The sequence below is a fragment of the Butyricimonas sp. Marseille-P3923 genome (genome assembly GCF_900184685.1).
Lineage (GTDB): Bacteria > Bacteroidota > Bacteroidia > Bacteroidales > Marinifilaceae > Butyricimonas > Butyricimonas muris.
Genome location: NZ_FXXL01000005.1, coordinates 461,371 through 519,041 on the forward strand (window position 1 = coordinate 461,371; position 57,671 = coordinate 519,041).

At 43.3% G+C, this 57,671-nt stretch carries 34 protein-coding genes (2 of these 34 only partly in view); 7 read left to right on the forward strand and 27 right to left on the reverse strand.

Annotated features, from left to right (window positions below; genetic code table 11):
• The 19 genes from CS948_RS05470 to CS948_RS05560 form a co-directional block, all read right to left on the reverse strand.
• On the reverse strand, positions 1-1,607 hold the 5' portion of the coding sequence (locus CS948_RS05470) for a prolyl oligopeptidase family serine peptidase (RefSeq protein ID WP_255301866.1). The gene continues 1,093 nt to the left of window position 1, outside the view; the window shows 1,607 of its 2,700 coding nt (coding positions 1-1,607); its start codon is at positions 1,605-1,607; its stop codon lies off the left edge, out of view.
• A gap of 34 nt (positions 1,608-1,641) precedes the next feature.
• Positions 1,642-3,966 carry a DPP IV N-terminal domain-containing protein gene (locus CS948_RS05475; RefSeq protein ID WP_099290817.1) on the reverse strand — a complete coding sequence of 775 codons (2,325 nt, stop codon included), beginning with the start codon at positions 3,964-3,966 and terminating at the stop codon, positions 1,642-1,644.
• A gap of 14 nt (positions 3,967-3,980) precedes the next feature.
• Complete coding sequence (locus tag CS948_RS05480; RefSeq protein ID WP_255301867.1) at positions 3,981-6,287, reverse strand: DPP IV N-terminal domain-containing protein; 2,307 nt, start codon at positions 6,285-6,287, stop codon at positions 3,981-3,983.
• Between the two features lie 113 nt (positions 6,288-6,400).
• A complete protein-coding gene (locus tag CS948_RS05485) occupies positions 6,401-8,041 on the reverse strand; it encodes a PKD-like family lipoprotein (protein WP_099290706.1) in 1,641 nt (546 codons plus the stop codon).
• A 13-nt stretch (positions 8,042-8,054) separates the two neighbouring features.
• A complete protein-coding gene (locus tag CS948_RS05490; protein WP_099290707.1) occupies positions 8,055-8,813 on the reverse strand; it encodes a DUF4843 domain-containing protein in 759 nt (252 codons plus the stop codon).
• 6 nt (positions 8,814-8,819) lie between these two features.
• Positions 8,820-10,346, reverse strand: coding sequence for a RagB/SusD family nutrient uptake outer membrane protein (locus CS948_RS05495; RefSeq protein WP_099290708.1), 1,527 nt, complete (start codon positions 10,344-10,346; stop codon positions 8,820-8,822).
• 11 nt (positions 10,347-10,357) lie between these two features.
• A complete protein-coding gene (locus CS948_RS05500; RefSeq protein WP_099290709.1) occupies positions 10,358-13,801 on the reverse strand; it encodes a SusC/RagA family TonB-linked outer membrane protein in 3,444 nt (1,147 codons plus the stop codon).
• A gap of 106 nt (positions 13,802-13,907) precedes the next feature.
• Positions 13,908-15,101 carry a FecR family protein gene (locus tag CS948_RS05505; protein WP_099290710.1) on the reverse strand — a complete coding sequence of 398 codons (1,194 nt, stop codon included), beginning with the start codon at positions 15,099-15,101 and terminating at the stop codon, positions 13,908-13,910.
• A gap of 86 nt (positions 15,102-15,187) precedes the next feature.
• Positions 15,188-15,799 carry an RNA polymerase sigma-70 factor gene (locus tag CS948_RS05510; RefSeq protein ID WP_255301868.1) on the reverse strand — a complete coding sequence of 204 codons (612 nt, stop codon included), beginning with the start codon at positions 15,797-15,799 and terminating at the stop codon, positions 15,188-15,190.
• A 129-nt stretch (positions 15,800-15,928) separates the two neighbouring features.
• Positions 15,929-18,637, reverse strand: coding sequence for a prolyl oligopeptidase family serine peptidase (locus tag CS948_RS05515; RefSeq protein ID WP_099290712.1), 2,709 nt, complete (start codon positions 18,635-18,637; stop codon positions 15,929-15,931).
• Between the two features lie 11 nt (positions 18,638-18,648).
• Positions 18,649-20,973 (reverse strand): DPP IV N-terminal domain-containing protein, encoded by a 2,325-nt coding sequence (locus CS948_RS05520; RefSeq protein ID WP_099290713.1) that lies wholly within the window; start codon positions 20,971-20,973, stop codon positions 18,649-18,651.
• A 1-nt stretch (position 20,974) separates the two neighbouring features.
• Entirely contained in the window at positions 20,975-23,314 is a 2,340-nt protein-coding gene (locus CS948_RS05525; RefSeq protein WP_099290714.1) for a DPP IV N-terminal domain-containing protein, read from the reverse strand.
• Positions 23,315-23,330: 16 nt separating this feature from the next.
• A complete protein-coding gene (locus CS948_RS05530; protein ID WP_099290715.1) occupies positions 23,331-25,667 on the reverse strand; it encodes a DPP IV N-terminal domain-containing protein in 2,337 nt (778 codons plus the stop codon).
• A gap of 87 nt (positions 25,668-25,754) precedes the next feature.
• Positions 25,755-27,422 carry a PKD-like family lipoprotein gene (locus tag CS948_RS05535; protein WP_099290716.1) on the reverse strand — a complete coding sequence of 556 codons (1,668 nt, stop codon included), beginning with the start codon at positions 27,420-27,422 and terminating at the stop codon, positions 25,755-25,757.
• Between the two features lie 12 nt (positions 27,423-27,434).
• The gene (locus tag CS948_RS05540) at positions 27,435-28,184 is read right to left on the reverse strand and encodes a DUF4843 domain-containing protein (protein ID WP_099290717.1); all 750 of its coding nucleotides are present in this window, start codon (positions 28,182-28,184) and stop codon (positions 27,435-27,437) included.
• 10 nt (positions 28,185-28,194) lie between these two features.
• Entirely contained in the window at positions 28,195-29,712 is a 1,518-nt protein-coding gene (locus CS948_RS05545; protein WP_099290718.1) for a RagB/SusD family nutrient uptake outer membrane protein, read from the reverse strand.
• Between the two features lie 12 nt (positions 29,713-29,724).
• Positions 29,725-33,153, reverse strand: a complete 3,429-nt coding sequence (locus CS948_RS05550) for a SusC/RagA family TonB-linked outer membrane protein (RefSeq protein ID WP_099290719.1) — start codon at positions 33,151-33,153, stop codon at positions 29,725-29,727.
• 258 nt (positions 33,154-33,411) lie between these two features.
• Positions 33,412-34,590, reverse strand: a complete 1,179-nt coding sequence (locus CS948_RS05555) for a FecR family protein (protein ID WP_099290720.1) — start codon at positions 34,588-34,590, stop codon at positions 33,412-33,414.
• A 149-nt stretch (positions 34,591-34,739) separates the two neighbouring features.
• Entirely contained in the window at positions 34,740-35,252 is a 513-nt protein-coding gene (locus tag CS948_RS05560; RefSeq protein WP_099290818.1) for a GNAT family N-acetyltransferase, read from the reverse strand.
• Positions 35,253-35,600: 348 nt separating this feature from the next.
• On the opposite strand from CS948_RS05560, the gene CS948_RS05565 reads away from it, so the two are divergent.
• Complete coding sequence (locus CS948_RS05565) at positions 35,601-36,779, forward strand: OmpA family protein (RefSeq protein WP_227217525.1); 1,179 nt, start codon at positions 35,601-35,603, stop codon at positions 36,777-36,779.
• A 53-nt stretch (positions 36,780-36,832) separates the two neighbouring features.
• Here CS948_RS05565 and CS948_RS05570 read toward each other — a convergent pair whose 3' ends face one another.
• The gene (locus CS948_RS05570) at positions 36,833-37,384 is read right to left on the reverse strand and encodes an RNA polymerase sigma-70 factor (RefSeq protein WP_099290721.1); all 552 of its coding nucleotides are present in this window, start codon (positions 37,382-37,384) and stop codon (positions 36,833-36,835) included.
• A 441-nt stretch (positions 37,385-37,825) separates the two neighbouring features.
• Between CS948_RS05570 and CS948_RS05575 the strand changes: the two genes are divergently transcribed.
• From CS948_RS05575 to CS948_RS05590, 4 genes are all read left to right on the forward strand, one after another.
• Positions 37,826-38,518: an iron-sulfur cluster assembly scaffold protein gene (locus tag CS948_RS05575; protein WP_099290722.1), complete on the forward strand. Its 693-nt coding sequence runs from the start codon at positions 37,826-37,828 to the stop codon at positions 38,516-38,518.
• Positions 38,519-38,629: 111 nt separating this feature from the next.
• Positions 38,630-39,628, forward strand: a complete 999-nt coding sequence (locus tag CS948_RS05580; RefSeq protein WP_099290723.1) for a GGGtGRT protein — start codon at positions 38,630-38,632, stop codon at positions 39,626-39,628.
• A 347-nt stretch (positions 39,629-39,975) separates the two neighbouring features.
• Positions 39,976-40,629, forward strand: a complete 654-nt coding sequence (locus tag CS948_RS05585) for a hypothetical protein (protein WP_099290724.1) — start codon at positions 39,976-39,978, stop codon at positions 40,627-40,629.
• 179 nt (positions 40,630-40,808) lie between these two features.
• The gene (locus CS948_RS05590) at positions 40,809-41,447 is read left to right on the forward strand and encodes a hypothetical protein (protein ID WP_099290725.1); all 639 of its coding nucleotides are present in this window, start codon (positions 40,809-40,811) and stop codon (positions 41,445-41,447) included.
• A gap of 20 nt (positions 41,448-41,467) precedes the next feature.
• On the opposite strand, the gene CS948_RS05595 is transcribed toward CS948_RS05590, so the two are convergent.
• Positions 41,468-43,927, reverse strand: a complete 2,460-nt coding sequence (locus tag CS948_RS05595) for an outer membrane beta-barrel family protein (protein ID WP_099290726.1) — start codon at positions 43,925-43,927, stop codon at positions 41,468-41,470.
• Positions 43,928-44,071: 144 nt separating this feature from the next.
• Between CS948_RS05595 and CS948_RS05600 the strand changes: the two genes are divergently transcribed.
• Complete coding sequence (locus CS948_RS05600) at positions 44,072-44,773, forward strand: response regulator transcription factor (RefSeq protein ID WP_099290727.1); 702 nt, start codon at positions 44,072-44,074, stop codon at positions 44,771-44,773.
• A 6-nt stretch (positions 44,774-44,779) separates the two neighbouring features.
• Entirely contained in the window at positions 44,780-46,147 is a 1,368-nt protein-coding gene (locus CS948_RS05605; RefSeq protein WP_099290728.1) for a sensor histidine kinase KdpD, read from the forward strand.
• Here CS948_RS05605 and CS948_RS05610 read toward each other — a convergent pair.
• The 6 genes from CS948_RS05610 to CS948_RS05635 all read right to left on the reverse strand — a co-directional run.
• Positions 46,144-47,040 (reverse strand): lysophospholipid acyltransferase family protein, encoded by an 897-nt coding sequence (locus tag CS948_RS05610; protein WP_099290729.1) that lies wholly within the window; start codon positions 47,038-47,040, stop codon positions 46,144-46,146. The two genes, CS948_RS05605 and CS948_RS05610, sit on opposite strands and share 4 nt — an antisense overlap.
• Before the next feature lie 237 nt (positions 47,041-47,277).
• On the reverse strand, positions 47,278-49,665 hold the full coding sequence (locus tag CS948_RS05615) for a zinc-dependent metalloprotease (protein WP_176554937.1): 2,388 nt from the start codon (positions 49,663-49,665) through the stop codon (positions 47,278-47,280).
• A gap of 13 nt (positions 49,666-49,678) precedes the next feature.
• Positions 49,679-52,162 carry a zinc-dependent metalloprotease gene (locus CS948_RS05620; RefSeq protein ID WP_099290731.1) on the reverse strand — a complete coding sequence of 828 codons (2,484 nt, stop codon included), beginning with the start codon at positions 52,160-52,162 and terminating at the stop codon, positions 49,679-49,681.
• Between the two features lie 33 nt (positions 52,163-52,195).
• The gene (locus CS948_RS05625; RefSeq protein WP_141560888.1) at positions 52,196-53,131 is read right to left on the reverse strand and encodes a hypothetical protein; all 936 of its coding nucleotides are present in this window, start codon (positions 53,129-53,131) and stop codon (positions 52,196-52,198) included.
• A gap of 4 nt (positions 53,132-53,135) precedes the next feature.
• Positions 53,136-54,701, reverse strand: a complete 1,566-nt coding sequence (locus CS948_RS05630) for a RagB/SusD family nutrient uptake outer membrane protein (protein ID WP_099290733.1) — start codon at positions 54,699-54,701, stop codon at positions 53,136-53,138.
• Positions 54,702-54,711: 10 nt separating this feature from the next.
• On the reverse strand, positions 54,712-57,671 hold the 3' portion of the coding sequence (locus CS948_RS05635) for a SusC/RagA family TonB-linked outer membrane protein (protein WP_099290734.1). It continues 700 nt past the right edge of the window; 2,960 of the gene's 3,660 nt are visible here — the last part of the coding sequence; its start codon lies beyond the right edge, outside the window; it ends in the stop codon at positions 54,712-54,714.

Here is a 57,671-nt window from a genome sequence, read left to right on the forward strand (position 1 = left end):
AAGTTCACGGAAGTCATTAAAAAGTCATTTTTCAGGTCGAGCATCTTATCGTCGTAGTCATTTTTCAAGCGACGGAACTGGCGACTTGTGGCTCGCCCATAGCCATTCGTCAACGAATAAACTTTTCTTTGACCCGTCAGGTCAACTACCCACATATCATAACGATCGTACAGGACAACCTGATTCCCGTCTTCCGTCCACCCGGCAATGCCGTAAGGCTCGGCGGGCTTAGGAAGGTCGTGCCATTCATTATAAACGGGATAACCTATCTCCCTAGAGATATTGACACGTTCACGGGTTGCCGGATTGATTTTATACCAGGCTTTCTCCAGCGCATCATACCACAAAGCGTACTTACCGTTCGGGCTCCATACCGGTTCCTCGTAAGCATTCCGTTCGAAGAGCACCGCTTCTCCCGTGTTCAAATTAACCAAGTAAATATCTGCGTTAATATCGTTCTTCCAGTCGGCAAAACGCTTATAGGGAGTTCTATCCAAGGTAAAAGCATAATCGCCCCGGTTGTTCTCCGGTAAAATCAACTTTTCCATTTTTTGATTCATTACCCGACAGCACGTCTTCGTGTCGAGATTATAAGCAAATTTCACGTTACTTGCCCTATAATTACCGCTTCGCTGTTGAAGAGAAGAAACCTCATCATCCCAAGTCCATAATTCCAACTCGAAGCGGGTATCTTTCTTTCCTTGCTTTTTCTCCAGTTCCTGGTAGACGGTATCCACGTCCAAAATAATCCGGTTTCCATTAGCAGACAAGCGATAAGCCCGCCCTCGCCATGTATAGTTTTCGGGGAATTGCACCTGATCCCAGTCCACTAAAAACCGGCACTCTCCTTCCGGCAGGTAAAAGGAATAAAGCAGGTTAGGATTTTTACTTCTCGAAGAATCCGACGCAACGGCAAAGGTTCCCTGCATTTGGTGAGGCAATAACGAATAATCTTTTAATATCTTCTCCCTATCCGAAAAAATAATGACGGGAACCCCTCGCAACGGACGGTAGCGCAAAGATTTATAATCACCGTGATTCTTGATATAAACCATCGCTTTATGCCCTTTCAACAAAGTGTAATTCTCGACACTATCCATCACGATGGAATCATTCGTCCCGATGTCCCGAATAACCAGTCTTTTCATATCCGGTCGTTCTTTATCTATCGGGTAAGAATAAGTGATTAATTCGGAAGTATTGTATTCCCTGAAATCATATTCCCTGTCCCAATAAATCTTTTTCATGTCATGCAAACGCAACAAGAATGTGGAATCGCAAGCACTGGAATCCACTTCAGAAGCCGCCACCGTGTAACGCAACCATTTCCCGTTAGCGAAAAAAGTGGGGCGAACGACGTGTTCAAGTGCCACTTTTGTTTTTTTCTCTGGATGATATAAATAAGTCACGGGGGGCAATGTATCATAACGGGAATCGATATGAACCAACCGATAGGTCACCCATTTCCCATCATCCGAGATATCAGGAGCATCCACTCTTCGCCATAATTTGTATGCAGCCGTGTCCAAAACTCTCTTTTGGGCAAGCCCGATTTCTCCGCTGAAGAGAATCAACAAAAAAATTATTCCGTATTTAATTAATTTCATCATGATAAATTTAATATCCCCTACTTCAAGGATTTTATCTCTTCATAAAATAATCCAGATCTGTCTGATAGTCCGCAGAGGAATCCCCTAAAAGCAAACGGGCAAAATGATGCCACAACTTCCGTTCAAAAAATACCTCAGCATCCCCACCAAACCCATGATCCTGTCCCGGGAGCACCAACATATCAAAATGTTTACCAGCTTCAATCAAAGCATTCACCATACGATAAGTATGAGCCGGATGGACATTGTCATCCATATCCCCCGTCACCAGCAACAAACCACCCTTGTAACGTTTCGCCAAATCCATGTTCGTGCCGACTTTAAATTCATACGTGTATTCGCCCTGGTTACCGAGTACACTGTCTTTCACTTCCCGTTTCTCTTCTTTCACCCCGTTGTGTGTTTCCGTGAACCATTTATTATAAATATAATTGTCATGGTTACCCGCAGTCGCTACCGCCGCCGAATAAAACTCGGGGTATGTACAGATAGCCGCAGCAGCCATAAATCCGCCACCCGAATGACCGAAAATGCCCACTTTACTCCTATCAATATAGGGATATCGATCAGCCAACTGCTCGATAACATATTTGTCATCCGCCAGAGGATAATCCCTCATATTTCCATAACCATAAGTGTGGTAATACTTCCCCCGCATGGGACTTCCCCCTCGGTGTCCCACGGCTATCACGATAAAGCCAAGCTGTGCCAATCGGGTATTATGCTTATGAACAATTTCAAATTGCGTCGGAACATGCTCGTAGAACGGCCCGGGGTAAACCGCTGAAATAACCGGGTAACGTTTGGTTGAATCAAAATCAAACGGTTTCCACATCACCCCGTACAAATCTACCTGCCCATCTGTCGCTTTCACGCTAAAACGTTCCGGAGCTTTCCACCCCATCTCTTTCACACGTGAAATATCCGCTTTCTCCAAATCCATTACCTTTTTCCCACGCTTATCCCTCACCACCATGTGCGGTTCCAAATCCACCCGTTGATAGGTGTCCACGAAATAATTAAAAGACTTCGACCAATCAACCATATGATTTACATCATCAAAAGTCAATTGTTGCACGCTATTCGGTTTATCCAGTTCAGCCCTACACAAGGTATAATAATACGGATCTATATTTTTATCTTTCCCCAAAGCATAAAAATAAAGCACACGGTCCGCAGTATCGATATCACAAATCGGTCCCGCAACCCAAGCTCCCGATGTAATTTCATTTTTCAAATTTCCTTCCCCATCATACAAATAATAATGTCCCCATCCCGTACGCTCGGAGCGATACACAATATCCTCACCGTCATTCAAAAACGAAATATTTACCATCTTGAAATCCAAAAAAGGTTTATCTTCCTCGTGAATCAGTACCTTCGTTGTTCCCGTGTTCAAGTCCGCCACACACAACTCTTTCTCGTTAAAAGCTCTGTTAATACGTTCAAAATAAACCTTATCCGATTTTTTATTCGTGTACAGCACTTCTACATATTGATCCTGCCATTTAGCCGTTTCCACTCTCGTGATTTTGTTCGTTTCCACGTCTATAATCAATAATTCACTTTGGGAAATCTCCTTATCTCCCGGCATGTCATATTTATACGTCTTCAATGTCGGACGAGGATTGGACAAACTATTCACCAGATACAAGTCTTCCACTTTACGGGCATCTTCCCGCACGGCATACACCTTTTTAGAATCCTTAAACCATGCCGCAATCGATTCGACCTCCACGTCCGATCCCTCAAACTCTTTGGCAAAAGTAAAATCCTTCTCCGCATCAAATGTCAATTGAACGGCGGTCGTATCCTTTCCTTTTTCTTGATTCCCCCTGACGTATAAGTTATGATTCAAGGCATATAATATATAAGCACTGTCCGGCGAATATTTCATCCATGACTCTTTCCCCACCCAAGGTTTCAAGGTATCAATCTTTTCCACCAGTTTTGTTTTAAACGTGTATCTATATTTTGCCCCGTCAAATTCAAAAGTGAAAGAACGTTCTTTCTTATCAAATTCCAAAGCCTGCAAAGACAGTGTTTTCGAGTTATACGCCTTTCTTGTCTCCTTGCTTATTTGCGCCAATAATTCGTCATTATCAAACAGCAGACGTTTAATTTTTCTCGCCGGGTCCACGTAATAATATCTTTTCCCCTTACTATCTGAAAAATAATACCAGAAACGCTCGGAATCATTGATAAACTCCGGTCGAATAGCCATACTATTTCCCGAAATACCTTCTATATCGTACTTGTTGAAACGTTGTGCCAACTTATAATTTGCTTTCTGCTGCCCAGTTGCAAAAAGAACACAAAACAGCAAACCCATTAAAACAATATTTCTCTTATTCATACCTTGTTTCCTTTTCAATATTCATCTTCAATAACAGTTTCATCTCCCAACAAATATTTTGCAAAATGATACCATAAACGACGCTCGAAATATTTTTCCGCTTTTCCCCTGAAGCCATGGCCGTTCCCCGGCAAAATAAGCATTTCAAAATTCTTTCCCGCCTTAATCAAAGCATCCGCCATCCGCAACGTGCTTGCCGGATGTACCGTCTTATCTATGTCTCCACTAACTAATAGTAAATGCCCTTTCAAATGTTCTGCCAATTCCATATTCGTGGGAACTTTACAAGCATACATGTAGATGGTACTGTCTTGCCCGTCACGACCTTTGACCATTTTAAGAGACTCACGCACACCATGATAGATTTCCGACCACCCACGATTGAATATATTGTTGTCATGATTCCCTGCAGAAGATACGGCAGCCGTGTAAAAATCCGGATAAGTACAAATGGCCGCAGTAGACATAAAACCTCCCCCGGAATGCCCGAAAATCCCAACCTTCGTGATATCAATATAAGAACAGCGATCTGCCAACTGTTCAATGACATACTTATCATCAGCCAAAGGATAATCACGCAAATGTCCATACCCGTACCGATGATAAAATTTCCCCCTCAAAGGACTACCTCCCCGATGCCCCACAGCAATCACGATAAAACCAAGTTGAGCCAATCTCGTGTTATAACCGTCATTCAAATGAAACGAAGTATTCACGTACTCGAAAAACGGACCGGGATACACGGAAGAAATAATCGGGTATTTCTTATTCGGGTCAAAATCTGCCGGTTTCCACATAATACCGTACAAATCCGTCAATCCGTCAGCCGCTTTCACAGTAAAGCGTTCAGGGGCACACCATCCCAACTCCTTCAAACGCCGAGTATCCGGTTTTGCCAATTCCATAATCATTTTTCCTTGGTTATTCTTCAACACAAATTTAGGTTCCGTATCTACCCGAGAATAGGTATCTATGAAATAACGCCGTGAAGTCAAAAATGAAATACTATGCTGGGCATTCTCCGTCGTTAACAACGTAACTCCCTCTTTGTCTATATTAGCTTTATACAACATATAATAATACGGGTCAATATCTTTTTCCCGTCCATAACCGTAAAAGTAAATCGCACGTCCTACCGTATCAATAGCAGCCATGTGTCCAGCAACCCATGCGCCGGAAGTAATCACGTTTTTCAAACGTCCTTCACCGTCGTAATGATAATAGTGTCCCCATCCTGTGCGTTCCGAACGAAACAAAATATCCTTTCCGTCATTCAATATTACCGTATTTTGCATATGATAATCACGAAAAGGTTTATCTACCTCGTGTATCAATTCTTTCACATCCAAAGTTTCCGTGTTCACCACACAAATATCCACCTCGTCCCACGTGCGTTTAAAACGCTGAAAGAAAAGTTTATCCCCTTTCTCCCCGGGGTGAAGTACCTGAATATATTGATCCGTCCATTTGTCAGCAGGAACCCGATTGGCTGTTTTCTTTTCCACATCAATAATCCACAACTCGTATTGACACAAATCCTTTTCCCCAGGCATCTCGTAGCGGTATTTTTCAAGCGTAGGACGCTTCGTCAAAGAATTTACCACAAACATATCTTTCAATTTCCGAGTATCTTCACGCACGAGATAAATATGCCTAGAATCTTTAAACCAACGGGCATCGGTTTCCGCCTCTCCTCCCTTATCATCCTCGGCATCCCGGGCAAAAGAGTAATACTTCTCCCCGTCCGTGGTCAATTGAATCTCGGTCGTATCCATACCTTTGTATTTATTTCCCCGCATGTACAAGTTATGATTCTTAGCGTACAATATATATTTTCGATCTGGCGAAAAATTCATCCAAGAATATATGTCTCCCTCCTCCTCCGCATCCTTTTTCTCCTCTATCGCCCGTACTTTTTTAGTCTCAAAATCAAATTCATATTTTCCGTCCATGGAAAAAGTCATCTTTGTCAAATCCTTGGAAAACTTCATGCCGGATATCCTTAAATCTTTCTCATTATAAGCTTTACGGGTTATTTGGCTAACTCCTTGAGCTATATCCGAGTTGTTGAAAAGCAAACGTTTCTCTCCTTTTACCGGATCGACAAAATAAAAATTCCGCCCCTCTTCCGTGACAAATTCAAACCAAAATTTATCCGTATTGTTAATTTGTCGCGGAAATATACTCATACTGTATTTTCCCAACAAACCGCCAAATGAAACCGCCTGAAACTTTTCAGCTAATTTATAATTTGCTTTTTGCTGCGCATTTCCCCCGGCAAATAACAATAGTAATGGCAATAACATGCACACTCTTTTCATAATACAATCTGATTTACATGCAATTATACAATTCCTTTTTTTTCATACAACACGAAAGGTCTTCGGAGGGAATAATATTCCTCCCCCCGAAATCCATATCTAAAAATAACATTCTAATACAAACCCGGATAACTCGGATTAGTCCCGTGTCCAAATTTATACTCTATATCAACAATCTCACCAAAGCCGCCTTTATGGTATAACTCCAACAATTCGGCAGAATCCTTATCTTGATTACATTTCACCTCAAACACATATACTTCTCCCGATTTCAATGCTACAGCCAAATGAGCGTTAAGCAACTGGTTATAATCTTTATAATCCTTCACGGCAAGTCCGACTATTTCTGACCCGAAGTGCGGGACTGAGGTTAAATTCAGAATCAAGCCATCCCAATAATTATAAATATTCAACTTATTACCGGAAGCCACTACCAATAACTCCTTCCAAGGCAACAAAGCCGCACATCGATAATCATTCATAATTGCAGCCGGTAATTGGGCATACTCACTTGATTCGACAATCATTTTTTGTCCGGGTTTATAACGATCAGTTTCTGCATTCAATTCATAATAATGCCAATAATAGTCATCACCATTTTTCAATATCGAAATATAAGCAGGAGAAGTATAGTAATTCGCTCTATTCGCCCAAGCATGAAATACGAATTCCCACTCAACATCCCTAAATAAAAACGGATGATTTCTTTCTGGAACATTACCCAACTCTAAATAAGAACCGACATAATTTGCAGGTGTTATCGTGTAACTTTTATCATTATAAGCACATTGACCATCATCCATAATACCAAAATACGTATTGTCCTCACCAATACCCACCACCAAGAAATTGTCAGTATAATCTCCTTTAAAATAAGGCAATAAGGCTTTTACTTTCTTCCCGTTCAAACTCGGATCATTCAAATAAAATCCGGAATGCAAGTCTACCGCAACAGAAAGATTGGTCATATAAATATAATTATCTGCATTTAACAACCATTTCCCATCATAACATAACACCGCATCTACCGGATCAAAATTGTCCGGAACTCCATCAAAAAACTCATTTTTCGCAGAGCCAACCGGAGACAATTCAATACCATCCAATTCTACAACTCCACTTTCCTGCAATACCATCACCTCATCTTCCACAAGAAATCCCGCTGCAGAGGGATAAATAAAATTCTCGACCAATTTACGAGGTCCCTGCCCCAAACCGGGCGTAACATTCATGAGTTCTCCTACATATACGATAGTATCTCTAGGTTTTTCCTCACCATCAACATACACTACTTTGGACTGTTTTTTACTCAATATCATCGACAATTGCGACTCATTACCAGCACCTCTAGACAAGATCAACCAGCCGTTTTTCTTCGGAGCCACCACATATACAGATATTTCCATAGTAAACGTAACACCAGTTTTATTATCCGTAGAACAAAACAACAATGTAAAATCACCCAACTCTTCTGCCACGTACGTGTAATTCAATTTATCGCTCAACAAAATCATTTCCTCTTCTTCTCCCGAATACCACGCATAAGAAGCATCAGGACTTAAGGTATCGATCGAGAAATGCACCTCCGGTTCAAATTTAATTTCCTCCCCCGGATACAACGTGTAGCTATATCGCACACCATCAACACTCCAATTCGTAAAATCATTCAAATCCTTATAATCGTAGTTACTTTTATCATCCAAGCACCCCACGGTAAACAATAGAATGAATATATATATTAAATTTTTTTTCATAATAACTCATTTTTTATCCTACAGCAGGAATAATTATTTCATTACCAAATTCATCTTTTAATGGAGCCTTACCCGATGCTATATTTTCCGGATCGCTATTGAATGCTTCAATCCGATACTTCAAGCGTAAAGAATACTTCTTCAAAATCATCTTGTCTTGTCCGTCAAATTCCACCCCATCTTTCGCCAATTCTTCCAAAAACATCGTGTATTTAGTTTCAGAATAATCCCCTAAATAAAGATATTCTGCAATATTATACTGGGGCTTACCTCCATAACCACCGTCCCACTCAGTCCACCACTGAGGACGTTCAATTTTATCCGATACCCAAATAATTGATCGGGTATACTTATCATCACCCTCTTTAACCCATTCCGTTTCATCAACTTTCAACATTAAACGACAAGCTTTTTCTTTCAACAACTCCCCGTTCAATAACGTGATTTCTATCGTATCTTGTGATGCCCCTGCCGGGAATACACATTTCTCGGGTAACACGTACAAGTCGGAAGGTAATGTGGTGTATTTCTCGTCTGCCGACACCGTGTACTCCCGCTCTTCTGTCAACCAAACCCCATTGGATTTCATTGGAATTCGTACACGAATCTCGCCACTTGGGTAAGCTTTAAATGAATAAGTAACACTATCGACAGTAGCATCAGCCACGAAATACACGTAAAGCGTATTATCGTTATATTCCATGATATCCTTTTCACTACAAGCTGAAATAACACCCATCCACGCAAATAACAATAATATATATCTTCTCATAATCTATTAATTTATATTGGTTTCAATATCAGGAAGAGGAACTACAAACACACTTTCCGAAGCCTTCACAAAACGACCTTGTGCCTCTGGAATGTCTTTATTTAAACGCTTGTAAATAAAATAAATCTGTCCTTCTCCCAACCACTCGCGACGCATATCATTAATCAAAATATCCATAAATTCGTTCGCATCGGCACGAGCAATATTTATCATTGAAGCATCGCGATCCTTCAATCCGCGACATTTTTTCACGTATGTCAAATAAGTCTTCGCCTTACTCAATCCTTCCGCCCCTCTCTTACACAAAATCTCTGAAGCAATGTAATACATCTCACTCATTCTGAGCAGTGGCACAAGATGATCAGAAATCTCTATTACACTTTTCGTGGAACCAGAAGTCATCGCATCATATTTCCTAAATCGAAAATAATTGTGTTGGTTTTTTATATCTTCAACCCAATATGTAAAACGATAATCGTTACTCTTCATAATCTCTTCGCCCGCAATATCCTCTTTTTCCAAGTCTTCGCCAAAATAATTTCTTTCGAGCTCAGAAACACATAAATAACGCGCCCTATTTTCATTTTCCATCTCATTTACTGCTGAATTATACTTTAACAAATCAATCACATGCAATCCGAATATAACATCAGCATAACATTTTCGATCCCCCCGACTATAGTTATTTGCCATACCAAAAGCTCTTGTCTGTGAAGCAAAACGAATCACTTCATTAGCTTGCTCTAAAGCCTCATCCTCTTTCTGCGCATACAAATATACCCGTGCTAATAACGCCGTTGCCGCCCAATAATTCATGTGAAAACCTCTATTAACAAGAAATCCCGCATCTGTTTTAAAATTATCATTTACACTGAACGTCCGAGCCGAATCGAACTTCCACAACAATTGCTTTGCATCTCTCAAATCTCTGGCAATCAAATCCAAGCATTCGTCGACTGTTTTAGGATTTGAAACGTAAGAAGGATAAATGTCCACATAAGGGATAAACTTACGTTCCCCAGGATTAGCAGCCGGGGATGGCGCAAACAAACGCAACATATCAAACTGTATAAAGGCTCGCAACACCAAGGCTTCTCCCCAAATCATATTTCTTTCCCACCATCCCTTTTCAAATTTCTCCGGTTCCGCATGTTCTATCTGCTGTACCAAATTATTACAATTAGCCACAATATTATATGCCTCTTTCCAAATCGAAGTGATGATCGGCTTGAAATCATAATATTCCCAATCATAATTATCTGCCCCATATTGCATGTCCCCCACACGACCAGATTTACTATAATCATACACTTGTCCCAACGCATCAACATCCCCCCATGTCAAGTTCTTTCCATACAAATTTATTGATTCCATACTATAATAGATGCCATTCAAAGCGTGGCGAAAACCATTTCCCGTGCTGAACAATTTCTCCTCAGAAATCTCATCCTCCGGCTCCACGTTCAACCACTCATTGCAGGAAAACATGAAGAATGACAAACCTAAAATCAAATATAATAACTTATTTCTCATAACTTAACTAACTAAAAAGTTGCACGTAAAGAAAAATTCACAGAACGGGCAAAAGGATAACTAGTTCCCCTTTCTTGTTTTACCGTCGACAAACGGAACAACTCGTTCGTACTCGCTTCCAAACGCAATGTCTTCAAATAAATCTTGCGAAGCCAAGCCGAATTAAAATCATAACTCACCGTCAATGCACTCAACGACAAGACATTCTCATCCTGTACAAAGCGGGAGGTCGGTAACGTTACATGATCCATATCTTGTATATCTTTCAGCGGAGTAATATCTCCCGGCTTTTCCCAACGCTGAGTCAACACTCGTTTATCCACGTTACTCCCCTGAATATCGGCATTCTCCACGTTCATCACCAACGTTTCATTGTACGTCTGTTTACCCCACTCATAAGCAAACGAGGCAAACAATGAAAAATTCTTATACGTGGCATTTATACCAAATGAACCGCTAGCCTTAGGCTCTGTATCACCAAGTACAACCTCTTCAGTCGCTTTCCACACGTTACTGACTTTACCGTTACGATATTGATACAACTCCTTACCATTCGTCGGATCGATACCCAATGAACGTACACCATAAATCGCAGTCAAAGAAGACCCCTCTTCATATTTCATGACCGGTTTAATAAAATCCTTATATGTCTTCCCTTCAGCTATCCAGTCAGCAGAAGAGGTCTGATCTTCTTCTGCGGCTTGATAATATTCATTTACTTGAGAATTATATGCTTTCAAAGCATCCGACACTTTCAATATCTTATTCGTGTTATGGTTCAAATTTCCCCATAATGCCACTTGCCAATCTTTGTTCTGCACGATATTAAAACGGAACTGAATATCTATTCCCTCATTCAATGTTTCTCCTAAATTACTCTTGTAAGAAGAGAAACCCGCAGACCCCGGCAAGGTTACGTCCGTAATCAAATCCACGGTCTTATTGTGATAATAATCAAATACCAACGAAATTCGACTATTCCAAAATTCCATATCCGCACCAACATTCAGCTTATTCGTTGTCTCCCACTTCAAGTCCCGGTTTCCCAAAGCCCTCAGTGCCACACCGAAGCCACCTATATACCAACGATCAAAAGTCTTATAAACTGTTTTCGCACTATACGACGGGAAATTCACCTTACCAGTCTGCCCATAGGAAGCTCGAAGTTTCAAACGATTAATAATTTTACTACTTCTCCAAAAGCTATAATTATGCACGTTAACACCCGCCCCGAAAGACCAGAATGGAGCCCATTTCTGATCGGAACCAAATTCTGACGACCCATCAAAACGAGCAGAAACATCTGCCAAATAAATATCATTCCACGTGTAATTTGCCATCAACAAAAAACCCGCCAAACGACTTTCTCCCTGATTTTTATTCGGTTTCACATAAATCTCTGCTGCATAATTAGGCGAATGATACTCCCCCGAAGGGAATCCGCGATAATGACTGGAAGTAGTTTCCGAGAAACGAGAAGTAGCATTCATCACAGCAGAAGCATTCACGGCATGTCCTCCGAACACTTTCGAGAAATACGCCCCAACCTGCATATCCCAATTGGTAGATTCTCCTTTCGTCAAATAAAGATCACCCGCCAATGCACTATCTTCTCCAGTAGCCGACACATTAGAAGAAAGAGGATCTATGAAACGTTCCCTCTTATTCAACTCTTTGGTTATAGCAAACTGACCTTTCAAATAGAAATAATCAGTCAAATACCACTGTGCCATCAAACGCTCGATAAAAACATCCCCCTTTTCAATATCAAAATTCGCCAAAAGAGCCTCATACAAAGGATTATTCAATTGTGTCTCACTATGAGTGCGTTTAGAAAAATCCAATTTACCTTTAATTATATCTCCATTTTTGTCATAAGGACGATCATAAGGCTGTAAATGAGCATAATCGGAGAAATCACCGTAAGGAGATTCATTTGCTTTCATGTAATTGTACTCTATATAATTCACAACCTGCAAATTCTTAAGTCGATAATCCACGTGAAATCCCAAATTGACTGTATTCCGGTAAGAATCTTTCATAACACCATTATTGTTATTGTAAGCAAGATCAAGCCCGTAACGTAAATCGGCATTTCCCCCTTCAATCGACAAGCTATGCTTATGATTTAGGGCATTTCGCAAAGGCAGCGACAGCCAATCCGTGTTTACACCTTCCTGCACTCGCAACAAACGTTCATTATATGCATTTAACGCCTGACGCCAAGTCATATAATATTTAGTCGTGTAAATCCCTGCTTTCGTTTCAATCTCCAATTTTTCTCTAGCCGAAGCCAAATTATAATCCGAAAGATCAGGCATGGAAACGGTTCCAGTCAAACTATAAGAAATAGTCACCTCCCCCGGCTTGGGAGCAACAGTCGTGATCACGACAACACCATTCGCCGCACGGGAACCATACATAGCAGTGGCAGCCGCATCTTTCAATATCTGAATATTCTCCACCCGCATCGGGTCCATATCGTACACCTTCTGCACGCTGACCTCGAAGCCGTCCATGATAAAAACCGGAAGGTTCGGGTTATTTTTCAACGAAGATTTGGATAAGGCATCTTTATCCAATTCTTTCACCCCAATACCGGAACGCCCACGGATGTAAATCTCCGGTATAGCATTCGGGTCTGATCCCCATTTATTACTTTGCTGGATACGAAACGAGGGATCAAATGAAGACAACGCTTGAATAACATTCGTGGAAGAGGCTTTTAACAAATCCTCACGCTTCACGGAAACCGAACTACCCGTGAAACTCTCTTTCCTGATATTACCATATCCCGTCACGACCACCTCGTCCATCTCCTCCACGTCTTCCTTCATCGTGATAACCAATTCTTTTCCATCGTTCTTCCGGTCGTTGCTCAATCGATAATGAATGGTTTCCATTCCAATAAACGAGAATACCAGGATTGTGCTATCCATCTGCGGTATCTCGACTTTAAACTTACCATCGATATCTGTCACCATCCCCAGTTTCGTTCCTTTTATAAGAATTGTAACCCCGGGCAGCGGCTCGCCTTTTCCATCGATCACTTTACCGTTTATCAAGCGAGATTTTTTCTCCACCTTCTCATCTTTTGCCGGGGTAATAATGACAACATCGTTTTGAATAACATAAGACAAAGGCGTGTCTTTCAACAACAACTTCAACGTTTCGTCCAACGTTGCATCCGTCACCTTCAGATCTCGTTTTCCATACTTCGCTACCTCTTCTATCTGGTACAAAAAACGATAACCTGTTTTTTGACTCACGTCCATGATAGCTTGATCAATCGTAACATTTACCAGATTTATCGTCAATCTTACGACCTGCGACTTTGCCTCTACCTGCAGGAAGAAGAGAGAGATAAACAGAAGAAGAAGGCTGCGTTTAAAAATAAATCGCATCTTTTCAAATCTTTGCATTCCGCTAAAGACTCCGTTTCCGTTTTTTTTCATACATTTACATGCTTAATAATTAATAATTGACTTTTTAATCGTTATTAAACTCACCTAGGAGCAGAAAATATTGGTACTATTTTCTGCTCTTTATATATAACAACATCTATTTGAATATTTTATTCACGAACACTGTTCTCCCTTTCACCTCGAAATGCACCCGCGTAGCCTTCTCCAACATATCCAATATCTCCGTGAAATCCTCGTACCGGGTTAACTCCCCGGAAAAATGATACTCTTTCAGCTCCGGATTCACCCAAAATATATCGATATTATACCAGCGTCCCAAACGATTCATGATATCCTCCAGCGTGTTGTTCAACAACACAAAACGTCCGTCTTTCCACGCGGAATAAAGACTAGCGTCTACCTGCCGGACAACAAGTTGCCCGCCCTCTCCATTATACACGACCTGTTGATTGGGTTGAATCTTCACACTCTGCTTTTCGTCATACACCCGAACCAATCCTTCGTTCAACGTGGTTTCCACAATTTTCTTATCCGGATAAGCCTGCAAATTGAACTGAGTTCCCAAGACCTCGACCGCAATCTTGTCATCCGCATTCACGACAAACGGACGTGCTGCATCTTTTCTAACAATAAAGAAAGCCTCACCCCGCAAAAAAACATCCCGTTCGTTCTTCCCGAATTTTACGGGAAATCGAATCTCTGAATCCGAATTCAAAAATACCTCCGTACTATCGGACAAAAACAACTTGTATTCTCCGCCGCGAGGTACCCGGATTGTATTATATGTCAACACATCTTCTCTACCTTCTCCCGCGATTTCCTCGTAAGAAACTTGATGACCATCATTTTTGGCTATCATGCCGCTTCCCAAAGCGATTAACTGTTTTGCATTATCCTGCAACACAATCTCGTCACCGGAAGAAGTAATTAAAACAGCCTTGGAACTACCCCTCTCGATACGAGCTATCGGTTGCGCAATCTCCCGTTTCTCCATCGGCTTTCTAGAAAATCCCAAATACAACCCTACCCCGACAAGTAAAATCATAGAAGCCGCTATCCCCATCCTCCAGGGAAATATACTCCGGCGTTTATCCTGTTCTACCAACTGCTTCTTGAGCAACTCCCATGACTCATTCACTTCAAAACGCCCAGCATATAAATCCCGGTCGGGAACATTTTTCCCTTCAAGGATACATTGAAACAATTCCCCGTTCCGAACATCCTCTTTCAACCACGCCTCCAATTTTTCTTCTTCAGCGGGAAGAATTGTACCGACCATTTTTTTGGCGATCAAACGAGATATTTTATAATCCTTCGGATATTCCATCATAAAACGTCCTAATTCTAATTTATATTTCTATCTACAGAACGTCAAAATTTCAAAAAGGGATGAGTGAACTTTTCGTTTTTTTTCAATTATATTTTTAACAGCAGAATCAGAAATACATAATAATAATCCTTCAACGCCACACGCAACACATCCATAGCTTTATATTTAAGCGACTTAACAGTATTCACGGTAATCCCCAATTCCTCTGAAATTTCTTTATTCTGTTTACCTTCCAAACTCAATTTTATAATTCGACGACTTTGAGTCGGTAGTGCATCAATTGCCTCGTTAACAATCCGGTATGTTTCCTCCTCTATCAATACGTCTCGAAAAAAATATTCATTGTCAGCAGCTCCTAGATTATCTTGAACAGGCATTTTCTTTTGCTTCCTCAAATAATCGAAACATTTATTCTTGACGGTTACATATAAAAATATATCCGGCGTTGTTTCAAAATCATAAAATTCCCTTTTTTCCCACAAACGCATAAACACCTCCTGAACGATATCTTTTGCAATATCCTCATCCCCGACAAGACGGCAAGCGACCATACACATAGATAGAAAATATTTTTTAAACAAGACTTCATAAGCCGCAATATTACCCGCACGAATGGAGTCAAATAAAAAATCTTCGCTATTTTGATCACTTTCAGACATAATTCTATGAGTTACACCAGAAAAAACTCTTCCGGTCACAAAAGTAGAGAAAAAAATGAAAATAACAATTTCACGAATAATTACTACTCATTCGCAACACAAATTATTTTGCAATAAAAAACTCGTTTTACATCTGTAAAACGAGTTCTTCACGTTAAATTATCTCACTCAATCATACTTTTGGTCTATCCCCCTCTCGTCTATATTTATCCCCTCTTTCATCCACCGGGGCATAGGTGCGTCTTTCAAGTAATGGTCAAAAAATTGTTGTAAACGAATCGTCCAATCCATTTCTGCCGCCTTGTTATACAAGAAATGTTTATCCCCCTTGTAATTCAGTAACCAAGCCGGTTTCTGCAAACGCCGCATGGCAAGGAACAAGTTTAACCCCTCCGAGTAAGGTACCGCCTCATCTTTATCACAATGGAATATTAATAGAGGCGTCTGTATCTTATCGGCATAGAATATCGGGGAATTTTTAATATACATTTCGGGGTCGTCCCAAAGTGTTTTTCCCATGCGGCTTTGAGTTTCCTCGTACATGAACATACGGGGCATACCGCTTCCCTCCCGGATTCCGGTATAGGCGGAAACCATGCTTGAAACAGCCGCACCGGGACTGGCACACCGGAACATATTCGTGCGAGTCACCAGATAAGCCACCTGATACCCGGACCAACTATGCCCCTGTATACCGATACGGTCTTTGTCGGCAATGCCCCGGTCAATCAACATCCGGGTTCCGCTCACCACGGCATTGTAACTACTCTCACCCGGGGCACCTATCGTGAAATGCACATCCGGCATGAAAACCACGTAACCGTTGCTCACGTACGTTACCACGTTAATCATGGCACTACTCAAAGCCGGCACGGGATTCACGTGTATATCCCCGGTATGGGTTTCATAGAAATTCACGATAACGGGGTAACGTTTCGACGGGTCGTAATCATCCGGCAGGTACAACAATCCCCGGTTGCGTTTTCCCTCGAAATTCGTCCACTCGACCAGTTTCACCGAACCCCAGCGGTAATCCTTCTGCTGCGGGTTTGTGTCCGTTATCTTCACGGGACGGACGAAATCGGTTTTACTCCACCAGATATCACGGAATTCATGGTAATTCTGACGAATGTACATGCAATATTTCCCGTCATTGGTCACTTGATTAAAATTCAAGGCATAAGGCCCTTCCATCAATTTACGGATTTTGCGGGCGGGAGTCTGCACGTAAACCCCTTGGTCGAGAGTTTCGGTATTCCATGTTTTCAACAAAACATTCTGTTTCGTGTCAATCCACTTGGAATCGTAATTCGCTTTCAATAAACGCAAAGAGGTATTATTTTTCCGTCCCCAGCCATTCGTGAGGGAATACACTGCATTTTTACCCGTCAGCTCTATCACCCACATATCATACCTGTCATACAAAACCACTTTATTTCCCCCGTCAAGCCATCCGGCGATGCCGTATGAATCGGCAGGTTTCGGCTTATCGTGCTCTTCGTCGTACACGGGATAACCAATCGCAGAAGATATATCCGTCAATTCTCCCGTGGTTGGTTCCAATTTATACCATGTTTTCTTTTCCCCGTGATAAAATAAAGCATATTTCCCGTTCGGACTCCATACCGGACGTTGACGAAAATCCGAGAATATCAATTTCCGCTCTCCCGTTTCTAAATTCACCAAGTATAAATCTGATGACTCACCATCCCTCCAGTCCGTCAGTCCGCGGTAAGGCGCCTCATTCGAAATAATCACGTAATTATATTCGTCACAGGTAGGATGAAACACTTGATCAAACTCCGCCGGCGAAACAAGTACACATTCCTTCGTGTCTACATGATAGACGTACTTCGGGGTGTTGCGCCGATAACCTCTCCCGTTCCTTTGGCGACTTTGAGAAAGTTCATCATCCCATTTCCACAATTCAAGTTCGAAACTCTTGTCCGGTTCCACTTTCGGGCGACGAGGCGTTGCCACCTTAGGCACACCGTCGACAAAAATATACCGACCGTTATTAAACGGCATATTCAACCCGCCACGAACTTTATACGCGGTATCGGGAAGCACCACCTCTTTCGTGTCCATGATCAACTTGTAAGTACCTTCTTTCATGTTAAAAGCATACAACAAGTCGGGATCTTTCAAGAAAGAAGTGTCCGACGCTACCGTGAATACCCCCTTCATATTCTCTCTATCCAACGTGAAATTTGTCAACCGGGCATCCGGATTACCATAAATCAACTTCTGCTTCCCCTTCACCGGACCGGTATAAAGAGATTTGTAACCATCACGCTCTTTCGTGTAGATGATCGTCTTGTTATTATCGAGCAATATATGGTAATCCAAACTATCCATGACAGTCGAATCTCCCGTTTCATAGTTCCAAATTACCAATCGTTTGATATCTTTGTCTTTCTCGTTTTTCCCGATAGGATAGGAATAAGTCATAACCGGAGAATCGGATGATTCGTTACAGTCATACGGTCTGTCCCATAACTGCTTTTTCATATTCCTCAGAGTCAACAGGAAAACGGAATCCTTTACCAACCCCGAAGTATCCCGCGGAGAAGGGGAAACCACGTATTTCAAGCATTTCCCGTTATTGAAGAAATGAGCTTGCTGTACATTTTCCAGTTCGTAAGTCTTACCCGACTCGTTATGGTGCAAATAAGTGACGGGAGTATCTTTCTCGTGCCCCTCGCCGTCAATATACACGAAACGGTAGGTAATCCATTTCCCGTCATCCGACATGTGCTGCCCCTCTACCCTTCGCCATAATTTATAAGCCTCCATATCAAGGGGCTTTTTCTGTGCCATGCCATCCGTCAACCAAGCGAATAACAAACAACACAGCAAAATATATCGTCTTTTCATACCTATATTTTTTATCTTTCCAAAAAGTAATCCAAATCCCCTTGATAATCCGCAGAGGCATCCCCTAACAGATATTTAGCGAAATGGAACCATAACTTGCGTTCAAAAAACTCATCGGCAGCCCCGGAGAACCCGTGAGAATTACCGGGCAACACGAGCATATCGAAATTCTTCCCCTCTTTAATCAAAGCATCGACCACTCGCAGGGTATGTGACGGGTGCACCGTACGATCCATATCCCCGGTCACGATCAACAAGCCACCCTTATAATTCTTCGCCAATTCCTGATTCGTCTTACTTCGGGTTTCAAAGGAGATTTCTTCTCGCTCGTTTCCGGCACTATCTTTTACTACCTGCCTTTTCTCCTTCACACCGTAATGGATTTCGACAAAGCCTTTATTATAAATATTATTATCGTGATTCCCTGCCGAAGATACAGCCGCACTGTAAAAATCCGGATAGATCAACAGTGCCGCCGTGGACATAAACCCGCCACCGGAGTGACCGAATATACCCACCTTTTTCACGTTAATAAAGGGGTAACGTTGTGCCAATTGCTCGATCGCGTATTTATCGTCAGCCAAAGGATAATCCCGCTGGTTGCCGTACCCGTAAGTATGGTAATATTTCCCCCGCATAGGCGTTCCCCCCCGGTGTCCCATGGATACCACGATAAAGCCCACTTGAGCCAAACGGGTATTCATGTCATCGTTTACAGTGAAACGGGTTTGCACGTACTCGAAGAAAGGTCCCGGGTAAACCGACGAAATAATCGGATAGGTTTTCGTGGAATCGAAATCCGCCGGTTTCCACATCACGCCATAAATATCCGTCACCCCGTCTGCCGCCTTCACCTTGAACCGTTCGGGTTTCTTCCAACCGAAAGCATAAAGGTTCTCCAAGTCCGGCTTCTCCAACTCCAAAATCACTTTGCCTTTCCGGTCGCGTACCACGTTGACAGGTTCCATATCCACCCGGGAATAGCTATCCACGAAATACTTGCTCGACGGAGAGATATCCACGTTATGCGAGGCATTTTCCGGGGTTAATAATGTTATCGCGTCGGTCTTATCCAAATCGGCTCGATAAAGAACATAATAGTAAGGGTCAATCTCTTTCTCCTTGCCTAAACCTATAAAATAAATCTGTCGGCTCGCCGTGTCAATCTTCATGATCGGTCCGGCAACCCATGCCCCGGAAGTAATTTGATTCTTCAAGTTACCATCCTTATCATACAAATAATAGTGTCCCCACCCGCTACGCTCGGAGCGGAAAAGGATCTCGTTCCCATCGTTCAAGAAATGAACGGCTCGCATCTGGTAATCCAGATAAGGTTTGTCTACCTCGTGTATCAACACTTTTACCTCTCCCGTTTCCGTGTCGACAACACAAATCTCGCACTCGTCCCAAGTTCTTTTATAACGTTGAAAATAAAGACGTTTTGCATCCTTACTAGCATACAGGATATCAATATATTGATCTTTCCACCGATCAATATTAATCTTTTTCACCTCCCGGGTATTCGCATCCCCGATCAACAACTCGAACTGAATCACATGTTCATCACCCGCCAATTCTGCCTTGTAAGTTTTCAGACGGGGACGGGGATTTGCCAAAGCATCAATCAACCACAAATCTTCGACTTGACGGGAATCGTCCCGAATAGCATAAAACTTGTGTCCGGTTGGGAACCATTTCGCGGAGCATCCCATGCGTTCGTCCAACTCGCCTTCATCTTCCCGGTTAAAGGTATAATAACGTTCCCCGTCGCTTGTCAATTGTACTTCTGTCGTGTCCTTACCCTTAGCCGCATTTCCCACGATATAGAGATTATGCCGCTTGGCAAACAACATATAGGAACTGTCCCGTGAATAGTATTTCCAATAAGGATCATAATTCATCTGCCCTTTCTGTTTTTCGGCTAATTTCAGTTCTTGCGTGTTAATATTGTACGTGAAATCATTCCGGTCAAACCAGAAACGAATTGTTTCCCCGTCCTCGTCAAAAGTGAAATCCAATTCCAAATCCTTGTGGTTATATCCCTTCCTAGTAATCTCACTGATTTTCATCAATAACTCCGCGTTGTCGAAAATCAAGCGTTTTTGTCTTTTAGCCGGATCAACCAAATAATAGTTTTTTCCCTCGCTCGTGCGGAAAGAATACCAGAAACGATCGGTATTATTTATATAACGAGGATGTACTTCCAAACTATTCTTTGTCAACGGCACTTGTGTTACGCACCGGAAGCGCTCGGCAAGCTCGTAATTCGCTTTTTGCTGCCCGAACGCCCCGACCGAAACAAGTAAAAACAGACCAATAATAAATTTCTTTATCATCCTATCTATCCCCATTCTTGTATTGTTCAACTTCATAATAGTAATCCCCGGTATCATCTCCTAGCAGAATACGGGCAAAGTGGAACCACATCTTACGCTCGTAAAATGTATTCTCCGCCCCCCCGAAACCGTGGTTCGACCTCGGTAAAATGATCATATCAAAATTCTTGTCCGCCTTAATCAACGCATCGACCATCCGCAACGTGTGAGCCGGATGCACGTTATCATCCATCCAACCGTGAATCAACAACAGACCGCCTTTATATCGTTTTGCCAACTCCATATTCGTACCCACTTTAAATTTAAAAGTTGATTCCGTCCGGTCACCGTTCACGCTATCCTTGATCACTTTCTTTTCTTCTTTCACACCGTTGTGAGTTTCGCCCCACCAATGATTATAGATTGTATTATCATGATTTCCCGCAGAAGATACGGCCGCCTTGTAGAAATCCGGGTAAGTACAGATGGCCGCGGTAGACATAAATCCACCCCCGGAATGACCGTAGATACCCACTTTTGTCGCGTCGATAAAAGAATAACGGTCTGCCAGTTGCTCTATCGCGTATTTATCATCTGCTAACGGGTAATCCCGCAACCTTCCATGACTGTAAGTGTGATAAAATTTTCCCCGCATAGGCGTTCCACCCCGGTGTCCCACGGCAATCACGATAAAACCCAATTGAGCCAAACGGGTATTGTCGTCATGAATCAACCGGAATTGCGTCGGCACGTACTCGTAGAAAGGACCGGGATACACGGAAGAAATAATCGGGTAGACTTTCGTCGAATCAAAATCAAACGGTTTCCACATCACCCCGTAGAGGTCGGTCACTCCATCGGCGGCCTTCACCTTAAAACGCTCCGGAGCCTTCCACCCGATCTCCAAAGCACGGCGAATATCAGGCTTTTCCAATTCCATAATCTCTTTCCCTTTCCGGTTTTTCAACACGATACGGGGAACCATATCCACCCGCTCGTGAATATCCACGAAATACTTGAATGATTTCGAGAAATGTACCTGATGATTCGTGTTATCAAAAGTCAATTGCGTCAAACTCTCCGGTTTATCAATATTCACCTTGCACGGGATATAATAATACGGGTCTATATTTTCATCCTTTCCTAAAGCATAGAAATAAAGCGTACGTCCCACGGTATCGATATCCGAGCAAGGCCCTGCCACCCATTCCCCGGAAGTAATAGCATGCTTAAAGTTTCCCTCGTTATCGTAAAGATAATAATGCCCCCATCCCGTGCGCTCGGAACGATAAATAATATCCTTCCCGTCATTCAGGAACATGATATTCGCCATTTTGTAATCCATGAAAGGTTTGTCAATCTCGTGAATCAACACTTTCACCTCTCCCGTCGTGAGATCGGCAACACAAACCTCCTGTTCGTCAAAAGCCCGGGTTTTCCGTTCAAAATAGATCTTATTACCATCCTTCGAGGTATAAAGTACATCCACGTACTGGTCTTGCCAGCGATCGACATCTATCGTTTTCATCTCCTTCGTTTCCACATCGATAACCGTCAACACGGTTTTCTCCAATTTCTGGTCGCCTGCCATCGAATACTTGTACGTTTTCACCTTGGGACGGGGAGTTGCCATCACGTCCACCAAAAACAATTCATCCACGTGGCGGGTATCTTCCCTCACGGCATACACCTTTTTAGAATCTTTCATCCACACGGCAACCGGAGTTGCTGGAAATGTATCCGTACCAACCTCTTCTTCTTCCTTGAAATAAGAGAAATATCTCTCGCCATCCGTCGTCAATTGTATGACAGTCGTGTCTTTCCCTTTATCCTTATTCCCCATGATATAAAGATTATGACGTTGAGCAAACATGATATAGGTACTATCCGGAGAATACTTTTTCCAAGAATCCCCGAAACCTTTATTAATCACGGTATCCAACTTCGTCACCTCCTCCGTCTTCATATCATAACGGTATTTGTGTTTCTCGAAATCAAAAGTGAAAGAAGTTCCTTTTTTATCAAACTCCAATCCTTGGAACGTGAAATCCTTCGCGTCACACACCTCGTGCGTTTCCTGATTCAAGAACCCGAACAGTTTTTCCGTGTTGAACAGCAAGCGCTTCTCTCTCTTCTCCGGATTCACGTAATAATAACGCTTTCCTTCTTCCGTCGTGAACGAGTACCAAAAACACTCTCCGTCATTAATATACATGGGGTATATACTCATGCTGTTTCTATCTGCCGACCGGAAATTCCGACTAGTGAAACGATCGGCAAGCCTGAAATTCGCCTTTTGTTGCGCGCATACAGAACTTCCTGCCACCAACAACAAAAGCATTATGATATATTTTGTTCTCATTTTCAATTCTCCATTTTCAATTTTCGATTCCCTTGTATTCCTCTATATTACCGTAATGATCGGCAGTGGTATCCCCTAACAAGTATTTCGCGAAATGATACCACAACTTCCGTTCAAAAAATCTATCCGCGCTCCCGTAACCATGAGTCTTACCGGGTAATACCAGCATATCGAAATTCTTCCCGGCTTCAATCAAGGCATCCACCATCCGCAAAGTATGAGCGGGATGCACGTTCTTGTCCATATCCCCCGTCACGAGCAAAAGATGTCCTTTCAAATTTTTAGCCAACTCCATGTTCGTGGGCACCTTCACGCTGAACTTTGACACTTCACGATCCCCGTTCACACTATCTTTTACCGTTTCCTTGGCTTCTCTCACTCCATGATGAATCTCCACCCAACCATTATTATAAATATTATTATCATGATTACCGGAAGAAGACACCGCGGCAGTGTAAAAATCAGGATAAGTACACAAAGCCGCCGTCGACATGAAACCACCCCCGGAATGACCGAAAATACCAACTTTCGTGATATCGATATAAGAATAACGATCCGCCAACTGCTCGATAGCGTATTTATCATCGGCCAAAGGGTAATCCCTCAAATTTCCATACCCGTAACGATGGTAGAACTTGCCCCGCATAGGGCTTCCTCCCCGGTGTCCCATGGAAACCACGATAAACCCGAGCTGAGCCAGCTTCATATTATAACTATCATCCAAAGTAAACGACGTACTCACGTATTCAAAGAAAGGTCCCGGGTAAACGGACGAAATAATCGGGTATTTCTTGTTCGGGTCAAAATCTGCCGGCTTCCACATGATACCATGCAGGTCAGTCAACCCGTCGGCAGCCTTCACCACGAAACGTTCCGGCGCACGCCATCCCATCTCGTAAGCCCTCCTCACATCCACTTTTGCCAAATCTTTAATAATCACCCGCCCGTTATTATCCTTCAACGTGAACCTCGGCTCCATATCCACCCGCGAATAACTATCCACGAAATACTTCCGGGATTTAGAAAACTCCGCCTTGTGTTGTCCGTCTTCCGGGCTCAACAACTTCACTCCTTCACGATCAAGATGAGCCTTCACCACTTGGTAATAATAAGGATTCATCTTTTTGTCATACCCGTGCGCGTACAAATAGATCGTTCTGCCCACCGTATCGATAGCAGCAATCTGCCCTGCCACCCAATCGCCTGAAGTAATCGTGTTTTTCAAAACCCCGTTACCATCATAATGGTAATAATGCGCCCATCCGGTACGTTCTGAACGATAAAGAATATCATTCCCCTCGTTCAAAAAAACGATATTACGCATATGATAATCAATATAAGGTTTATCTACCTCATGTATCAACACCTTCACCTCTCCCGTTTCCGTGTTCCCCACGCACAACTCCACTTCATCCCGCACCCGGTTATAGCGTTCAAAGAAAATCTTATCCCCCTTGTCCGTCACGTACCGAACCTCGGCATCCTGATCCTGCCAACGCTCGATATTAAAATCCGTCACTTTACGCTTGTCCACATCAATCACCGAAAGCACCCACTTCGACAAGTTCTTATCTCCCGCCATATCATATTTGTAGCGTTCCAGTACAGGTTTAGGCTTCGCCAATACATTAATCACCGCCATCTCGTCAGAGTTCCGGTTATCTTGACGCAAGACATAAACCTTATTCACTTTCGGGAACCAACGCCCTGCCATCGCTTCTTCATCAGATACCGTATCCTGACCATTCCGGGCATAGGAAAAATAACGTTCCCCGTTCGTGGTCAACTGAATCTCTGTCGTATCCTGTCCTTTATATTTATTCCCTCTCATGTAGAGGTTATGATTCTTCGCGTATACTATATAATTCGTGTCCGGAGAAAAAGACATCCACGAGTATATCACCATGTCCTCCTTCTTCTCTTTTTTTGGCAACTCCTTTACCTTCTTCGTCTTCATATTATACTCGAAATCTCCCCCTCCTAACGAAAAAGTCATCTTCGACATATCTTTTGAAAAATCTATATTTGATAGTTGTAGATCCTTCTCGTTATACGCCTTCCGGGTAATACTACTCACCCCTTGCGCTATATCCGTATTCTCGAAAAGCAATCGTTTTTCCGCTTTCACCGGATCAACCAGATAATACATCGTCCCCTCGTCCGTCCTAAAATCAAACCAAAACTTCTCCCCATTATGAATATAACGAGGAACTACCCGCATACTATTCCGAGCGGCAATCCCCGACAACCCCATCTGGGTAAACTTTTCTGCCAACTTATAATTCGCTCTCTGTTGGGCATCCCCTCCCAAGTAGGCGACAAGTAACAATAAAGATAATACAATTTTTTGCATACAGATTCATTTACATTTCAATCTATTAAAAATAACTCGAAAGGGAATTTCACCCTTTCGAGTATTTAAAACTATATATTCAAAACTTTAATATGGATTATAAGCACCAGGATTTGCACCTGAGCCAAATTTACATATCAAATCAACAATTTCACCAAACCCTTCCTTATGATACAATTCTACCAATTGGGCTTGTTTCATTTCAACATCGTATGCAACCTCATACACATACACCTCTCCGGATTTCAACGCTATAGCGATATGTGCATTATGAATATCTCTCACATAGTCTCTTACCGCCATATGTACAATTTCCGAATTAAAAGTAGGAGCATTCACAAACTGCACATTCCCTTTATTCGCAGAATAATAATCAAATCCATATAACTTATTACCGGAAGCAACCACGAGTAAATTTTTCCAAGGCAATAAAGTCGCACATTGGTAATCTGCCATCACTCCTGCATCCAATAAACCAAATTGATGTTCCTCCAGTTCTATCTTTTGCCCCGGCCTGTAATTACTATTCTCTGCATTAATAGAATAGTAACTCCAATAATAATTCCCGCTTCGATTTAAGATTGAAAGATAAACAAGAGGATCATAACGAGTAGCTTGTCCTGCCCAAGCATGGAATATATATTCTCCATCTATATTTTTAAAGAACGAAAAATCTCCTCCATCGGGTACCCGATCATTTAATTCCACGAGGCTACCAATATAATTATCCGCATTAATAGAAAAATTTCCATTATAATACCCACCGGGATTACCATCATCACGAACACCAAAGAATGTATTATCCTCTCCTATTCCCAAAAAGAAATTAGCACAATCATACCGGGCTCCACTTCCTTTCATATAAGGCAACAACTCCTTTACTTTCTTCTTATTAAACGCCGGTTCACTTAAATAACGACCGGAATGCAAATCAGTCGCAACCGACATCACAGCGGAATAAACATAGTTATCAGAATTTAACAACCATTTCCCACACCAACTAAGCACAGCATCTTGCGGATCAAAATTTGCCGGAAGGCCATCCAAAAACTCCTCTTCAACCGAACCTACCGGCTGTAATAAATTCCCATCCAGTTCAATACATCCTCCATCATATAGAAGCATTACTTCATCCTCTACTTCTAAATCCGTATAAGATGAAAAATGAAAATTCTCCACCAATTTACGCGGTCCCCGCCCTAAATTGGGAGTAACGTTCATATCCGTTCCTACATAAACAACTGTATCCACACTCTGTTCTTTCCCGTCTTCTCCTACAACAATTTTCGTCTTTTTTTTCGACAAGATTATTGATAATTCAGACTCTCCCGAAGCAGACTTTGATAACACTAGCCATCCGTTTTTCCATGCGGGAACAACAGTTACCACGATATTCTTACTAAACGTAATTCCCGTTTTATTATCCGTGGCTGTAAAAACTAAATTACATGCTCCCACCTTATCCGCCGTGTAAGTATAATCTTTCGTATCTGAAAGTTTTAACATTTCCTTCGTTTCACCCAAATACCATGCGCAAGTAGCATCAGGATTTAAAGTATCTATCGAAAAATGTACTCTCGGCTCAAACAATTGCGACTCACCTAGATAAAGTGTATACTCATTCTGAATATTAGAAACACCTTTACTATTCCAATTTTCAAAATCATTTATATCTCTATAATCATAATTACTCTTATCATCTAAACAGCCAACTGCCGATAAAAGTATACATATCCATAAAAATTTTCTCTTCATAATATTTCTTTTTTAACCGACAACAGGAATTACAATCGGATCACCATTCTCATCACACAAAGGCTTACCGGCATTTTCCGGAGCATCATTGTATTCTTGAACACGATATTTCAATCTCAGAGAATATTTTTTTAATATTGCCGTATCTTCTCCATCAAATACGACATTATCCTTCGCCAATTCTTCTAAAAACATAGTATATTTTACCTCGGAATAACTTCCCAAATAATAGGTTTCCGCAATATTGAAAATATTGGCATACCCGTATCCACCATTTAATTCTGTCCACCATTTAGGACGTTCTAATTTATCAGATACCTGAAATATTGCCCGACGGAAATTCAATTCCCCCTCCTTTACTTCATCATTGGCGTCAACTTTCAATACCAAGCGATATGCCTTCTCTGCCAATATGGGACCATTGTAAAGAATTATTTCTATCGTATCTTGATCTTGACCGGCAGGAAAAACACATTTCTCCGGTAACTTATAAAGCTCCACTGGCAAAGTAGTCATTTCCTTATCAACAGATATCGTGTATTCACGTTCTCCTCGCTCCCATACTCCCACGGCTTTTACCGGAATCTCCCAAGTCACTTCCCCTGCCGGATAAGACTTAAAAGACAGCACCACACTATCTTTTGTCGCATCGGCGACAAAAGAAACATATAAAGAATCATCGGAATACTCCATAATTTCCTTCTCTTCACAAGAAGTCAATATCCCGATAAATATAAATACCAAAATAAAATATCTTTTCATAGCCGTTCAATTATAAATTAGTTTCACCATCAGGAAGAGGTACAACAAATATCTTTTCACTTGCAAGAATAGAAGACTTATAACGGTCTGCAGGTATATTTTTATTCAGACGTTTATAAATATAAAATGTTTGTCCTTCACCCATCCAATCCCGACGCATATCATTTATCAAAACATCCATAAAAGCATCCGTTGACAAAGCATTATCTACCGCCAGTACAGAATTATCCGAAGTTCTCAAACCACGTCCTTGCTTTACAAATTTCAAATGCGTTTTCGCTTCCGTCAAACCTTCTTCTGTTCCCTGTTTTGCAAGTACTTCTGCTGCGATATAATACATTTCACTCATACGAACCATCGGCACCATCGTATTAGCTATATCCATGTAAGAGCCTGATTTTGAATCATCATATTTTTTGAATCGATAGTAATAATGATAATTATTCATATCTTCAATCCAATAGGTAAATCGCTTATCATTACTTGTCATCACATCATTCCGAGCACTCAAATCTTCTCCAAAATAATTATTTTCAGCCTCGCATATACTCAAATAGATAGGACTATTTCCCTCAAGTCGAGTCATTCCACCATATAGTTTTGACAAATCAATCACGTGTAATCCCCAGATCACATCTGAAGTAAATTTCATATCACCGTTATATGTATTATCCCTAAACCGAAATGCACTCTTCTCCTTTGCGAACTTAATTACTTCATTTGCCTGTTCCAATGCAGCATTCTCTTGTTGCGCATATAAATACACTCGAGCCAACAGTGCTGTTGCCGCCCAATAATTTAAACGATATCCTCTTCTATTTAAAAAAGTGTTTTCTCCAATTCCCGGAATATCAAATACTCCTTGCGCAAAAGAATTAGCAGAATCCACTTCCCATAATAACTTTTTAGCCTCTTTCAAATCCCCGATGATAGCAGTCAAACATTCCTCAACGGTTTTCAATTGAGATACATAGGTTGGATATACATCCACATAAGGAATAAATTTTCGACCTCCGGGAGATGTAACAGGTGCCGGCGCAAACAACCGCAACATATCAAATTGCAAAAACGCACGCAACGCCAATGCTTCACCCCAAATTGCTGATTTTTCCCGATTCTTTAAATAAAACATATCCGAGTCTGCATCCTTTATCTGTTGTATCAAATTATTACAATTCGCTACAACGTTATAAGTTTCCTTCCACATAGATGAAATTACAGGCTTCAGTCGGGAATTATCCCATGCATATGTCGCAGCACCGTATTCCATCACATCAGCAGCCGCGTAAGAATAATCATACACCTGTCCCAATGCATCCACCACTCCCCAACTAAGATGCATACCATACATATTTTGAGATTCCATAGAATAATAAATCCCGTTCAAAGCGTGCCGGAAACCATTACCGGAAGTAAATACATCTTCCTCCGCAATTTCATCCTCCGGTCTCACGTCCAACCATCCATCACAAGAAGAAAGAAAAACTGGCAGGACAAAACCCAACAATAATAATTTATATCTTTTCATATTGATTATTTTCTAGAAAGTTGCACGTAATGAAAAATTTACACTCCGGGCAAATGGATAACTCGTACCACGTTCCTGTTTTACCGTAGATAACCGGAATAAATCACTTGCCTGCACTTCAAAACGAAGAGTCTTCAAAAACATCTTTTTCAACCATTCCGTATTAAAATCATAACTTACTGTCAAAGCAGACAAAGAAAGAACATCTTCATTTTGCACGAAACGAGAAGAAGGCAATGTCGTATCATCCTTGCTCTTAATATCCTTAAACCGAGCTATATCTCCCGGTTTTTCCCAACGTTGGGTCAACACCCGCTTATCAACATTAGCATATTGAATATCGGCATTTTCCACTTGATTCACGAGAGTTTCATTGTAAATCTGCTTTCCCCAATCATACGCAAAAGATGCAAAAATTGAAAAGTTTTTATACATTATATTAAAACCAAATGAACCACTGGCATCAGGTTCCGTATCCCCGAGAGGAATTTCTTGTGAAGCCTTCCAAACACTACTTACTTCTCCCGTCCGATAACGAAATAATTCTTTTCCCGTGGTCGGATCTATTCCTAGAGAACGTACTCCATATATAGAAGTTAAAGAAGCTCCTTCTTCATATTTCATAATTGGTTTTGCTAATTCTTCCGGAGTTTTATCCCAACTTGCATTCAAAGACAAACTCTCTTCCGCATCGGCGTAATAATCATCTACTTGAGAATTATATGCCTTCAATGCATCTGATACTTTTAAAATCTTATTTACATTATGATTCAAATTTCCCCATAAAGCGACATTCCACGTTTTCGATCTAACTATATCATAACGAAAATTAATATCAAATCCCTTGTTCAAGGTTTCTCCCAAATTACTCTTGTACGATGAGAAACCGGCAGAGAAAGGCAATGTCACATCCGTAATCAAATCTACAGTTTTATTGTAATAATAATCAAAATTCAGTGTAACCCGATTGTTTAAAAAACTTAGATCTGTACCGACATTCAATTTATTCGTTGTTTCCCATTTAAGATCTTTATTTCCTAAAGCCTTCAAGGCGATACCAAATCCGGAAACATACCAACGATCAAAAGTCCTATAAATAGTCGAGGCACTATAAGAAGGGAAATTCACCTTACCGGTTTGTCCGTATGAAACACGTAACTTCAATTGATTGATATACTCATTATTTTTCAAAAAAGAATAGTTATGAATATTTACACCAAGTCCTCCTGACCAGAAAGGAGCCCACTTCTGATTAGAACCGAATTCGGAAGAACCGTCAAAACGAACCGCCAAATCTGCCAGATAAACATCATTCCAACTATAATTGGCAAGTAATACGAATCCCATAAGTCTCTTCATACTTTGAGTCTTAGAAGGCTTTACGAATATCTCTGCCGCATAATTAGGAGAATGATACTCCCCGGAAGGAAATCCCCTATAATGAGCTGAAGTACTTTCCGACTTTCTAGAAGTAGCATTCATAACAAGCGAAGTATTAAGCGCATGCAACCCAAAAGCCTTTGTAAAATAAACACCAACCTGAGTATCCCATTTTGTAGAATTTCCACTCGTCGTGTAGAGATCACCATATAAAGAAGATTGATCGCTATTATCTTTTGCAGTTGCGTTAGCAGAAAGCGGATCAATAAAACGTTCGCTTCTGGTTAATTCTTTCGTGACCGCAAATTGCCCTTTCAAATGTAATGCATCCGTTAAAAACCAATTCGCCATGATACGATCCGTGAAAACATCTGTCTTATCCCACTTGTAATTATTCAATAAAGCCTCATATAACGGGTTATTCAATTCTCTACCCCTTGAGTTTTGGGAAAACTCTAATGCACCAGAAACCAACACACCATCTTTATCATAAGGACGATCATAAGGCTGCAAATGCGAATAGTCACTAAAATCTCCATAAGGAGAATCCGGTGCATCGGTATATTCATATTCTATATAATTCACTACCTGTAAATTCTTTACACGGTAATCAACATGAAAACCAAAATTAAGCACATCCCGATAAGAATCTTTCATAACTCCGTTATTAGTCGCATAACTCAAATCAAGACCGTAACGCAAATCTTTATTTCCTCCTTCTACCGAGAAACTATGGTTCTGATCAAAAGTATTTCGCAAAGGCAACGACAACCAATCGGTCGTTACTCCCTCTTCTACTCGAACTTTACGCTTATTGTACTCATTTAACGCTTGCGCCCAATTATAAAAATTAGAATTTCCCGGCACATATAAATTCGCCCGTTTCTCTATTTCCAATTTCTCTCTCGCATTTGCCAAATTATAATCAGACAAGTCAGGCATATTCACTTTCCCAGTAAATCGATACGAAATAGTCACTTCTCCCGGTTTAGGAGCAACTGTTGTTATAACAATTACGCCATTGGCTGCCCGAGAACCATACATTGCAGTTGCCGCAGCATCCTTCAAAATTTGAATATTCTCAACCCTCATCGGGTCCATATCATACACCTTCTGCACATCAACCTCAAATCCGTCCATGATAAACACCGGAAGATTTGGATTATTCTTTAAATTAGATTTCGACAAAGCATCTGACTCTAATTCTTTCACTCCAATACCGGATCGACCGCGAATATAAATCTCTGGAATTGCATTCGGATCTGAACCCCACCTATTACTTTGCTGAATACGAAAAGAAGGATCAAAAGTAGACAACGCTTGAATAACATTTGTAGAAGAAGCTTTTAATAATTCTTCTCGTTTAACTGAAACCGCACTACCTGTAAAACTTTCTTTTCTAATATTTCCATATCCGGTCACCACCACCTCATCCAAGTTTTCCGTGTCTGGTTCCATCCGAATAGAAATTTCTTTACTCAAATCTTTCACCTTACCCACGTTCAACTCGTATGATTTCATCCCCACGAAAGTGAAAACCAAAATCAGCGTATCTCGCTTGGGTAATTCAATTTTAAATTTTCCGTCAATATCCGTCACCACTCCGACAGTTGTACCTTTCAACAAAACCGTCACACCCGGAAGAACTTCTCCCCTTTCATCTACGACCTTTCCTTTGACTGTCACTTTTTTAATCTCATCTTTTTTGTCGTCCGGAGTAATCACGATCAGATTATCGACAATCTTGAAGCTATACTTCGTACCTGCCAGACAAGCCGTCAAAACTTCTTGCACGGAGGCATTCGTGAATGAACGGGTAATTCCCGTAATCCCCTTGATTTCCTCGTCGTTGTACAGGAACTCATAATTTGTTTTTTGCTTTAACACACGCAAGACTTCACTCAAAGACTGTTGCTCAAACTGAACTGTAATGTTCTGTTGACCAAAAGCATTTTCACTAGAAAATGCAAAATGTGTGAGTAGCAGCATCACCATCATCAGCTTGCAGACCAATGATCGTTTACCGCAACTGAACACGCAGTTTTTAATTTTTCTTTTCATTGATAATTTATTTAGGTCATTTTTAGTATCCGATTACTTGAAACAAGGGGCAAAACACGAAAGAATCGCCCCTTTTCAAGCAACTGATGTTTATTAAAAAATACTACACACTCTCGTAATGAAATTTATTCACTACATGGGACCCTCCAAACTTGGTTTTTTCAAGAAAATAGCGTATATTTGTGGAATCCCTTTTGGGTTTATTTTTAGTACACATTTTATAAGGCCGGAGTTGCAGCTTCGGCTTTATTCTTTACACTACTTTTCCATCACTGTCACTGTTTTTCCTTTCAATTCAAATTTAATTTTTGTCGTTAAACTCAATAATTCCAGTACATCTGCGATATTAGCGTAACGAGGCAAATACCCTGTGAAATGATAATTCTTCACTGTTTCTCCCATGTAAATCACATCTATATTATACCATCTCGCCAATTTCTTCAATATCTCTTCCATGGTTTCGCTCTGGAACCGGAAATTCTCCTTCATCCACGTGGTATACACTTCCACATCCACTTCCTTCACATCCACTCGTCCGGCTTTAATCACAGCCTGTTGCCCCGGTTTCAACACCGTCTGGCGACCGTTCATATCAATCTCTATCTTCCCGGAAGCCAACGTAGTTTTGGAATCTTTCTCGTCCTCGTAATCATTCACGTTAAACGAGGTTCCCAACACTTTCACATCATAATCTCTGCAACGCACGATAAAAGGCTTCGCCGCATCTTTAGCGACTTCAAAATAAGCTTCCCCGGAAAGATATACCACCCGCCGATCGCTATTCGCGAAACTTTCCGGAAACCGGAGTTCTGTCTGGGCATTCAAGTATACATGCGTTCCGTCACCCAATGTTATTTTATACTCTCCCCCTCTGGGTATTTCTATTTTATTATATCGTATCTCCTTCAAGGAATCCGGACGTTGAAGATCTGTAAAAACAACTTCCTTACCATCATTCGCGGCAAAAGCCGAAGCTAATTCCACGTTATCTAACGAATCCAGATGATAGACAGCGCCAGAGGCAATTGTCAACGTTGCCATCGGACGCCCGGGAACAATCTTGACCACCTCTGCCACCTCAACAACTTTATTCTCGGACTTTTTATCCCGACTCATCCACAATGCTAGCGAAACACCCAACACCACAACAACAGAAGCCGCGATACGATACATCGCACCCAATTTTTTCCTGTGTCGACGAGCAACCTTCCGGGTTACTTCCGTCCACGCCTTATCCGCATCATACGACACAATCTTACGAATATCTTTAATTTGCAACTCTTCATCTTGTACACGGGCGAAAAGAACCTTGTGGGAATCGGACTCATCTAGCCATGCTTCGAGTTTCGACCGCCCCTCGTCATCAATTTCATTCCGCAAATACGCCAGTATTAAAGCGGCAATGTCATACTGATATATATTACTTTTCTCTTTCATACACTATTAATACACGACCCCTCGAAAAAAGGATTAAACGGGATTCTTTTTTTTTACGAAAAAAGTGTACGCAATTCGATATATCAAAAATACAACAGCATATTCACCTGAATACAAGCATATTAAATCTCAAAGAAACGAAGAAAAAATTACGTTTTATTCACCCGAAAAACCAAATGCAACATATCAACACCCCGAAAATGTTTAACAAAAGCCGCCACTTTTTTCATCCCGTTCCGCGATGCCACGTTTTGAGAAGCGACATTCGTATCCCGTATTATCGAGTACACTTCATCAAAACCCAACTTTTCAAAAGCATACTCCTTGCAAGCAATAGCCGCTTCCGTGGCATACCCTTTACGCCAAAACTCTTTTCTCAACAGATAACCGACTTCCGGAATCCGCTTCCCGTCACAATCTTGCCACGTGACACCACATTGTCCTATTAACTCCCCACTCTCTTTCTCCACAACTCCCCACAACCCGAAACCATCATTCGCGTATCTCCGGAATTGTCGGTCCAACCATTCCTGCACCTCCTGATCATTATAAGCCCCCTCGTAAGCATACATCACCACGGGATCTTGTAATAACTTACACACTTCATCAAAATCTTCTTGAACAAGTTCTCTTAAAATCAATCTTTCCGTTTCCAGTATCATATTTTCACCTTTTTTATTCTGCAACAAATTTAACGCTTTCGAAAAACAATTCAATCCAACATGAATATTTAAAACAAACACAAATACACCAATTATATTGCTACATAGTCATAATTTCAACACAACCTACATATACATTTATTTCAATAAAATTGTATTTCATTTGTATTACGCAAATAACGAAAAAGCACAATTACATCCACAAAAATGACGCAATTCGAAAAAATATAAAATATAAATGTATTATAAATGAAAATAACGTATATTTGCGCCATGAAAAACAATCGTTTTTGAATTAGAAGGGATGTGATTTTGTTCATTATCCTATAACAAATTAACTAATATTGTATGAAAAGAGTATTTATTTTGTTATGCATCGCTGCATTGCCTCTTTTGGCTAGTGCCCAAAACGAGAGCAACAACCTTGAAACTGAAAAAGGCAAAGCTTGGAGTGGCTTCGTCACTAACGGTTTCTGGGATAACTGGTTTACATCTTTCAATTTCGGGGGACAAATCTACTTCGGAGAATGTGATAGCAAAGCCAGCTTCGGGAAACGCTTAACTCCGGCCTTTGACCTATCCGTTGGGAAATGGGTATTACCGACAATCGGAGCCCGGGTTCAAGCAGGCGGTTTCACGTTAAGAGGTGCCACGGCTGACGCCGGAAACATCTACGCTAAAGGCGCTCTTAAAAACGGATACTACAAACAAAAATGGCAACAATTCAATGTACACGTGGACGGATTGCTCAACTTATCAAATTGGATTGGGGGATACCGTACCGATCGTTTTTACGAGGCTGTACCGTTTGCCGGTTTCGGAATGATCCATGGTTGTTCTTCCGTGGATAACACCAAATTCATGTTTGCAGCGGGATTGATCAACAAAATGCGTTTAACTGACGCCCTCGATGTGAACGTGGAAATCAAAGGTAGTTTAGTACCGCAAGCATTTGACGGAGAAGTAGGCGGATGCAAGGGAGAAGGCATACTGGGAGTTTCCGTGGGTGTTACCTACAAATTCAAACAACGCAATTTCAGAAGAGAGAAAAAAGCTGAAACAATATATACCGGTGTTTCCCCGGAAATGTTGAGCGCCGCAGAAGCAAAATTGGCAGAACAAATCCGTCGTGCTGACCGTCTGCAAGACGAGTTGGATCAAACTCGTAAAGCTTTGGATGCAGAAAAAAACAAAGCAAAGACTATCAAGAACGCTCCATTGGCTATTTTCTTCAAAATAAACAAAGCCAACCTCACCAGAAAAGAACTGATCAACTTGGAATACTACGCTAACCTCATCAAGAGCAACCCGGGACAAGTTTACAAGGTAATCGGTTACGCGGACAAAGCTACCGGTAGCGCCGAATTCAACCAGAAATTGAGTGAAAAACGCGCACAAAACGTGGCTGACGCTTTAATCAAGAAATACGGCGTAGATGCCAAACAATTGGAAGTAATCGGTAAAGGCGGAGTTGAAAATCTTTACAAAGGAGATGTAGAATTAAACCGCGTTGTAATCATAGAATAAACGCGTATCCGTCTTTAGGCAAAAAAGGGACTGTCGAACAGTCCCTTTTTTGATTACCCCATAAAAAAGAAGAAGAAAAACGGCATAAGATCTTTCAAACTCTCTTTCAATATCTTTTTCCCGCGGGCCTTTTGGGCCTTAATCGTGTTAACGCTCAATCCTAACTCATTCGCCGCACTTTCATTATCCAATCCTTGGAAATAACAGAGTTCAAATACTTTGCGGCACTCTTCCGGCAACTTGTTCACGGCATCGGCCAATTCCCGGTAGATTTCCGTCAAGATAATATTCTCCTCGAATGACTCCGCCCGCTCATCATAAGCCAATGAGGCGATATATCTATCGCGGGAACGCAAATTGCGCATATGATTCAAACAACCGTTACGAACGGAAAGGTATAAAAAATTCTTCAAATGAATCACGGACTGGAATTGTGTCTTTTTTTCCAACAGAGTAATAAAGATATCCTGCACGACATCTTCGATCACTTCCTCGTCTTGTAAATACTTGGAAGCAAAATAACAAAGCGAACCATAATATTCCTTAAATACCGACTCGATATCATTCACATCACCATCAAGCCCTTGCATTTTACTTCTTACCATCTTACTTACTCTTTTCCATGCCACTAAAAATAAATAAAGAAATCAAATTCAGCTAAAAAAGTCCCATCAATTAATCGTAACAAAACAGAAAAAACATTAATCACAACTTAACACCCCGCCGATTCAAGCGTAATCTTCGAGATACCCGTGTTATCCAACCGCCTGTCAATACTCATTCCTAACTCGGCTACAGGCAATAATTTCTTCATACACGCATTGTTTAACTTACCAAAATTAGGTATAAACAAGCAAAATGCCAAATTTACCCCGAACTTTTCGTCACGAACAACAAATAATTATATATCAACATATTGAAACGCAAACGTATGCACAATTATATGTTTTATAAGATGTTTTTTATCCGGAACAAATGTGTTAATTTTGTCCGCGTTTAGGATTACGACAAGGTATTTAACAATATATCAATCAAAAACAAAGACAATGATTTACTCGCATGAAGTACAACACATGTGTGTTGTGAAAAAAGGACCTAATCACGGTCCGGCACCCATCCCGGAAGAGGGAAAATGGGTTCGTTCCAAAGAAATCAAGGACATTTCGGGTCTGACCCACGGTATCGGCTGGTGTGCACCGCAACAAGGGGCATGCAAACTGACCTTGAACATCAAGGACGGCATCATCGAGGAAGCCCTCGTGGAAACCATCGGTTGCTCCGGGATGACCCACTCCGCCGCCATGGCGTCTGAAATCCTTCCCGGCAAAACCCTGTTGGAAGCGTTGAACACGGACTTGGTTTGCGACGCCATCAACACCGCCATGCGCGAACTGTTCCTGCAAATCGTGTACGGGCGCAGCCAAAGCGCCTTCTCCGAGGGTGGTCTTCCCATCGGTGCCAGCCTTGAAGACTTGGGCAAAGGAATGCGCAGCCAAGTGGGCACCATGTTCGGGACACGCGCCAAAGGAACCCGCTATCTCGAAATGGCAGAGGGATACGTTACCCGCATGGGATTGGACGAGGACGGTGAAGTCATCGGCTACGAGTTCATCCACCTCGGCAAATTCACCGACATGCTGAAAAAAGGTATCGACCCGAAAGAAGCGGTTGACAAGGCCAAAGGCAGCTACGGTCGCTTCGCGGAAGCCGTTAAATACATCGACCCGCGGCAAGAATAAACTAATTTGGTGATTTACGATTTATGATTAAGTGATTATTATCACGCTATTCAGAATCAAGAAATCACAAAAGTCGCTTGCGACTTTGTAATCATTAAATCTAAAATTATTATGGCTTTATTTGAAAGTTACGACCGCCGGATAAATCAAATCAACGCGGTATTAAATACACACGGGATCAAGGACATCGACGAGGCAAAGGCTATCTGTGACGCGAAAGGAATCGACCCGTACAAGATGTGTAAAGAAATTCAGCCCATCGCCTTCGAAAACGCGGCATGGGCTTACGTTGTAGGTGCGGCTATCGCCATTAAAAAAGGATGCAAGAAAGCAGCCGAGGCAGCCGAGGCTATCGGCGAGGGCTTGCAGTCCTTCTGCATACCGGGTTCCGTTGCCGCCGACCGCAAGGTAGGATTGGGACACGGCAATCTTGCCGCCATGTTGCTTCGCGAGGAAACGAAATGCTTCGCGTTCCTTGCCGGGCACGAGTCTTTCGCCGCGGCAGAAGGCGCTATCGGTATCGCCAAATCCGCCAACAAGGTACGCCAGCAACCCTTGCAGGTAATCCTCAACGGGTTGGGTAAAGACGCCGCCATGATTATTTCCCGTATCAACGGTTTCACTTACGTGCAGACCGAATTTGATTACTACACGGGAGAATTGAAAATCGTGCGGGAGAAAGCCTATTCCAAGGGAGAACGCGCGCAAGTGAGATGCTACGGTGCCGACGACGTTCGGGAAGGTGTTGCCATCATGCGCCACGAGGGCGTGGATGTATCCATCACCGGGAACTCCACGAACCCGACCCGTTTCCAACATCCCGTTGCCGGCACTTACAAGAAAGAGTGCATGGAAACCGGGAAGAAATACTTCTCCGTGGCTTCCGGTGGTGGTACCGGACGTACCCTGCACCCGGACAACATGGCAGCGGGTCCCGCCAGCTACGGCTTCACCGACACGCTGGGACGCATGCACGGTGACGCGCAATTCGCCGGCTCCTCGTCCGTCCCCGCTCACGTGGAGATGATGGGATTCCTCGGCATGGGGAATAACCCGATGGTGGGTGCCACTGTTGCTGTTGCCGTTTCCATCGAGGAAGCAATGAAATAAAAACCTCGTTTTCAATAAATTTTTCATTCGGGAAGGGTGTGTTTCGACATACCCTTCTCTCTTATCCCGCAAAATCCGGATTTCATCCTCACCCGCTAACACCCGAAATCAACCCATTCCCGTGTCCTATCTTACCCCCGGGGGTGGATTTTACCAAACTTTCAGGCGGTTGACTAAAGGCTTCGCCTGTTATTCGCCTGATGTTCGCCCACACCTAGCCCACGTTTTAATGAAAAATATATAAATTTAACTTGACAAACCATCCTTCCGGTAGTATCTTTAAAGTGCCTATGAAAAGGCAAAGTAGATGGAACGAGGGGTATTAGGTAATAATTAAAAGTAACATTATGGTAGAAATTAAATCAGGAGCACTAAAAGACGCCAAGGGGAAATACAAGGGAATGGTTATTTTCCAAAAAGGCAAGAAAACATTCGGCAGGGCATTGCCCTCGTATGACGGTAACGCAGGATCACCCACCCGGGCAGCACAAAACGCACGTCTGGCAGCGGTAGTCACGTTGTATCAATCAATAAAGGAGACATACCTGTGCCACGCATGGCGCATGGAAGCTACCCGAAAAGAAATCTCGTCGGGATACAACTTATTCATTAGCACCAATCTCCAAGCATACAGCACGGACTGCACGGTAGGAGATTTCCAACTACTACACCTCACACGGGGCGTATTACAGACACCGTTCCAATTGCGCCGACAGGAAGCACCCGCGGGTACGCTTTCACTGACTTGGGAACCCGCCCCGTGGAGTAACTACCGCCGCAACAGGGACGAGTTGGCGCTGGCAGTGATCTATGACCACGAGCCGTTCCGGGTGGAGATTATCGACCACACGGGAATTACCCGAGAGGATGGCATGGCGGCAATCACGCTGGAGCAACCCCTCGCGAGGGAAGCGCACGTGTACGCGTTTTTCGTGAACACAACACGGGATGGATTCTCGAACAGCACTTATTTCAACGTGCCACTAAGAGGTGTGTATTGACACACCTCCGGTCTATAAAGTTCATAAAGTTGGGCCTCCGGCTCCTAAAGTTTATAAAGTTCATGATTTATACAAGTCATGATTACAGGTCACGTGACCCGGTGAACCTTACAAACTTTACGAACCGCCATCACTTTATGAACCTTACAAACTTTATAAACCTTATAAACCTATTTATCATGGCAATATTTCAATCCAATCTATTCGATAAAGCATCGGGCTCCGTGGGCAACGTAACCATGTGCCAGTACAAGGGAAAAAACGTGGCCAAGGGCAAGATTTTCAGCAAAAAAAAGAAACAATCTCCCGCACAACGGGTGCAACAGGTACGATTCGCCACGCTATCCAAGCTATCCTTCCGCTTTTGCAACACGTTGCAAGCGAGCTTCCGGGGACAATCGTGGTCAACGGCTCGCGCCGCCTTCATCGGGACAAACCAGAACGCCGTGGAGGTAGACGAGGAAACGCTCGCCGTGACGATTCACCCGGAGCGTATCACCTGCTCGACGGGCAACCTGCTCCCGCCCACGGTGGCGGTCACCTGCAACGACGGGGAAAGACGCATCCACGCCGAATGGTTCCGACAACCGCTTTCTCCCGTGGCAAAAGACAAGGATGACTTATTTCTTGCTATTTTCGACCAAAAAGCGAAAAAAGATATCGTCTATCCGCTGGGCAAACGAGGAGAACCCGGCAAAGCGGATTTCCCGCTCCACAAGAAGTTTCAGCCGGAAAGCATCATCGCTTACGTCTTCGCGGTATCGCCTCTCAACACACGGGCTTCCCGGTCGGCATACACGGAGGTTAAACACGAGTAAAAGAGAAGCGGGGGCGCATCCTATTTTGCGGATGCGTCCTCCCGCTTCACGTCGTCGTTCACGATTCCCCGTTTTACCTTTTTCACGGTTGCCCGCAGGTTGCCGATGCGGTAGGACAGGCTGAAATTAAAACTCCGGTATTGCAGCACGTTCTCGTGATGCTGGATATATCCCGGGGCGGACACCACTCCTTTCAAACGGCGCAGGCCGTCGGCGAAGTTATTGCCACTGCAAGAGAAAGTGAGCCTGTCTTTCAGAAAACTCTTGTTCAACGTGAGCGCGTAGTAGTAGTAACCGTCGGAATCGTATTGAAGGCGGACACGGGAACCGAAATATCCCCCGTAAGCGCTGCACCGGATGCCCCACCACAAGGTTTGCTGCACGACTGCGGTCGCCGAGTATTGCCAGCCACGCGCGACGGAACGGATTTCGCGACTGTCGAGGTCGATGTAACCGACATTCCCGTTTACCCGCAAACTCGTCTTGCCGCCCAAGTTAGCGTTCACGAAAAGATTGAGCGTCACGCTGTTCTCTTGCCCGATATTCCCGAAGGTATTCACTTTCCGACCGTTCTCCATGAAGGTGTAGGCACGGATGGAATTACCCGAGTAACGATACTCGACGCTGGTATTTATCATCCACGCGGGAGTAAAGGTACTGAATCCCAAACTCACGATATGAAAACGTTCCGATTTCAAACGGCTGTTCCCGTATGATACCACGCTGGCGTTGGTTTCCGAGCGATAAGGATTGAGGTGCTGTATCCCCGGACGCATGACACGCGTGTTGTAGCCGACTTTCCAGACACGTGTCGGGGTTACCTGCAACGAGAACGTCACGGAAGGAATCACGTCCGTGAAACCGGCGTCAAAATCCGGCTCCGTTCGCGAGTGTAAAGCGACATCAAACGCGGCACGTTCGAGGCGTACCCCGGCTTTCAGCCCGAATTTACGATATTTCAAGGCATACGTCAGGTAAGCGGCGTAAATATTCTGCACGTGAAGAAATCTCTCTTCCCTTGCCGGAAGCGACTCCCAAGCTTCTCCCGGGTCTTCCCGACGTTTATAGATTCCCTTGCTGGAAGCGGTGCGACGGATGTATTTCAACCCGCATTCCAAGGTCTGTAAGGTATCGAACGGGTGAACGTAATCCGCCTGAACGGTATGCTCGTCCGACCGTGCCTTGTTCTCATCCCGGATATCGTAAGGCGAGAAGGTGACTTGCGCGTTATCTTTCCAAAAGTCGAACATATACCGGTGATTGTACCCTCCCGATGGAATATAGTTGTACATGTAAGAAAGCGTGAAGAGTTGTTCCGGTTTCCGGAAAGTCCGCTGGTAATTGAAGGTCGCTTCCGTTCCCCCGTTATTTGTTTTCGACTTTTCGGTCGCGCGGTAACGGTACACGGGGGAGGTATCTTCCCGCTGCATCTCGTCCCGCTTCGCGGCTTCACGGATAATCTCGTACCGACGGGATGACAAGGAGAAAGTCAAGAGATTCAGAGAGTCCGCCTCGTAGCTTATCTCCGCGTTGATGTACGATGCCGGTTGACGTACCTTACCGCGCACTCTCGAATAGAGGTTGTGCGATTCCGTGTCATTCAGATTTGTCAACACGGAATTATATCTCGCGTCGCGAAGATAATTGGGATAATGGGAGAAAAAGCCGGACGCCGATAACTTGTCGTACTTGAGCATCCCGCTCAAAGCAACACCCCATTTCCCGATATCGTCCACGTTACCCTGCACGAAAACAGAATACCCCTCCAACCCGCCTCGCGCCATCTCGATATTGATAATTCCACCCGTCCCCGAGGCGTCGTACTTCGCCCCGGGACTCGTGATGACCTCGATTTTTCTGATTGCTGTTGCCGGGATTCCTTTCAACGCCTTCCCCGGTTTCTGTTTCATCAAGCCGGAAGGACGCCCGTTGATATATATGGTACACCCGCTCCCGTTCAGTTCGATATTATCGTCCCCGTCAACCGTCACGAGGGGAACTTTGCGCAACATATCGAGCGTGCTCGTCACGCGGGCATCGGGATCGGACTCGACATCATACGTTATCTTGTCTATCTCGAATTTTATCGGGAGCCTCTGAGCCGTGACGTTCACGTCCCCGAGCCTCTCCGCTGTTTCCCGCATGTACAGGATACCCAGCTCTGTCCCGTCCTGTCTCGTGCCGAGCGAAAACCCACGGGACACCGCCCGAAATCCCACGTGCGAGAGAGTCACCGTGTATTTCCCCGGCTGAAGTGCCGCCACCCGAAAATACCCGTTCGTGTCGGTCACGGTCAGTTTCACGGGAGCGGACGGGCGTTCCGCTCTCGCGACTTGTACCGTGGCATAAGCGACGGGCAACAAGGTAACACTATCTTTCAGCCAACCGGACACGAAGCCCCCTTTCTCCTTCGGTTGCGCGTGAACCGCCAAAGTCACGCAAAGTAATAGAATCAAGCTCAAATATTTTCTCCGATCCATCCGTTTCGTTTTTGGACAAAAATACACGGGTTTCCTTGCAGGGAGTTTACGCCATCCTTACATTTACCTTACATTTTACCGCCGGCGCACGATATCCCGTTTATTTTCCTTAGATTTGTAGAAACATCAGGATACAGCGTGGTTATGGACAAAGAATTCAATTTCATCAAAAGAAAGAATATTCTGGTTGTCGACGACGAACGGCAATTACTGGAACTCATCGAGAGTATTCTCCGCGGGGACGGTTTCACCTCCATCACGACCGCAGGCACGGCAAGCGAGGCACTGAAGTCCTGCAAACATTCCTTCCCGGATATTGCCGTGCTTGACGTGAACCTGCCCGACGGTGACGGTTTCTCGCTGATGAAGGAAATCCGGCAAATGAAGGACATCCCCATTCTTTTCCTCACGGCACGGGATAAACCGGAAGATATGTTCATGGGACTGGACGCCGGGGGTGACGATTACATGACCAAGCCTTTTCTTCCTAAAGAGCTTCTCTCGCGGTTGACGGCAATCCTGCGCCGCTCGTACAAAAATGAAAAGACCGTGGTGGAACTGGCAGATTGTACCGTTGATTTCGACAAGGCAGAGGTGAACAGGCAAGGCAGGATATTCCCACTGACGGCACGGGAACACGCTATACTGGGCGTACTGTACAAATCGGCGAACCGGGTGGTGACGATCGACACGCTCTGCGAAGAGGCATGGGGCGACAACCTGTACGGGTACGAGAACTCGCTTATGGCACACATCAGGCGTATCCGAGAGAAAATAGAAGACAACCCGTCCGCCCCGGTTTCCCTCATCACGATCAAAGGGCTAGGTTATAAACTCTTAATATAGTGCGCCATGAACGACCTGCAACATTCCATTAAACGAATCGGGAAACGGGTGCTAATCGGTGCCTTCCTGCTAATCACGATAAACGTGATCGTGTATTCACTCGTCGTTCACTATTACCTCAAGGCAGGCGGCTCGCAACCACCCGCGCAATTCATACGGAAGATTGCGGACAGGTTGCAAATAAACGACAACAATTTCCAACTCGATTCCTTACTTCTGGTGCAGATAAGAGAGCAACAGATGTGGGTGATGCTGCTGGACAACAAGAAGGGGAATATCCGCTGGGCAGTTGACCTCCCGAAAGAGATTCCCGACACGTACACCCTAAGCGATATTTCCTCTATGGCAAAATTCTACTTGAAGGACTATCCCGTGGTGACATGGAAAAAGGACGACGGGCTTCTCGTGGCGGGTTACCCGAAAGACAGTTACGCACGGTATAATAGTATGCAGCGGATAGCGGAAGTGAAATTTTTTCCCGTCCTCTATATCATGCTTATTTTCGGGAATATATTCGTGTTGATACTTGTCTACGTGTTTATCGACCACCGGATGTCGCGTTCGCTGAAAGGGGTACTCAGGGGCATACAAAAGTTGTCTAACGGGGAATCCGTTCAAGTAAAGGAGAAAGGGATGTTTGCCGACGTGGCATCCTGCCTGAACCGCACTTCGGGTATATTGCACAAGCGTTCCGTGTACCGGGAGAACTGGATAGCGGGTGTGTCGCATGACGTGCGTACTCCCTTGTCCGTGATTCTCGCACGGGCGGGCCAACTGGAAGAGGGGAATTACTCCCCGGAAGAAACCCGGGAACAGGCACTTTATATCCGGAATCAAGCTCTTCAGCTACGGGAACTGATTGATGATCTGAATTTATTTTCCCAACTGGAAAACGGAACCCGGACACCGCGGAAAGAAACGTTCCACCCGGTAACTTTTTTCAGGCAGACCATCGCCGCTTTTCTCAACAATGAACCTCGGACGCAACGTTACCAAGTGGAGACAATCATCGCTCCCGGTATGGAATCCGCCGTCCTGCACGGGGATGCACGTTTACTCGCGCGGGCAATCAATAACCTGCTTTACAATAGCATCCGACATACCCCGGAAGGGACGACATTGACATTGAGCTTGAAACATAAAAAGGGACGGTTCTGTTTTACCGTGGCAGATAACGGGGACGGGGTTTCTCCCGAATACTTGCGGGAACTACAAACTTTGGCGCAAGGCAGTCTGCCGGATGTACTTCCGGGACAGGAACACGGATTGGGGTTAAGTATAGTGTGCCAGATCGTGAAGATGCACAAGGGAGAAATATTCTTTTGCGATTTACAACCTCACGGGTTCTCGACAGAGATCAGGTTACCGGACTAACGTTGTTCCGCGGGGCGTTTGTGTTTCCAGCGCCGATGCGACCAAAGCCAGTATTCGGGATTTTCACGGATAAACTTTTCCAGCATGCGGGTATGCATACGGGTAAGTTCTCCCGGTTCCAAGTTTTGCGGATCGGAACACAGGTCATAAAACTCGGCGTGATAATAACCGCGTTTCACTTTTCTCATGTTGAGATACACTACCGGTTGGTTCAATTTGCGGGCAATTTTCTCCGTTCCCTCCATCACGGGCGTATCTTGATTCAAGAAAGTAGTCCAGAAATTCAACGAATGTTTATTCGGGGTTTGATCGCCGATAAACCCGGTCATGCATATTTTCCCCTCTTTCTGGTTACGCAACATCACCCGTAACGTGTCGGCTTTCGCGAGAGGCGTTGCCCCGAAGCGACTTCTGATCAAATAGGTCATCCGGTCGAATACCTTGTTGTGTATGGGTTTATAGATCGGGATTAACTCGATGCCTTTTTCCCACAGTTTATAAGAATACATCATCTCCCAATTGCCGTAATGACCGGCAAAGACTATCACGCTACGTCCTTGCTCGAAATAATGATGGGGTACGTCCAAGTTCATCATCACGCAGCGCCGCTTGATTTCAGCCTCCGATATGTGCCACAATTTGTAGAACTCGGCAAACATGTCACACAAGTGCCGGTAATAACGCCGGGCAATACACTTTCGTTCTTCCTCACTCTTCTCCGGGAAAGCGTTCCGCAGGTTCATGTCGACCACCCCGCGACGATACCTGATGCCATAATATAAAACAAGAAACAATATGTCCGTCACCCAATACATCATGGGCAACGGGAAGAAGCTTGCAATCCACAAGAATCCATATCCCGCGTAAGAGCATAAACAGATTAATAATTTCATTCGAACGCTATAAGTTTCACACGCATTTTGACTTGTTTTCCTACCACAAGTTTCTCAAAGGTAGCAAAATTGTCGGCATTCCGAAATATATCAATTTCTATTTACGCTTTTTCCATGTAATTTATTGTTTATATATACAAGGCAGAAACAGGCTATTCGCCTGAAGGCAGTGAGTAATCAAATAGATGTGGCAAATCCGGTTCCCAACCGGTAAAACCGAAGGGAACCGGAATCCGCTTACTTCGTTATCGAAGCAATCAATTTCATATCCTGTTCAATACGGTACATCATGGCACGGTAATGATCACGCATACGGCTGTCGGCATGTTGTTCGGACAATGCCTTTGCCTGATCGTGAATGTCATTCACCCAAGCGATCAGATTCGTCCCGTAGGTCGACAATTTGTTGCTATTGGTAAGGACGGCATTTTTCACCAACAAGTCCATGAAGCACATGATAAATATATTTTCCGTGTGACACTCGAAGCCGGACAGTACCGTGTTCTTGTCAAAATCCTTGAATAACAAACGACGTATATCCCGCCAGTATTCAATCAGGTTGTACGCTTTATCGCCCTCGACACGAGAAGCCAACTCGATATTCCCGATCACCTTGGGGTTTAACAAGTACGAGAACACGATCTCCTGCAAACCGAAACGCACGGCTTCCGGACCTACCCCAAATTCTTTGGCAAGTACCTCATCATACATCCAAGATTGAGGTGCGGCAAATACATACTCGGCAAGGAACGCCAACGTATTTTGCTGCAATTCTTTAGAAGAAAAGGCTTCCCCTTTTTCCAGAGTCATGCGGCAGCCGATGTTTTCCATCACTTTGTATACCAGATTCTGGTACAACGAACCTAAAGCTGTCGCTCCTCCCTGCGCGTACACCATCCAATCGTCGTTCTTCTTGTCGGCAGAAGCGGAAAGCTTGTTCAGATTCTTGATAAAGCGCTCCATGTTACGGACTCCCAAGCGTGCGGCCTCTATTTTATCCGAAGACAAATCCGAAGGCAAAGCCCGAAAATCGTAACTCGTGTTCTTCATGTAAAGAAGTGCCTTATCTTTCAAACGACGATCCGTGAGGTCTTTCAATAATTTCCTGTCAGTATTGATATCCTTGCTGTTCGGGAACAACCGGTAGCCCCACTCGATAGCCCAACGGTCATAAGCACCGACTTTACAGCCGACTAATTCATCCGTGGTCATCCTGTCCTCGGGCTGTGCCGCGAAGTTGTAGGAACAATCATCCAACACGGAAGCCGAGAATCCGTTCTTTTTCACGAAATTACGGTCACGAATCTGCGCAGGTGTGTAAGCGTAACTACCCGCGTAGTTGGGAAGTAATCCCAAAGCGAGTCCCACTTGTTTTGCCACGAACATACGAACGATAGCACCCGCCACCCGCGGATCAAAGTAATTCTTTTCCAAACGGGGGTCTACCCCGGCACAGCGGGCGAAATAGGTTTCCAAGTAGCCCCCCAGAGTAACGTGATTCAAATTCACGTTGCAAGCCAGTATCTCCCCGGTACGAATATCCCGATCGAAAGAAGTGGAGTTGCTACCCGCGTTGATACTATACGAGATCACGGCACGGGCGGAAGTCATCTCGTCCTCGTCCTTCGCCACTCGCACTTGAATGGCGTTTTTAAATCCCGCTTTCTCGAAAGCGGATTGCCATTGCAAAACCCCTTCTTTGGCATATTTGATCAATTCTTTCGGAAAATACGCGTCCAGATAGAACACGATCGGTTCTTTCGGCTCGGTCAGAATACCCTTGGCGTAAGCGTTCATGTCCTTGGGTTCGAGGTTCCATTTGGTAACGATGGTTCTTTTCTTCACCCCGTAAGGATTCGTGCCGAAATCGTAGTAATTCAAGGTTTCGTACCCCACACGCTCGTCGGCATAGCGCACCCGCATACGCCTTTCGGGTAACAGATCCACGTGACACTCGATGCCCGCCACGTTCTGATCAACAATCCACGTCAACTTGAATTTCACCCCGTTCCGTTTCTTCAACACCTCGTTCACGAAAATCATCTCGCCTCCCCCGGATTGCTTGTTACCCTTGAGGGCGGCACTCGTACCCTCGTCCGAGAGTTTATACCAATCGGCAACACCCTTAATCTGGTTCGTGATCTCGATAATCACCCCGGCGGAGTCCTTCCCCCAAGCCACGATCGGGTAAACCGCTTCCACGGGTAAAAGAGTTTCCTCTGCCAGTATGCGCTCCAACTCGGGTTGCTTCTCCGAAGCCACCATGCCATTATACTCGCTGTACATGTACAGTTTATCTTTCGGTCCTTTCTTGAAACACACCACCCCGGCAGATTCCTGCCCCGAAGCTCTCACCCCGATACCTTTCAACATCTGACCGGAGATAAAAATATCTCTCCCAAGGTATTCGTCAGCGATCTCCATGTAATACTTATCGTCCGCCTCGTACACGGGGAAAATAGCGTCCACCCGTTTCATTCCTTCCTTGAAGAATTTGTCAAACGACATGGGGCCTTTCTTTGTTTCCGCGGCAGGCTTCTTCTCTTCCGGGGCTTTCTTCTCCTGCCCGATACCCGATAAGGACACCAGCAGGCACAATGCAATGAACAATATATAACTTCTCATCATAACCTCACTTTTAATATATAGCATTCTTCTCTCCCTTCAACCACCCCCTTATCGTTTTCACGATCGCATCAGCGTGCATCCGGGCGGACTCGTCTTGCGTCTTAACGGCATAAGCCTCTGCCGCCTTTGCCACGCTTTCCATTTGCAGGGTGAATAACGTCAACAGGTTGGTCGTTTTTCTCACCTCAGAGTAATTCGTGATCACCATTACCTGACGGATGTATTCCATTTGAAGGTCCCGACGAGAGGAAGGTATTTCACCCCCGTTTTTCAACTCGGAGAATATACCGTCTTCCATATCCCGGAAGAACTCCTCGGGAGTGTAATTCCCTTCACGCCCGTACAACTCCACGCAAGTGGTAAGGAATGCAGATTTCGGCAACAAGTTTTGGATCACGAAACGCTGGATACTGCTCCATGTTTTTAACCCGTCGACTTCAGCCAATCCCGTGATACGTTTGTCAAATAACCAGTCGGGTCTGTTGAACACGTGTTTCGCGAGGAAGTCCATAGCCTCCTTTTGCCGTTCGAGTTCCACCATGCTGGAACCCGTCCCGGGCTCCGACCGCAAGGGAGTTTCACTGTAACGACCTGCCACGTTTTTCAGCACGTGCGTAACGAAATACATGTATTGGTTCAATACCCCGTTGTATATCATTTTCAGGTAGGTAGCCTCATCGTCATCACCTTTCGTCCACGCTTCCAGATTATTCATGATCAATTTCAAGTTCTTGATACCGTACTCGCTTGCCTTCATGCTATTGTCACCCAAGTCCTCGGACTGCCAGCGGGGATCGGACATATCCAATTCCGTTCCGAACCAGTATTTCGGGTTTTCCTTGTATTTCTCCCCCACCCATTTTCTTAAATAAGCGGTTTCCTCGTTCAGCTTCATCCCGGGGAAATAACGATATCCCCACTCTATGGCAAATTCATCATAGATTCCGATACCGGGAATCAAATCTTTCGTGTCAATCTTGTCTTCCGGCTGGGCAATATAGTTCATACGCGCATAGTCCATGATAGAAGCGGTATGCCCGTGTTTCTTCACAAATTCCCTATCTCTCAACTTCTCCACGGGATAAGTACTGCTTGCCCCGAAATTGTGGCGCAGTCCTAAAGTATGCCCTACCTCGTGAGCCACAACAAAACGCATCACGTCGCCGATTACCTCTTCCGGCATCGGGTATTGACGCACCCGGGGATCGGAAGCGGCAGCTTGGCAGAAATACCATTGTTGTACCATAGCCATCACGTTGTGGAAGATTCCGATATGAGAACAAAGTATCTCACCGGAACGGGGGTCTGCCATATGCGGACCGTAAGCGTTCGCTACCAATGACGCCTTGTAAGAGATCACTGAATAACGAATGTCCTCGATAGAAAAATCCGGGTCTTCTTCCGGCGTGGGAGCCATCTTGCCGATAATGGCGTTCTTGAAACCGATCTTCTCGAAAACAGGCTGCCACAAGTTCACCGCCTCAACAAAGTAAGGTTGCAGGAATTTCGGGGTGTTGCGATCGATATAAAACACGATCGGTTTTACCGGCTCCACCAATTCCCCGCGTTTGTATTTCTCCATATCTTCCGGTTTCGGTTCCAAACGCCAGCGGCTAACCATGCTGATACGTTCCGATTTGTAAGGATTCGCCCCGAAATCAACTTTCCCGTACGCGAAATATCCTACCCGACTATCCTCGAAACGCGGACGCATCGGTACTTCCGGCAACAAGGCAATGGATACCCCGATTTCCCAACGCGTGGGAGGAGTCGGCTCACTTCCGCCTTTCGGGTACGCCGGACTGGGCGGCAAGGCTCTCGAACCCGCGGAATAACTCTTCACGGAACGAAAGATGATGTTATTCTTAAAAGTGCTGATCTTGGTCATGTAAGAACGATCCGCTTGAAAAGAACCCAATCCCATCTTTTTAGCAGACGCTTTCAACGAGAACAAGTCATTATCCCCCGTCACGGCAGTCGTCACATCCAGCAACAAGGAGTTTTCGCCCTTCGCCTTCACGTCGAACACGTACAACACGGGAATCAGACTCGCATTCTTTACCGTGTTGTATATTCCCATCGTTGTGTCCGTCACGGCATAGCCGTAAGTGGGCTTTTTCACGAACACCTTGTCCTTGGGTCCCCGCTCGAAACTAATAATCGTGTGGGTCAAGGCATCTCCCGGGTAACCGTACATTTGAGTAGGGGTCGGCTTCGGATTCTCCGACCCCTTGATGATTGAAATCATGGATACAAATTCCCTCTCCATCATATCATCGGGAATTTCCATGTAATACTTGTCATCCTGCACGTATACATTGAACATCCCTTCATGTACCTCCGCTTCAGATTTTATAAACTCCGAAATAGCAGGCAATCCCTTCCGTTTCGTCGAATCCGCCTCTACTTTTTCTTTCTCTTGGGCAGAAAGTACAGGCACACACATCCCTAAATAGCATATAGTGAATGCTATTAATCTACATACAATTTTCATACTGTGATATTTATTAATTATTTCCTATTATCTCTATTTCAACCTTTCTATAATTTCTTTTATAAGACCATATTTTTTTAGGACGTGTGGTTTATCCCCATAGATTTCTTGCACTTGCGCCTCCGTGAAACCTAAATACAAAGCCACATAATCTTTCACATCTTGATCCCGTGAAGGGAAATAATATAAATTTCCTTCTATAATTTCCTTGTCTTGAGCCGGTTTTAAGAAACCATACTCTTCACACGGCACATAAAAAGGGTTATATGGGCTCGTATTATTAATATCCACCTTTTGTCCATAACCATAAAATTGATTTACATCCTGCGTCAAAACTTTAAAAAATTTAGCATCAAGATCGGCTTTATAATCGGAATAAATATCTGAAGCAATAGGTGCAGCCAAAACTTCACCTCCGAAAAGTCGTTTTTCTGAAGTGGTCATTTTCTTGATATCACTCAACTTTCCAATAGCAACGGCTGTCATTCCCGCGTATGCAGCAGAGGAATAACGAATTTGTCCGGTTGCAAGCCCTTGCCACAAAGTATCAACTAACAAATAACTTCTCGGGGCAGGAACATAATCCGGCAGTTTTGGTAATACATAATCTCGTAGAAATTCAACACCATCCATGATATCTTCCCGATTTTCTGACAATGAATACTCCACGACTTTAGCATCACTCATTCCACCCAAAATCGTATAATTCAATTTAATTGTTTCGTAATAAATGACAGGATTTCCAAAAGCATCTTTCTTTTCCCGTGTCCCCACCGTATCTGTATAGAAAATAGGTACTTTATATTGTTCGTATACCCCAAAGATGAAGTGATCCAACGGATCATCCGGATTATCGACATTTACCCACCAGTTGTTATCCTGTGAACTTGGAGTCAAGTCATCTTCTCCACTACAAGCCACCACGCACATCGATACAACAAATCCTAATACGTATATTATCTTTTTCATAGTCTTAGTTATTTATTTTACGATCTTCTCTCTCATTTTGTACTAACGCACCATTATTATATGTCATGGCATACTCGGGGATCGGCAACACGTAAGCCGTTTCCTCGTTATATTTTTTCAACCTATAATTCCCGGTAAATTGATATTCATTTCTTTCATCCCCCATACCGGTACCAGAGCCAGCCCAACGGTCATAATGCGGGTGAATAATCTCTTTTGTAAAAGGATGTGTTGCAGACACGGCATAACGTCGCAAATCAAACCAACGATGCCCTTCGAAACATAATTCTCTACGACGTTCATCCCGTACAAAAGTGATATAATCATCTCCTGTTTCAATCACAGATTGCAAATCAGCAACCTTGAATCGATTGCCTCTCAACTCTTGAAGACATGCTTTAGAGTCATTCTCCCGTCCTAACATGGCAAGTGCCTCAGCCTTATTCAATATCACTTCCGGGTAACGTAACAGGAACATATCGGACACATATCCATCCGTATTCTTATTTTTCAACTTGATACAACGGAAAGTACCGTCTGTAGTACCATCCACACCCGGCATCCTTGTCGGAGTGAGATAAACACTTTTACGCAAATCCTTCGCATCATATATTTTCAACAAATCATCCGACACCACCCAACCATAATGGTAGTATGGACTATAACTTGTTTCGGACATGATAAAATCCATACTGTAAGTTCCTTGCGAAAATATTGTTTCGGGAGAACCAGCATACGTACTACTTTTTGATGCATCAACCATATTAAAATCCAAACAAGAGTATTTATCCATAAGCATGATTGAATCACATTGAGCTACAGCATTTTCCCAACGCTCCATGTAAAGATACACTCGACTCAACAATAGACGGGCTGCAGCCTCGTTTGCCTGATAAACAGTAGTTTGTTCCACTCCTTTCAAAAGAGGGATAGCTTGTTTCAAATCATTCTCTATAGACTCGAAAACTTCTTTTACCGTATTACGAGAATAATACTTATCTTCAATATATTCAGTCAACTTTAAAGGTACTGACAAATCCGTGGCAGCCGAAGCCTCCCGGTAAGGAAGTCCGTAAAAATTCGTTAACAAGAAATAAAATCCCGCACGTAAAAAAAGAGCTTCTCCTTTTATCCGGTTACGTTCCTCTTCCGGATCATCTAACATATCGTCAACTTTAGGAATAACCACGTTAGCTATAGCAATGCGTGCATACCAATCTTTCCACGCAGGATCATCAAATGTTTTTCCCTCGTATTGGAACGGATTCTTTGCCCAATGATGAAACTCTTCAAGTTGATATACAGCCCCAGTGTATTGTTGTTTGCGATCCGGTTCGATAGCATCGTCATCCATAACATGAAGCCATGGACAAGAAAAACCATTATCTCCAGTCATCGTGAAAGCTGTTGACACATTTTGCTTAATGTATCCATTCCCGATAAGTAATTCTTCCAAGTCGGCACAAGAAGAGGCATATGTCAAATCCTGAGAATAATCTTCCAAGAAATCACCACACGAAATGGTAAACAATCCTAAGCACACGACCCAATATAATATTTTCTTTTTCATAACTCTAAACTTAAAAAGTGATGTTAATACGACAAGAATAAGTAGGACGAAGACTCATGTTAATTGTATTTGCCGACCCGGATTGAGTTGCAGGATCTTGTCCTTTCAATTCTTTAGCACTAATTGTAAATAAGTTTGTTCCCGTCAATTCAAAATAAGCCGCTTTTAAACGCAATGCTTTCAATACTCTTTCCGAGAAAAGATAACGAAAACTCACGGAAGATAATTTCAAATAATTACCACTCACAACGCGTATATCCGAGTTATCATACATCGACCAAATATTATCCGCAAAAGAATAAGAATACCCAGACCACCAGTTGGAAGCAACAGACGAATGGAATGCCTCTCCAGATAAAATACCCGGAATATTCGTGTAGGCCTCATCTCCCGGATTTTGCCAACGTTTTAAAAATTCCCGACGAGCATTCTCGTGTGGCTGCGGAGCAATCGTACCGTAAGCCCCATTCACATTCGGGTATAATTTTAACAAACGTATCTTAGAACCAAAACTATAAGCCAAGTTAAAGGCTAATACGCAACGTTTATATGACAATTTATTGGAAATACTTCCTTGTAACGTCGGCACCCTACATCCGGAATAATCCATCACGTATTTATACACGTCTTCTTTATCCATGTCTGCGAATTTTTCCTTATTCTCCATTTCCACATTATAAAACATGGGACGACCATCAATTGGATCCAATCCTTTGAATTTATACGAGTAAAAAGAATCCAACGGACGCCCCGGAATTTCCACGTTACCAGACAAATAATCAGCATATTTCACTTCATCGCGAATTACCTTTTCTTGATTATTAATCGCTTTGGCAATCAATTTATTCAATACCTGACCAATTTGCGGGTCTATACTCCAACGGAAACTATCAGTCCCCCCCTGCGGGTTAAAGGGTACGAAATTCAAAGCAAACTCCCATCCCTGATTTTCCAAGGTGCCTTTATTCACCATATAATTGGTAACACCATTAATCTCAGAAATTGTTTTACTCAAAAATGCGTCTTTTGTCTTTTTGTAATAGTAAGCAACAGTTCCTTTGATTGCATCATTCAAGAACGAGAAATCCAATCCGACATTAAAAGAAGCCGTTTTTTCCCATTTCAAATATGGATTAGGGAATGAACTTACCGTCGATTCGTATTTCCCAAATTGCGTGTTCATAGTTCCCTTCTTTATAATCAACTCGGGCGTTTGCGAATCCAACATATTTCCCTGATAACCAAAAGAAAGACGCATCGCTAATAAATTTACCCAACCACGATTGGCAAATAAATCATCCTTCATATTCCAACGTCCCGCAATAGCCCAAATAGGTAAGAATTTATCGTTACTCTTGCTACCAAATTTATTGGAAGCATCTCCACGCATGTTAAAAGTCAACACATAACGATCCCTATAACTATACGATGCCGTGAAATAGCCAGATATCATGTTCGTTAACGAATTTGTACGTTTCCCTAACGCAGCTTCATCATTAGCCAACCATTCAACGTACGTGGGATAAGCAGTCACGTCCACGGGGGCGTAAGACTCTCCTCGTTCCGGCATATAACAACGACGTGTTTGCGAAAAGCCGCGATAACGTGAAGAAGAAAGTTCTCCTCCCACAGAAGCCGTAATCATATGAATACGGTTTTCATCCAAGAATTTATTAAAGTCCAATTGCAAACGAGCCGTATAAGAGTTATTTCGAGAATCTAACAATTGTAATTCTCCTCCATAAGGCATATAATTTGCCTTTTTACCTTGTTCCGTGAATCCTGCATCTCGCAAGCAAGCAGCATAAAAACTCTTCTCCCCGAAATAAGTTTCCTCGTTCGTATTACTAACCTGATAAGACAAAGTTGCTGAAGCCTTTAAATAGTCTGTAAATTTATAATCAACAGAAGTATTTACAGATACCGAATTCGAACGAATCTCGTCTGAAGTATTTTCTATTTCATTCAAAATACTGAAAGGATGTGTAGAAGTAGAACCTCCTTCCAATGTGGACGTTCTATCGTAATAAAATAAAGTTCCATCTTCATTATACGCCGGAATTGTTCGAGAGGTATTGAAAGCATAACTAAACATACCTACATCTGATGGCGTATATTTTTTCTCGCCGACATTCGCTTGAAACGCAAAACGAGCAGAGAAACGATTGTAATTAGCAGTCAAATTCAATGCCGCTGAATACGCTTTATTTTGTTCTCCCTTATTAACCCCCTTCTCGTCATTAAATCCCAAAGACCCATAATAACGAATATTTTCAGTTCCCCCAGAAAGACTCAACGTATGTTTATGAGAAAAAGCATCCCGAGTCAACAAATCAAACCAATCCGTATTAACTGTTTCGTAGCGATCCACCGTCTTTTGGAATTCATCATAATTCATTCTTCCATTCCAGAAATCATAAATTGCAGCCTCGTAACCAACCCAAGAGTTTAATGCAGTAAATTTGATTCCTTTCTCCACCAATTCACGGGAAAAAGCTATACGCTCTTTAGAATTCATCACGTTCACTTCCCGATCCGTGTACCTCGGACGGCGGGATAAACTTCCTGTAAACGAGTAAGAAATAGACAGAGGTCCCACCTTACCCTTCTTCGTGGTAATCACAATCACACCATTAGCAGCACGCGTACCATACAATGCAGTAGCAGAAGCGTCCTTCAACACGTCGATTTGCTCGATATCATCCGGGTTCAAACCTGAAATAGCATTACCCAACAAATTCACGAAATCCAAATCATTAATCTGCGAGGGGTCAACATTCACCGGATCATGCAAAATGATACCATCCAATACCCAAAGCGGTTCACGAGATCCCAACACGGTGGAAGAACCCCGGATACGTAATTTCGGAGCTGCACCCACCTGACCGGAATTTTGCATGAAAATCATTCCCGGCACACGCCCTTCCAGCATCTTATCAATAGTCGAAATTCCGGCGACATTAATATCAT

Excerpts from the sequence above, each read along its gene's own strand:
- CS948_RS05475 (WP_099290817.1), bottom strand. The coding sequence starts at position 3,966 with ATGAATAAGAGAAATATTGTTTTAATGGGTTTGCTGTTTTGTGTTCTT.
- CS948_RS05480 (WP_255301867.1), bottom strand. The coding sequence starts at position 6,287 with ATGAAAAGAGTGTGCATGTTATTGCCATTACTATTGTTATTTGCCGGG.
- CS948_RS05485 (WP_099290706.1), bottom strand. The coding sequence starts at position 8,041 with ATGAAAAAAAATTTAATATATATATTCATTCTATTGTTTACCGTGGGG.
- CS948_RS05490 (WP_099290707.1), bottom strand. The coding sequence starts at position 8,813 with ATGAGAAGATATATATTATTGTTATTTGCGTGGATGGGTGTTATTTCA.
- CS948_RS05495 (WP_099290708.1), bottom strand. The coding sequence starts at position 10,346 with ATGAGAAATAAGTTATTATATTTGATTTTAGGTTTGTCATTCTTCATG.
- CS948_RS05500 (WP_099290709.1), bottom strand. The coding sequence starts at position 13,801 with ATGAAAAAAAACGGAAACGGAGTCTTTAGCGGAATGCAAAGATTTGAA.
- CS948_RS05505 (WP_099290710.1), bottom strand. The coding sequence starts at position 15,101 with ATGATGGAATATCCGAAGGATTATAAAATATCTCGTTTGATCGCCAAA.
- CS948_RS05515 (WP_099290712.1), bottom strand. The coding sequence starts at position 18,637 with ATGAAAAGACGATATATTTTGCTGTGTTGTTTGTTATTCGCTTGGTTG.
- CS948_RS05520 (WP_099290713.1), bottom strand. The coding sequence starts at position 20,973 with ATGATAAAGAAATTTATTATTGGTCTGTTTTTACTTGTTTCGGTCGGG.
- CS948_RS05525 (WP_099290714.1), bottom strand. The coding sequence starts at position 23,314 with ATGAGAACAAAATATATCATAATGCTTTTGTTGTTGGTGGCAGGAAGT.
- CS948_RS05530 (WP_099290715.1), bottom strand. The coding sequence starts at position 25,667 with ATGCAAAAAATTGTATTATCTTTATTGTTACTTGTCGCCTACTTGGGA.
- CS948_RS05535 (WP_099290716.1), bottom strand. The coding sequence starts at position 27,422 with ATGAAGAGAAAATTTTTATGGATATGTATACTTTTATCGGCAGTTGGC.
- CS948_RS05540 (WP_099290717.1), bottom strand. The coding sequence starts at position 28,184 with ATGAAAAGATATTTTATTTTGGTATTTATATTTATCGGGATATTGACT.
- CS948_RS05545 (WP_099290718.1), bottom strand. The coding sequence starts at position 29,712 with ATGAAAAGATATAAATTATTATTGTTGGGTTTTGTCCTGCCAGTTTTT.
- CS948_RS05550 (WP_099290719.1), bottom strand. The coding sequence starts at position 33,153 with ATGAAAAGAAAAATTAAAAACTGCGTGTTCAGTTGCGGTAAACGATCA.
- CS948_RS05555 (WP_099290720.1), bottom strand. The coding sequence starts at position 34,590 with ATGAAAGAGAAAAGTAATATATATCAGTATGACATTGCCGCTTTAATA.
- CS948_RS05560 (WP_099290818.1), bottom strand. The coding sequence starts at position 35,252 with ATGATACTGGAAACGGAAAGATTGATTTTAAGAGAACTTGTTCAAGAA.
- CS948_RS05565 (WP_227217525.1), top strand. The coding sequence starts at position 35,601 with ATGAAAAGAGTATTTATTTTGTTATGCATCGCTGCATTGCCTCTTTTG.
- CS948_RS05570 (WP_099290721.1), bottom strand. The coding sequence starts at position 37,384 with ATGGTAAGAAGTAAAATGCAAGGGCTTGATGGTGATGTGAATGATATC.
- CS948_RS05575 (WP_099290722.1), top strand. The coding sequence starts at position 37,826 with ATGATTTACTCGCATGAAGTACAACACATGTGTGTTGTGAAAAAAGGA.
- CS948_RS05580 (WP_099290723.1), top strand. The coding sequence starts at position 38,630 with ATGGCTTTATTTGAAAGTTACGACCGCCGGATAAATCAAATCAACGCG.
- CS948_RS05585 (WP_099290724.1), top strand. The coding sequence starts at position 39,976 with ATGGTAGAAATTAAATCAGGAGCACTAAAAGACGCCAAGGGGAAATAC.
- CS948_RS05590 (WP_099290725.1), top strand. The coding sequence starts at position 40,809 with ATGGCAATATTTCAATCCAATCTATTCGATAAAGCATCGGGCTCCGTG.
- CS948_RS05595 (WP_099290726.1), bottom strand. The coding sequence starts at position 43,927 with ATGGATCGGAGAAAATATTTGAGCTTGATTCTATTACTTTGCGTGACT.
- CS948_RS05600 (WP_099290727.1), top strand. The coding sequence starts at position 44,072 with ATGGACAAAGAATTCAATTTCATCAAAAGAAAGAATATTCTGGTTGTC.
- CS948_RS05605 (WP_099290728.1), top strand. The coding sequence starts at position 44,780 with ATGAACGACCTGCAACATTCCATTAAACGAATCGGGAAACGGGTGCTA.
- CS948_RS05610 (WP_099290729.1), bottom strand. The coding sequence starts at position 47,040 with ATGAAATTATTAATCTGTTTATGCTCTTACGCGGGATATGGATTCTTG.
- CS948_RS05615 (WP_176554937.1), bottom strand. The coding sequence starts at position 49,665 with ATGAGAAGTTATATATTGTTCATTGCATTGTGCCTGCTGGTGTCCTTA.
- CS948_RS05620 (WP_099290731.1), bottom strand. The coding sequence starts at position 52,162 with ATGAAAATTGTATGTAGATTAATAGCATTCACTATATGCTATTTAGGG.
- CS948_RS05625 (WP_141560888.1), bottom strand. The coding sequence starts at position 53,131 with ATGAAAAAGATAATATACGTATTAGGATTTGTTGTATCGATGTGCGTG.
- CS948_RS05630 (WP_099290733.1), bottom strand. The coding sequence starts at position 54,701 with ATGAAAAAGAAAATATTATATTGGGTCGTGTGCTTAGGATTGTTTACC.